The 57,671-nt window shown below is 59.6% G+C and carries 49 protein-coding genes (2 of these 49 only partly in view); 21 read left to right on the forward strand and 28 right to left on the reverse strand.

Going from position 1 to position 57,671, the window contains the following annotated elements:
- From EV561_RS16065 to EV561_RS16085, 5 genes are all read right to left on the reverse strand, one after another.
- On the reverse strand, positions 1-335 hold the 5' portion of the coding sequence (locus EV561_RS16065) for a phosphoketolase family protein (protein WP_132523165.1). Its footprint begins 2,128 nt before the window's first position; the window shows 335 of its 2,463 coding nt (coding positions 1-335); it begins with the start codon at positions 333-335; its stop codon lies beyond the left edge, outside the window.
- 290 nt (positions 336-625) lie between these two features.
- Positions 626-3,136, reverse strand: coding sequence for a glycogen/starch/alpha-glucan phosphorylase (locus EV561_RS16070; protein WP_132523167.1), 2,511 nt, complete (start codon positions 3,134-3,136; stop codon positions 626-628).
- Between the two features lie 271 nt (positions 3,137-3,407).
- Positions 3,408-4,064, reverse strand: a complete 657-nt coding sequence (locus tag EV561_RS16075) for a CBS domain-containing protein (protein ID WP_132523169.1) — start codon at positions 4,062-4,064, stop codon at positions 3,408-3,410.
- Positions 4,065-4,216: 152 nt separating this feature from the next.
- A complete protein-coding gene (locus EV561_RS16080) occupies positions 4,217-5,905 on the reverse strand; it encodes an SbmA/BacA-like family transporter (RefSeq protein ID WP_132523171.1) in 1,689 nt (562 codons plus the stop codon).
- Between the two features lie 179 nt (positions 5,906-6,084).
- Positions 6,085-6,690, reverse strand: a complete 606-nt coding sequence (locus tag EV561_RS16085; RefSeq protein ID WP_132523173.1) for a TetR/AcrR family transcriptional regulator — start codon at positions 6,688-6,690, stop codon at positions 6,085-6,087.
- Positions 6,691-6,914: 224 nt separating this feature from the next.
- Between EV561_RS16085 and EV561_RS16090 the strand changes: the two genes are divergently transcribed.
- Complete coding sequence (locus EV561_RS16090) at positions 6,915-7,640, forward strand: SDR family oxidoreductase (RefSeq protein WP_132523175.1); 726 nt, start codon at positions 6,915-6,917, stop codon at positions 7,638-7,640.
- A 78-nt stretch (positions 7,641-7,718) separates the two neighbouring features.
- Here EV561_RS16090 and EV561_RS16095 read toward each other — a convergent pair whose 3' ends face one another.
- The 6 genes from EV561_RS16095 to EV561_RS16120 are packed head-to-tail and all read right to left on the reverse strand — an operon-like array spanning position 7,719 to position 14,768.
- The gene (locus tag EV561_RS16095) at positions 7,719-9,506 is read right to left on the reverse strand and encodes a gamma-glutamyltransferase (RefSeq protein ID WP_132523177.1); all 1,788 of its coding nucleotides are present in this window, start codon (positions 9,504-9,506) and stop codon (positions 7,719-7,721) included.
- Positions 9,507-9,516: 10 nt separating this feature from the next.
- Positions 9,517-10,299: an ABC transporter permease gene (locus tag EV561_RS16100; RefSeq protein ID WP_132523179.1), complete on the reverse strand. Its 783-nt coding sequence runs from the start codon at positions 10,297-10,299 to the stop codon at positions 9,517-9,519.
- Between the two features lie 3 nt (positions 10,300-10,302).
- Positions 10,303-11,166 (reverse strand): ABC transporter permease, encoded by an 864-nt coding sequence (locus EV561_RS16105; protein ID WP_165927818.1) that lies wholly within the window; start codon positions 11,164-11,166, stop codon positions 10,303-10,305.
- Positions 11,163-12,248, reverse strand: coding sequence for an ABC transporter ATP-binding protein (locus tag EV561_RS16110; RefSeq protein WP_132523183.1), 1,086 nt, complete (start codon positions 12,246-12,248; stop codon positions 11,163-11,165). The genes EV561_RS16105 and EV561_RS16110 overlap by 4 nt, the downstream gene beginning before the upstream one ends.
- The gene (locus tag EV561_RS16115) at positions 12,245-13,645 is read right to left on the reverse strand and encodes a BPL-N domain-containing protein (RefSeq protein WP_132523185.1); all 1,401 of its coding nucleotides are present in this window, start codon (positions 13,643-13,645) and stop codon (positions 12,245-12,247) included. Before EV561_RS16115 ends, EV561_RS16110 begins: the two co-directional genes overlap by 4 nt.
- Positions 13,646-13,703: 58 nt before the next feature.
- The gene (locus EV561_RS16120; protein ID WP_132523187.1) at positions 13,704-14,768 is read right to left on the reverse strand and encodes an extracellular solute-binding protein; all 1,065 of its coding nucleotides are present in this window, start codon (positions 14,766-14,768) and stop codon (positions 13,704-13,706) included.
- A 250-nt stretch (positions 14,769-15,018) separates the two neighbouring features.
- Here EV561_RS16120 and EV561_RS16125 point away from each other — a divergent pair, with 250 nt between their 5' ends.
- Complete coding sequence (locus tag EV561_RS16125) at positions 15,019-15,702, forward strand: FadR/GntR family transcriptional regulator (RefSeq protein ID WP_165927819.1); 684 nt, start codon at positions 15,019-15,021, stop codon at positions 15,700-15,702.
- Positions 15,703-15,738: 36 nt separating this feature from the next.
- On the opposite strand, the gene EV561_RS16130 is transcribed toward EV561_RS16125, so the two are convergent.
- From EV561_RS16130 to EV561_RS16155, 6 genes are read right to left on the reverse strand one after another with little or no spacing between them, the layout of a single operon-like run.
- Entirely contained in the window at positions 15,739-16,620 is an 882-nt protein-coding gene (locus EV561_RS16130; protein ID WP_132523191.1) for an ABC transporter permease, read from the reverse strand.
- A gap of 2 nt (positions 16,621-16,622) precedes the next feature.
- Entirely contained in the window at positions 16,623-17,564 is a 942-nt protein-coding gene (locus EV561_RS16135) for an ABC transporter permease (RefSeq protein ID WP_132523193.1), read from the reverse strand.
- A 3-nt stretch (positions 17,565-17,567) separates the two neighbouring features.
- On the reverse strand, positions 17,568-18,689 hold the full coding sequence (locus EV561_RS16140) for a dipeptide ABC transporter ATP-binding protein (RefSeq protein ID WP_132523195.1): 1,122 nt from the start codon (positions 18,687-18,689) through the stop codon (positions 17,568-17,570).
- On the reverse strand, positions 18,686-19,726 hold the full coding sequence (locus EV561_RS16145; RefSeq protein ID WP_132523197.1) for an ABC transporter ATP-binding protein: 1,041 nt from the start codon (positions 19,724-19,726) through the stop codon (positions 18,686-18,688). Before EV561_RS16145 ends, EV561_RS16140 begins: the two co-directional genes overlap by 4 nt.
- Before the next feature lie 16 nt (positions 19,727-19,742).
- On the reverse strand, positions 19,743-21,266 hold the full coding sequence (locus EV561_RS16150) for an ABC transporter substrate-binding protein (RefSeq protein WP_132523199.1): 1,524 nt from the start codon (positions 21,264-21,266) through the stop codon (positions 19,743-19,745).
- Positions 21,267-21,302: 36 nt separating this feature from the next.
- Positions 21,303-23,135 (reverse strand): gamma-glutamyltransferase family protein, encoded by a 1,833-nt coding sequence (locus EV561_RS16155; RefSeq protein WP_132523201.1) that lies wholly within the window; start codon positions 23,133-23,135, stop codon positions 21,303-21,305.
- A 264-nt stretch (positions 23,136-23,399) separates the two neighbouring features.
- Between EV561_RS16155 and EV561_RS16160 the strand changes: the two genes are divergently transcribed.
- Together EV561_RS16160 and EV561_RS16165 are read left to right on the forward strand one after the other, a co-directional pair.
- Complete coding sequence (locus EV561_RS16160; protein WP_132523203.1) at positions 23,400-24,104, forward strand: GntR family transcriptional regulator; 705 nt, start codon at positions 23,400-23,402, stop codon at positions 24,102-24,104.
- Positions 24,105-24,111: 7 nt separating this feature from the next.
- Positions 24,112-24,498, forward strand: a complete 387-nt coding sequence (locus tag EV561_RS16165; RefSeq protein ID WP_132523205.1) for a nuclear transport factor 2 family protein — start codon at positions 24,112-24,114, stop codon at positions 24,496-24,498.
- Between the two features lie 27 nt (positions 24,499-24,525).
- Here EV561_RS16165 and EV561_RS16170 read toward each other — a convergent pair whose 3' ends face one another.
- On the reverse strand, positions 24,526-25,242 hold the full coding sequence (locus EV561_RS16170) for a GntR family transcriptional regulator (RefSeq protein WP_132523207.1): 717 nt from the start codon (positions 25,240-25,242) through the stop codon (positions 24,526-24,528).
- 246 nt (positions 25,243-25,488) lie between these two features.
- Between EV561_RS16170 and EV561_RS16175 the strand changes: the two genes are divergently transcribed.
- On the forward strand, positions 25,489-26,451 hold the full coding sequence (locus EV561_RS16175; RefSeq protein WP_132523209.1) for a dihydrodipicolinate synthase family protein: 963 nt from the start codon (positions 25,489-25,491) through the stop codon (positions 26,449-26,451).
- A gap of 90 nt (positions 26,452-26,541) precedes the next feature.
- On the opposite strand, the gene EV561_RS16180 is transcribed toward EV561_RS16175, so the two are convergent.
- Positions 26,542-27,579: an Ldh family oxidoreductase gene (locus EV561_RS16180; RefSeq protein WP_132523211.1), complete on the reverse strand. Its 1,038-nt coding sequence runs from the start codon at positions 27,577-27,579 to the stop codon at positions 26,542-26,544.
- Positions 27,580-27,694: 115 nt separating this feature from the next.
- On the opposite strand from EV561_RS16180, the gene EV561_RS16185 reads away from it, so the two are divergent.
- On the forward strand, positions 27,695-28,945 hold the full coding sequence (locus EV561_RS16185) for an FAD-dependent oxidoreductase (protein WP_132523213.1): 1,251 nt from the start codon (positions 27,695-27,697) through the stop codon (positions 28,943-28,945).
- A gap of 63 nt (positions 28,946-29,008) precedes the next feature.
- Entirely contained in the window at positions 29,009-30,163 is a 1,155-nt protein-coding gene (locus EV561_RS16190) for a Xaa-Pro peptidase family protein (RefSeq protein WP_132523215.1), read from the forward strand.
- Positions 30,164-30,252: 89 nt separating this feature from the next.
- On the opposite strand, the gene htpG is transcribed toward EV561_RS16190, so the two are convergent.
- Both htpG and EV561_RS16200 read right to left on the reverse strand, forming a co-directional pair.
- Positions 30,253-32,139: a molecular chaperone HtpG gene (gene htpG, locus EV561_RS16195; protein ID WP_132523217.1), complete on the reverse strand. Its 1,887-nt coding sequence runs from the start codon at positions 32,137-32,139 to the stop codon at positions 30,253-30,255.
- 102 nt (positions 32,140-32,241) lie between these two features.
- Positions 32,242-33,159 carry a hydrogen peroxide-inducible genes activator gene (locus tag EV561_RS16200; protein WP_132523219.1) on the reverse strand — a complete coding sequence of 306 codons (918 nt, stop codon included), beginning with the start codon at positions 33,157-33,159 and terminating at the stop codon, positions 32,242-32,244.
- A gap of 160 nt (positions 33,160-33,319) precedes the next feature.
- Between EV561_RS16200 and katG the strand changes: the two genes are divergently transcribed.
- Positions 33,320-35,503 (forward strand): catalase/peroxidase HPI, encoded by a 2,184-nt coding sequence (gene katG / locus EV561_RS16205; protein WP_132523221.1) that lies wholly within the window; start codon positions 33,320-33,322, stop codon positions 35,501-35,503.
- A gap of 71 nt (positions 35,504-35,574) precedes the next feature.
- On the opposite strand, the gene EV561_RS16210 is transcribed toward katG, so the two are convergent.
- The 3 genes from EV561_RS16210 to pdxA form a co-directional block, all read right to left on the reverse strand.
- The gene (locus tag EV561_RS16210; protein ID WP_132523223.1) at positions 35,575-35,790 is read right to left on the reverse strand and encodes a hypothetical protein; all 216 of its coding nucleotides are present in this window, start codon (positions 35,788-35,790) and stop codon (positions 35,575-35,577) included.
- A gap of 352 nt (positions 35,791-36,142) precedes the next feature.
- Positions 36,143-36,904 carry a DeoR/GlpR family DNA-binding transcription regulator gene (locus EV561_RS16215; RefSeq protein WP_132523225.1) on the reverse strand — a complete coding sequence of 254 codons (762 nt, stop codon included), beginning with the start codon at positions 36,902-36,904 and terminating at the stop codon, positions 36,143-36,145.
- An 89-nt stretch (positions 36,905-36,993) separates the two neighbouring features.
- Positions 36,994-37,983 (reverse strand): 4-hydroxythreonine-4-phosphate dehydrogenase PdxA, encoded by a 990-nt coding sequence (pdxA, locus tag EV561_RS16220; protein ID WP_132523227.1) that lies wholly within the window; start codon positions 37,981-37,983, stop codon positions 36,994-36,996.
- A 178-nt stretch (positions 37,984-38,161) separates the two neighbouring features.
- Here pdxA and EV561_RS16225 point away from each other — a divergent pair, with 178 nt between their 5' ends.
- On the forward strand, positions 38,162-39,232 hold the full coding sequence (locus EV561_RS16225; RefSeq protein ID WP_132523229.1) for a four-carbon acid sugar kinase family protein: 1,071 nt from the start codon (positions 38,162-38,164) through the stop codon (positions 39,230-39,232).
- Positions 39,233-39,910: 678 nt separating this feature from the next.
- Here EV561_RS16225 and EV561_RS16235 read toward each other — a convergent pair.
- Positions 39,911-40,987 carry an AraC family transcriptional regulator gene (locus tag EV561_RS16235; protein ID WP_132523233.1) on the reverse strand — a complete coding sequence of 359 codons (1,077 nt, stop codon included), beginning with the start codon at positions 40,985-40,987 and terminating at the stop codon, positions 39,911-39,913.
- Between the two features lie 120 nt (positions 40,988-41,107).
- Here EV561_RS16235 and EV561_RS16240 point away from each other — a divergent pair, with 120 nt between their 5' ends.
- The 3 genes from EV561_RS16240 (at position 41,108) to EV561_RS16250 (ending at position 43,825) form a co-directional block, all read left to right on the forward strand.
- Positions 41,108-42,502, forward strand: a complete 1,395-nt coding sequence (locus tag EV561_RS16240) for an FAD-dependent oxidoreductase (protein ID WP_132523235.1) — start codon at positions 41,108-41,110, stop codon at positions 42,500-42,502.
- A 200-nt stretch (positions 42,503-42,702) separates the two neighbouring features.
- Positions 42,703-43,476: an SDR family oxidoreductase gene (locus EV561_RS16245; protein WP_132523237.1), complete on the forward strand. Its 774-nt coding sequence runs from the start codon at positions 42,703-42,705 to the stop codon at positions 43,474-43,476.
- A 46-nt stretch (positions 43,477-43,522) separates the two neighbouring features.
- Positions 43,523-43,825, forward strand: a complete 303-nt coding sequence (locus tag EV561_RS16250; protein WP_132523239.1) for a putative quinol monooxygenase — start codon at positions 43,523-43,525, stop codon at positions 43,823-43,825.
- Positions 43,826-43,837: 12 nt separating this feature from the next.
- Here the strand turns inward: EV561_RS16250 and EV561_RS16255 are convergent, their stop codons facing one another.
- Entirely contained in the window at positions 43,838-44,947 is a 1,110-nt protein-coding gene (locus EV561_RS16255) for a LacI family DNA-binding transcriptional regulator (protein ID WP_132523241.1), read from the reverse strand.
- A gap of 460 nt (positions 44,948-45,407) precedes the next feature.
- Between EV561_RS16255 and EV561_RS16260 the strand changes: the two genes are divergently transcribed.
- From EV561_RS16260 to EV561_RS16285, 6 genes are all read left to right on the forward strand, one after another.
- Positions 45,408-46,442: a 2-dehydropantoate 2-reductase N-terminal domain-containing protein gene (locus EV561_RS16260; protein WP_132523243.1), complete on the forward strand. Its 1,035-nt coding sequence runs from the start codon at positions 45,408-45,410 to the stop codon at positions 46,440-46,442.
- Positions 46,443-46,542: 100 nt separating this feature from the next.
- The gene (locus EV561_RS16265; protein ID WP_132523245.1) at positions 46,543-47,604 is read left to right on the forward strand and encodes a 2-dehydropantoate 2-reductase N-terminal domain-containing protein; all 1,062 of its coding nucleotides are present in this window, start codon (positions 46,543-46,545) and stop codon (positions 47,602-47,604) included.
- A gap of 56 nt (positions 47,605-47,660) precedes the next feature.
- Positions 47,661-48,767, forward strand: coding sequence for a sugar ABC transporter substrate-binding protein (locus tag EV561_RS16270; protein ID WP_132523247.1), 1,107 nt, complete (start codon positions 47,661-47,663; stop codon positions 48,765-48,767).
- A gap of 15 nt (positions 48,768-48,782) precedes the next feature.
- Positions 48,783-49,808, forward strand: a complete 1,026-nt coding sequence (locus tag EV561_RS16275; RefSeq protein WP_132523249.1) for an ABC transporter permease — start codon at positions 48,783-48,785, stop codon at positions 49,806-49,808.
- Positions 49,805-51,322, forward strand: coding sequence for a sugar ABC transporter ATP-binding protein (locus EV561_RS16280; protein WP_132523251.1), 1,518 nt, complete (start codon positions 49,805-49,807; stop codon positions 51,320-51,322). The genes EV561_RS16275 and EV561_RS16280 overlap by 4 nt, the downstream gene beginning before the upstream one ends.
- Positions 51,323-51,374: 52 nt before the next feature.
- The gene (locus EV561_RS16285; protein ID WP_132523253.1) at positions 51,375-52,352 is read left to right on the forward strand and encodes an ABC transporter permease; all 978 of its coding nucleotides are present in this window, start codon (positions 51,375-51,377) and stop codon (positions 52,350-52,352) included.
- Positions 52,353-52,435: 83 nt separating this feature from the next.
- Here the strand turns inward: EV561_RS16285 and EV561_RS16290 are convergent, their stop codons facing one another.
- A complete protein-coding gene (locus EV561_RS16290) occupies positions 52,436-54,157 on the reverse strand; it encodes an extracellular solute-binding protein (protein WP_132523255.1) in 1,722 nt (573 codons plus the stop codon).
- 68 nt (positions 54,158-54,225) lie between these two features.
- Complete coding sequence (locus tag EV561_RS16295; RefSeq protein WP_132523257.1) at positions 54,226-55,152, reverse strand: NAD(P)-dependent oxidoreductase; 927 nt, start codon at positions 55,150-55,152, stop codon at positions 54,226-54,228.
- Positions 55,153-55,711: 559 nt separating this feature from the next.
- Between EV561_RS16295 and EV561_RS16300 the strand changes: the two genes are divergently transcribed.
- From EV561_RS16300 to EV561_RS16310, 3 genes are all read left to right on the forward strand, one after another.
- The gene (locus tag EV561_RS16300; RefSeq protein WP_132523259.1) at positions 55,712-56,500 is read left to right on the forward strand and encodes an acetoin reductase; all 789 of its coding nucleotides are present in this window, start codon (positions 55,712-55,714) and stop codon (positions 56,498-56,500) included.
- Positions 56,501-56,561: 61 nt separating this feature from the next.
- Positions 56,562-57,635, forward strand: a complete 1,074-nt coding sequence (locus EV561_RS16305) for a zinc-binding dehydrogenase (protein ID WP_132523261.1) — start codon at positions 56,562-56,564, stop codon at positions 57,633-57,635.
- A gap of 2 nt (positions 57,636-57,637) precedes the next feature.
- Positions 57,638-57,671 carry the start of an SDR family NAD(P)-dependent oxidoreductase gene (locus tag EV561_RS16310; protein ID WP_132523263.1) on the forward strand. Its footprint extends 734 nt past the window's final position, so only the first 34 of its 768 coding nucleotides appear in the window; its start codon is at positions 57,638-57,640; its stop codon lies beyond the right edge, outside the window.

The raw sequence follows: 57,671 nt of genomic DNA on the forward strand, positions 1-57,671 counted from the left end.
GCGTGAGCCACCAGCGACGGTCCGCCGTGGCCGGGGCCGATCACGTAGACCATGTTGAGGTCGTCACGCTTGATGACCCGGTTTAGATGCGTGTAGAGCATGTTCAGGCCCGGGGATGTTCCCCAGTGCCCGAGCAGGCGCGGCTTTACGTGTCCGCGTTTCAAAGGTTTCTTTAGGAGTGGATTGTCGAGCAGGTATATCTGGCCGACCGAAAGATAGTTGGAAGCTCTCCAATAGGCATCGACCAAGTGAAGTTCGTCGGTCGATAGGGGTTTTTCTGTTCGGGTACCGTCTGCTGCAGATTGCCTGCTAACTGCCGTCTCAAGCGAAGCCATCGAAGTCTCCCTGATGATGTCGGACTGTTATTGAGAACGATTTTCAAAGATTGCAGATGCGATGCTCAACGAAATGGAAGCTACGTTGTAGCGCCTGGTGCATGCAGGCTAAGGATAATGGGTGGTAGCTATGCCCCTGGAGAGATTTCCAGCAGGCAACGCCTCGCCCTACATGCAAATCTTGTATTTTAGTATTGCATAAAATTCAGGCCGAGTCACAAAAAATAACCCGAAGGGGTCGGACGAACGCCACTTCTCCGTGTGGTTTTCTCATTGCTTGTGCCGTCCCCTCACGGAACGGGACATGGCGTAGCATTCCAGATTTCACTCGCATATTCCGATATTGTGCGATCACTGGAAAATCTCCCTGAACTCGCGATGTTTAAGACTGCCTTCCTGGTCCATGCTTCCGGCTTGGCGTAGAGTGATTGAAGCTTGCGGTCTGCTTCCATGTAGGACGTGAGATCCGCCAAATGCCTGTATGTGTCACCGCCGACGAGCAATATGTTGCGGATTGCATCGGTGAGCTGAGGCTCATGGCGAGAGAAATGACCTGACAAAATCAGGTCAAGAACGGAGCGAATCTCCGGCTCGTTCTCGTAGTGCCACCAGGGACTGTACCAGCCCTGGCTCTCGGCGACTTGCTGGGCGGTCAGCCCGAAGAGAAAGAAATTCTCCTCGCCCGCTGCCTCGGCCATTTCGATCGTTGCGCCGTCTCGGGTGCCGAGGGTCAAGGCGCCGTTCATCATGAATTTCATGTTGCTGGTACCACTGGCTTCAAATCCGGCGGTCGAGATCTGGTTCGAGACGTCGCTTGCTGGAACCAGGCGTTCGGCCACAGAGACGCAATATTCCGGCAGGAACACGACCCGGAGACGGCCACGCACCGCAGGGTCGCCATCTATCGTATCGGCAAGATTGTTCAGAAACTTGATGATGAGCTTGGCCACGTGATAGGCGGGCGCTGCCTTTCCGGCAAAGAAGAAAGTGCGTGCTGGCATGTTGATATCCGGGTTCTCGCGAAGCCGGTTGTAGAGCGCGACAATCCTCAGCCCGTTCAACAGTTGCCGTTTGTATTCGTGTATGCGCTTGATCTGGCAGTCGAAGATCGTATCCGGATCGACCTGGATGCCTGCTTGCGATTTCAGCCATTCGGCGAAACGCGACTTCGCCTGGCGCTTCGCCGCACGCACCGCAGCAATGAATTCGCCGTCATCGGCAAGCGGCTTCAGCCTTTCGAGATCCTCTGCCTTCGTGATCCAGCGATCACCAATGGCATCGGTTATGCAGCTGGCGAGATCGGGATTCGACAATAACAACCAGCGCCGCGGCGTAATGCCATTCGTCTTGTTGTTGAAACGATCGGGATAGAGTTCGGCTAAATCTTTTACCGTCACCTCTCGCAATAGTTTTGAGTGTATCGCAGCGACGCCATTGATGCTGTGGGAGCCCGTGATCGCAAGGTTCGCCATCCGGACCAGAGGATTGTTGCCGGATTCGACGATGCCCACCCGTGCGACACGATCGTTGTCGTCAGGCCAGCGTGCTGTCGCCTCCTGCCTCAGCCGGCGGTCGATCTCCAGTATGATCTCCATATGACGCGGCACCATGAGTTCGAACCAGCGGAGCGGCCATTTTTCCAATGCCTCGGGAAGAAGAGTGTGGTTCGTGTAGGCGAGCGTGCGCTTGGTGATATCCCAGGCCTCGTCCCAGCCCAGAGCAGCATCGTCCAGCAGGATGCGCATCAGTTCAGCAATGGCCAGACTCGGATGCGTGTCGTTAAGCTGGATCGCGGCCTTGTCGGGCAAGCAATTCCAGTCGCTATTATTCGCGCGGAAGCGACGAATGAGATCCGCCAGGGAGCATGCGACCAGGAAATATTCCTGAACAAAGCGCAGGCCTTGACCCATGCTTGTGGAATCGTCCGGGTAGAGCACGCGGGTGACGGTCTCTGCGGTCAAACGCTCGGCCAATGCGCCGACGAACTCCCCGGAGCTGAATTCCTGAAAATCGAAACTGTCGGGGGCCGCGGAAGCCCAGAGCCGCAGCGTGTTGATGGTCTTGCCGCCATACCCGACCACCGGCCTGTCATAGGGAATGCCGAGCAGCTTCGATGGCCTGCCGGTGATCGCCTTCAGGTTTCCGCTTCGCACCTCGAAGGAACAGCCGAGATCGATCGTCACTGCAAATTGCGGGCGCGCCACCTCCCAGGGGTCAGGTCGGCGCAGCCAGTTGTCGGGCTGCTCCTGCTGCCAGCCGTCCACGATCGTCTGCTTGAAGATGCCGTATTCATAGCGCAATCCATATCCCATGCCCGGCAATTGCATGGTTGCCATCGAATCCAGGAAGCATGCCGCCAGCCGCCCGAGCCCACCATTGCCGAGGCCTGCATCGGGTTCCTCCGCGAGGATCGCCAGTTCATCCAACTGGTTATCCTTGAAGAACTGACGGACCAGTGGGTCGAGGCGCAGGTTGAGGATGTTGTTGCTCAGCGACCGGCCGATCAGGAATTCCATCGAGAGATAATAGATGCGTTTGGGATTTTCCCGACCATAGACCTGTTCGGTCTGCTGCCAGCGTTGAGAAAGGATATCCCGAACGGAGCGGGCGGCCGCCTCGTATCGCTCCCGGTTTCCAACTTCGGACGGGATGAGCGCGTTGTCGAAAAGCAGATGTCGTTCATAGAGGGCGTTGTTGCCGCCGTTGAATTTGATCGGCCCGCAGCCGTATTGCAGCAGCAGGTCTTCCAGGGGACCGGGCTGCGGAAGGTCGCCCGGAAGGGCTGTGTGCTTGCTGGTCATGCCCCTTGCCCCCGTTGCTCGTTTTACCCTAGCGCTTTGAGACACCGCATCTTTGTGAAAGGACCTATGCTGGCTTGTTGCAATCCGCCCATCGGACTTGCGACGATCCCATGCTGAGCCGCCACTATCGAACCGCCTGAGATGATAGGTCTCGATAGTGTCTCGAGAACAGCGATCCTCGCCAGCGACGTAATCCAGAGACTTCAGAATGTTCTGTGAAGGAATAGGTGGTTATGTCGGTAGTCGGACGACTGCGTATTCAGGAAGAAGACTATGAGAAGTGCTCGACAACGCCTCTGACGCCATTGACACTTTCGGAAACAACACGTGCGGCTTTCTTGCACTCTTCCGTGTCGACATTTCCCCAGAGATGCACAATTCCGTCTGTAACGGTAACCTTCAACTCAAATCCCTCCAGTCCCGTATTTTCTCCCAGGCGGGTCGAGATGATGCGTTGAATGGCGTCGTCGCCGATCATTGTTCTATCCTGCCGAGCCACAAGAAATGCCTGGAGCAGGTCGGCGCGACTGACGATACCGATCAATTGTCCGTCCTTTACGACGGGAATGCGTTTGATGCCGTGCTCCGCCATCATCTGCGCGGCTTTGGCAAGAGAGGCATCCGCATGGATGGTTACGGGATTGCCGGTCATCGCATCGCCCACGCGCCAGGAATGACGCTTGATGTAGTCGTGGGCTCTGTCTTCGTGGGAAACTTTGGTGCCGGCAAGCGGGGCGAGTTCGCCTGCTCCCACTTCCGTTCTACGGATCAAGTCGCCTTCGCTGATAATGCCGACGAGCTGGCCCATATCATCAGCGACCGGAAGGCCACTTACGCTATTTTCCAGCATAGTTCGAGCCGCGTGCTCGACACTATTGTCAGGTGATATTTTGACGAGCGTAGCCGTCATTACATCTTTGACCAGCATCTCGGTTTCACTCCGAAGTGGCTCTGGTGGAAATGATAAACCTCTTACAACTCTTCCGCAACGGCCCCGTAAGCATTATGACACGGGATAATTGTGTCGATGAGCATCCCCGAAGTCGAGAATATCTATCGCACCATGCTATCAACTGGCTTTCAGGGCTTGCCTCGTTGATCGATCCACGCCCAGCTTCCGTCCTTGTGATATTCCAGAACGATGTCATACCGGCCGCGCGGCGTGCCGGGCTCTCCGAAATTGAGGCAGGCGATTGATCTCTCGGCGAAAAGTCCGAGGATCCGGTCCATCAGTTCATGACCAAAAGTCACTTCGCCCTTCTCCACGACGACATATCGGGGTGAGGCAACAATCGCATTGGCGACTATCAGGAGTTGCTGTTCCCGCGGCGACAGGACAGTTCCCCAGTCTTGTTCCCTGTCCGGATTCTCCGGGTCGATCAGATGGCCAAGCCCGAGTTCATCCAACAACCCGAGAATTTGCTCATCGGATATGCCGGGCGGCTTATCGACCGGTACGAGTGCTTGGCGCAGTGTTCCGGGAATGAGGTAGGGGCGCTGGGGGATGAAGCGGATCTGATCCTGCTGCGGACGAGTGATGCGTCCGCTGCCGGAAATGCTGATACCGGCCGCGGCCCGGAATAGCTCGACGCCGGCGACTTCGTCGTCTCCGACCACAAGCATTCTGACGTCGGTTGGGACGGATGCCGATAGATCCGCCAACAAGCGGCCTTTTGCGGGTGACGTCAACGTCACTTGATCGAAGGCAAGTTGCCCATCTGTTTCAAGGAGTTCGACATTGGATGTTCCTGATGGTTGCCTCTCCTCCATAACTTCCACCAGCGAGCTTAGGCGGGCAACGACGGCTGCGAAGTTGGAGAGCGACTTAAACTGACTGACGATAAAGGAAAATGCGGCCACAAGTATCGCAAACGCTGCAGCGGACTGGGTGACCACCCCGAACTCCATGTCGCCGTGAATGAAGGCCGGAGCGATGATGATGACAGGGATGATCTGTATCATCCAGTTATAGCCCGTGGTGAAGAAGCCGACATTGCGGTTGAGTGATATGATCCGTCTGAAATTGCCGGCAGCTTCATCGAACCGCTTCAGCAAAAGGTTCGCGTGGCGTTGCTCCCCTCCCTCGAACAGGATCGATTCAGCATTCTCTCGCACCCGGATCAGACTGGAGCGAAAGGCCGCCTCGGCGTCGAGTTGATTATATTGTAGGCTGATCAACGGTCGGCCCAACGCAATGGTCATGTAGGATCCGAATGCCGCGTAAAGGACGGCGGCGATGAAAAGCAGCGGACTGATCAGCCACAGCACTCCCGAGAAGGTCAAAATTGCCAGCACGCTATTGAGCAGCATCAGGACGAACGAAAGCGTTGTGACTGTAAACGCGTTGATATCGTCGGCAATTCTCTGGTCGGGATACGAGAGCTTACCTCCGACGCTCACTCTATAGAAGGTGCCGCCACTCATATAGGAGCCGACGACCCGATGGGTCAGGAACTCCCGCCAGAGCAAGGCGAGACGTTCCTCCGCAAAGCGGGCAATCACGGAAACGATGGTCGAGGCAGCGAATACGCCGGTGTAGAGAAATGCCTGGCGCGTGAACTCGGCGGTTCGCCTTTCGGCAATGGCCGTCATGAAGTTTCGACCGACGAAACTATTGACGACGTTGAGCGCGCTGATGCCGCAAAAGAGTGCGACCAGGGCAAAGAGAAGCAGCCTTGCCCTTCCGCCTACATGGGAAGTCAGGAAGACCTTGACCGCGCGGACAAACCTGGCGGCAGTCGTTTTGAGCGGAATGGGTTGCTGGCTCATACTTTCCCCCCGGGAGCTTTGCTTTAGCGAGGAGGAATATAGCCGCAGGCCGACAGTAAAGGGAGGAGGGGTTCGATGCCTGGCACGAAAATGCTTGGCAGGGTGACGGTGAGACGGGTAGGGTGAGATCTCTCAGTTCGCAAGGATGGCTGGACGAGGCATTCCGCGGCGCCAGCCTGTTAGTGTTTCGACATCGCATCCTTGCGACCTGCTGCGGTCGCCTTTTCCAGAACGGCCGAGGCTGCCTCCTTCGCCACGAGGAATGGTGATGTCTCGCCCGACGTGTGCGAAAGCACCAGGGCGCCCTGAAAGATCAGGCTGAGCTGCTTTGCGACCGAAGCAGGCTCGGCAAGACCCGCCTGCCGACATAGTTCGAGAAACTTGGCTTCGCCGCGAGTGTTCGCCTCTATTCCGAGCTCGACAATGCCGCGATGCTTGCCCGTAAATTCCTGCGCCGCCTTCATCCCCAGGCAGCCGCGGGTGAGCATGCGGCCGGGTATCCTGCTGACATCGAAGAATGCGACGATCTGCTCGCGGGGGTCGCTGATGATATCCGCCACCGGACCGAAGAGGTCATCCACGATAACCTGGCTATAACGCTGCAGCACCGCCTCGATCAGGTCTTCCTTGGACGGAAAATACTTATAGATCGTCCGCTTGGATATGCCGCTGCCAGCCAATGCGGCTTCCATTCCCGTCGCATGAAATCCGCCTTCGTAGAACCGATCGAAAGCGTATTTCACGATCTCAAGCTTCTTGCCTTCGATCTCGATGTTCTGGACCATCGCATCATCCTCATGAATGTCCGCCTCTGATCTATAGCGGTCCCCGTTGACGAAGTAAACGACTTCGTTTACATCCGCTTCAGGTAAACGGAAGCGTTTACTTTATCGGATGAGCGCGGCGATCCAATGCTCGCTCGAACCCGTGGTCCATTTGTAAACCGTCGGCTCCGAGCCGAGCGGTCTTCCGCATCCCAACAGCAAGTGATCAGACTCAGGAGAAGACTATGACCCTTTCTAACAAAGTTGCCCTGGTGACCGGCGCCAATCGCGGCATCGGCGCAGCCATAGTGCGGGAAATGCTTAAGGCCGGAGTGGCGAAAATATACGCCACCGCTCGCGATCCGGAGACCCTGCCGGCGTTTGGAGATCAGCGGGTTGTCCCGTTGCGGCTCGACATCACGAACGATGCGTCGGTGAATGCGGCAGCCGAAGCCGCCGGGGATGTCGATGTTCTCGTCAACAATGCAGGAACCTTGGCCTTCGGCGATTATCTCGACAGCAATTGGGAGACCTTCGAAGACGATATGCGGACTAATTTCTTCGGCACCCTTCGGGCTCTCAGAGCCTTCACGCCGCAGTTTGTCGCCCGTAAATCCGGCACGATCGCGAATGTGAGCAGCGTCGTCGGCCTCTCGGCCGTTCCCATGATGGCCGGGTATTCAGCATCCAAGGCCGCCGTACATTCCATCACGCAGTCCCTCCGCGGGACGCTGGAAAAGCACAACATCACCGTCATCGGCATTTATCCGGGACCGATCGAAACGGATCTGGCAAAGGAAGTGCCTTATCCGGAAAAGGCAACCCCCGAATATGCCGCCGCCAATATAGTAGATGGCATCGCCCAAGGGCAGACTTACATCTTCCCTGATCCCATGGCGCAGCAGGTCGAGCATCTCTGGTCGACCGACAACCGGCAGCTTGAATACGTCGCGCTGCATCTCGGCGGCTGAAGAATACCAGCAGCCTCATCGTGTGCATTTCCTGACGCCGGCCCGGTCCAACACGGGCCGGCGTCAACGCGATCGTGATTACCGTACTATGGCGTAGCTTTGCATATGGCGCGGTGTCGACGCGCCGTAGAGCAATCCATTGCTGCGCTCAACCGCGCAGACGCGCCCAAGCGACCAGCTGTCCTGAACGGATAGCCTATGGCTTCTTTCCCGGAGCGAAGCGAGTGTGGAAGCCGAGTAACGATCTTCGATTAGCAGACGGCCAAGCTCGTATTCGCGCGGATAGAATGATCCTGGCCAGTGCTTGCTGTGGAACATTGGTGCATCGATCGCGCTTTGAAGTCCCTGTCGATGCAGGATATGGCGCAGGAAGACCGTCAGCGGCCATTGATCCTGCTGGTCGCCTCCTGGCGTTCCGATGGCAAGATAACCTTCGCCGTCGCGAGTGACGAGCGTCGGCGTCAATGTCGTGCGTGGCCTTGTTCCTGGACGTAGAGTGGATGGCAAACCTTCGTCCAGCCAGAACATCTGGGCGCGCGTCGAGATCGGAAAACCGAGCCCGGGAACGACGGGCGAGCTCTGCAGCCAGCCGCCGCTCGGGGTCGCCGAAATCATGTTGCCGAACCGGTCGACGATATCGAGATGCACGGTATCGCCTTCGATCTCGGGGACAGCCGCGAAGGTAACCTCGCCTCCGCCTGGCCCCTGAGGAACTTCGCTGCCGGCGCGGGCTGCGATCCGCGCAAGACGCTCCGCCGCTCCGGGCAGATGGCTGGCAATCAGTTGTTGCGACGCCTCGGGGCCGACGAGTTTTGCGCGCTCGCGGACGTAATCATCGGACAGAAGGATATCGATCGGAATGTCCGACGTGTTCGGATCACCGTAAAATGCTTCGCGATCCGCAAAGCAAAGCTTGGCGCTTTCGACGACGGTGTGGACAAAATCTGGGCCATAGGGATCGAAGCTGCCGATATCGAGCTGCGACAACAGGGCAAGCTGCTGCAAGAAAACCGGTCCCTGTCCCCACGGACCCGTCTTGTGGACCGTCAACCCGTGAAAGTCGCGCGACAGCGTCTTTTCCTTGGTCGCTGACCAATTGGAAAGGTCCTCGCCTCGAAGAAGCCCGGGGTTGCGGCGGCCCGTCGTGTCGAACAGTTCTGCCGTTCGGTAAAAGCGGTCGATCGCATCGGCAACGAACCCTTGGTAGAAGGCGCGCCGCGCCGCCTCGATCTGAACGACGCGATCCGATCCGGCTGCCTTGGCTTCGGCCAATATCCGCCGATAGGTCGCTGCGATGGCAGGCATGTGCATGACAGCACCCGGTTTCGGCACGCGATTATGCGGCAGCCAGACCTCTGCCGAACTCGGCCATTCGTTTCGAAACAGGTCCTCTACCGGGATGATCGAGGCGACCGCGCGTGGCAGAAGCGGAAAGCCGCTTTCGGCATAGGCGATTGCATAGGAGAGAATATCTTCCAGCGGCAGGGTGCCGTAATCGCGCAGGAGCAGCATCCAGGCGTCAAAGGAACCCGGTACCACGGCGGGCAGAAGGCCCGTACCCGGCACCATCTCAAGCCCCAGCGATCGGAAGGCTTCCAGGCTTGCCAGCGCCGGAGACACACCCTGACCGCATATGACCACCGGCTCATCCTCCTTGACGCTCTTGAGGATGATGGGCACTTCGCCACCCGGACCATTCAGATGGGGCTCTACGATCTGAAGCGTGAAGCCGCAGGCGGCGGCCGCATCAAACGCATTCCCTCCGCGTTCGAGCACCGACATGCCGACCGAGGTGCCAAGCCAATGAGTGGAGCTGACCGCACCGAAAGTGCCGCTCAGTTCGGGACGCGTGGTAAAACTCACCATATCTGTCTGCCTATCTCTGGACGATCTGTTTCGCTCCGACCAACCTCTCGGCCAAGGCCAAAACGACAAGGATGATCAGGATCTGCAATGAGGACGCCGCGGCGACGACGAGCTGATTGCCCTGGAACTGGAGGTAGCTGAAGATCTCGATCGGCAGCGTCACCACCCCCGGGCCGGTCAGGAAGAGCGCAGTATTCAGCTCGCCAAAGGATACGACGAATGCGAAGAGCCAGCCGGACAGGACGCCTGGCCAGATGATCGGCAGCGTGATGAGCATGAACGAACGCACCGGACCGGCGCCGAGGCTCTGGCCGGCCTCTTCGAGCGTCGTGTCGAAACTTTGAAGCGATGTCAGCACCGCACGGAATGCGTAGGGAAGACAAACGACGACATGCGCAATGAAGAGGCCCGGCAAGACGCTCATGTTGACCGTCTTGTAGATCAGCAGCAAGGCAAGCCCGAGGATCAGTGCCGGGAACACCAGCGGCGCGATGATGAGCATTTGCAGGAAAGTCGAAAGCCCGTTGCGATTGCGCGAGACATAGATCGCGCCCAAGAGCCCCAACAGGACCGAGGCGCAGGCCGAGGTCAGCGCGAGCAAGATGCTGAGCACAAAGGCGTCTCGCATTTCGACAATGCCGAAGAACTCGACGAACCAGCGCAGCGAGAAGCCCGGCGGTGGGAAGACCAGCGCGTCCCCCGAGCTGAACGAAACGATCAGCACCACGAGGATCGGCCCCATGATCAGGGCAAGCGCAATGCCGACGACGAGGCGAAGAAGGAAGCCACCCATGCTTCAACCCTTTCCCTGTACGCGTTGCGGCCGAATGAGAAGCTGGATGAGCACCGCAATAATCAGCGCGATAATCAGCAATGCAAAGGAGAGGGCAGCGGCCCGCGGCCACCGGAAGGTGGTGACGCTGTCGAAGACCAGGCTGACCAGAAGCTTGTAGCGTGGCCCACCCAGGAGGGCGATCGTCACATAGGCGCTCAGCGTCAGGAATGTCACCAGCATGAGGCCCGATGCAATGCCGGGGCTTGAGAGCGGCAGCGTAACCCGCAGGAACGAGCGCCACGGACCGGCGCCAAGCGAATGGGCGGCTTCCGTGTATCGCTGATCGATGGTGCTCAGCGAGTTGGTTAGCGATACGATCATGAAGGGCAGGAGGATCGTCAGCAGGCCGAGCGTCACAGCCTGGAACGAATAGAGATATTGCACCGGTCGCTCGATGAGGCCGACGCCCGTGAGGGCGCTGCTGACCACGCCGCGCCGCCCGAGGATGGCGACCCAGCCATAGGCCCTGACGACATTGCTCACCATCAGCGGCACCATCATCACCATCAGCATGAGCATGCGGCCGCGCGGAGAAAGCCGGGCCGCATAGAATGCGACGGGATACCCGATCAGCAGGCATAGAATGAGGACGATGGCCGTCGACAGCAGCGTCCGCTCGATGATCAGCAGGTAGAAGGAGTCCGTGAATATTTCGGTGTAGTTGAGGAGCGTCGGCTTCAGGTCGAAGAGCGACGTTCCCGAATTCGTCATGAAGCTGACGAAGAGCAGATAGCAAAGCGGAACGACAAAAAACAGGCCAAGGATTATGAGCGGCGGCAAGGCAACGGCGTAGAACAGGGCGGAACTCGGCAAGAGTTTGCTCATGCCGCTTCCTCCAGCGCAACCGCACTTGCCGTTTCCCATGAGAGCCCAACCGAAGCCCCTGCTTCTATTTCCGCAGGCACGGCTGCGGTATTCTGCAGGACCGCGTTCAGAGCTATTCCGCCCATATCGAGGTAGAGGAATGTCTGAGCCCCTCGATAGATGACGTCCTTCACCACCGCGCGAATGCCGCTTTGCGGATCGAGCACGATTTTCTCGGGGCGGAGAGCAAAACGCAGCTTTCCTCCGCTTGCCGCCGTGCCCGCAATGTGTACGAGATTGCCGGCAAGATCGACCACGGCCGCATTTCCCTCGCGCCCGCGTACTTGCCCTTCGAGAATATTGCTGGCGCCGAGAAAGGTTGCGACGAATTCGGTGCGTGGCCGGTCGTAGATGTCTTTGGGCGCGCCTGCCTGCTGGATGCGGCCATGGTTCATGACAGCAACCCGGTCCGACATGGTCAGCGCCTCTTCCTGATCATGGGTAACGAAGACAGTGGTCATGCCAAGGCGCCGCTGTAGCTGACGGATCTCCACCTGCATCTGCTCGCGCAGCATCTTGTCGAGCGCGCTGAGCGGTTCGTCGAGCAACAGGACGTCAGGCTCGAACACCACGGCGCGCGCTAGCGCGACGCGCTGCTGCTGACCGCCGGATAGCTGACGCGGATAACGGTCGGCAAATTTGCCGAGCGCGACGAGATCAAGCGCAGCGCCGACCTTCCGGCGGATCTCGTCCTTAGCGACGTGCCGCATCTGTAAGCCGAACGCTACGTTCTCAGCCACGCTTAGATGGGGAAAGAGGGCAAAGTTCTGGAAAACCATGCCGAAGCTTCGCTTGTAGGCCGGGATTCCCGTCACATCCTTGCCGCGGATGAATACGTGTCCCCCAGTCGGCTGTTCGAAGCCTGCAATAAGGCGGAGCGTGGTCGTCTTGCCGCATCCGCTTGGTCCCAGCAGTGCAAACAGCGTTCCGCGTTCGATTTCGAGATCCAGTGAGTGCAGCGCGGTTATTGTCGCGAAAGACTTCTCGACTGAAACGAACCGGACGTCGAATGCGTTTGCCTGCGCCAGATTATCGGGTTTCATGGCATGTTCTCCAAGGCATTGTCACACCGCATGACACGCAGTCCCGCAGCGCACAGCCTGACCGGCAATTCAGTCAATACAAGGGTTTCGGTAAGTTTCGACCGGATATCCAGCGAGGCGATCGACGCCTGCAGGACGCCGATAAGGGCATGGGCCAACTGCGCATCGATGGCGCCGCCGGCACATTCGTCGCGGACAGCTGCCAGCACGTCCTGCCATTCCTGCTTCAGCCTGTCGAATTCGGCCGAGAGCAGAATAGTCATCTCATCCGTTTCCGCGAGCGAGAGAGCCTCCAGCGCACCAAAGGACGTTTTCAGTACTGCATCCAGCCCGTCGAGCAGCTGCAGAAGTTCGTCCGGCGACGTCGTCTCGACCGTTGCAGGGGCGGTGCCATCATGCCTTGCGAACAGGCCGAGATAGACAAGCGCATTATAGATCAGCCGAAAACCCGCACAGTCTTCCTTCATGAAGAAGCGCAGCGTCTCGTCCATCACCTTGAAGCCGCGTATGGGCAGGAACCGCCGGACATAGGCTTCCAGCACGATGCCCTTGCGCAGGAATTCGCCCATTTCGGGATGTGGCGAAAACACGAGGACTTTGCCTTTGCCGAGATCGCCGGACAGGATTGCGGGCGAGTTCTTCATCTCGCGGTCGAATAGCGATGCCGCCAGCGGATTGTCGATGAAGAGCCGGCTTTCGGAAATGAAGTTTCTAAAATGCCCGAGTGAGACGGCCGACCGCTTCGAGTTCGAATAGACGGGTCCGTGATAATAGGGCAGTTCGACTGCCTCCGGCAGGCCGCGCCCCAGCACTGGATCGGTAATGGAGATGCCGAGGATCGCAGCGCCGGTGGAAAGATATTCCTGCGTATAGTTCGGCGTTGCGTCGATCGCGCCCAGCCAGCCAGGCCGACCGTCGGAGGCATAGAAACCGCCACCACAGGAGCCGATAAAGGCTCCGCCCTCGGAAATGAAGGCACGAATTGCCGCATCGATACCGGGGAGACTTTCTGCCCGGTCGAGTCCCCAGGTTGCAAAACCGCCCGGCATGATGAGCAGATCAAACTCGGATAACGCTTCCTCGACAATCTGCCTGCCGTCAAGGGCAGAGAAGGTCAGCCCGAGACTGAGCAACGCGTGGGCATAATAGGCCCAATAGGGATAACCGATGGCCTCGCCGCTATAGATCGCGATGCGTGGCGGCGCATGGGTTGCGAGCGCGCCATCACCGGCTACGCCAGTCAAGCCGAGCTTCCCGGCGGCCTCTGCCGCTCTTCCACCGACAGCGAAGCCGCCGGCGTCATCATCTGCCGGAAGCTGATGCGCTCGACACCGATTGAGAAATACCAAGGGGATACCGGTGAACGCGCCGCGGTCAGCCAGCCTGAAAATCGTCATGAGATTAGTATTCCTGCTGTTCGGCGCGGCGGCCGCCAAGCCGCCGCGTATGGGGTTCTCAGCCGCCGGAAACGATGCGATTCCAGCGATCGGTCCACTGACCGCGGTTGGCGGACATGAATTCCTGATCAAGGTCGATGATGCGTGCCGTCTCCTCCGGAGAGAACTGCACCTTCTGCTGTAGCTCGACCGGGAGCTTGGACAGCGTATCCGGATGTGTGCCGCCGTAGTTGAACACCTGGGCGACCCAGCCCTGTGTGGACGGATCGATCGTCATGTTCACATACTGCTCGGCAAGCGCCTTGTTCTTGGCGTTCTTGGCAATGCTCGTGCCGGACATGTATGAGATCGCGCCTTCCTTCGGGAAGACCCATTCCACTTTGCCACCCTGTTGAAGCACGGTGTAGGTCTGGAACTTGTAGAGCAGGCCGACGGCGGCTTCCCCGTTTACCAACGCGCTCATGATCGTGTCCGTATCCTTGGCCCAGATCGGGTCAAGAGCAGCCATCTTGCTCAGCATGTCGAAGCCGGCATCTGCATCCTTCGCATCCTTTCCGGCGGCCAGCGCGCCGATCGGAATGATGTAGGGACCGATGGAATGCGTGATTTCCGGAAGGACGATCGAACCGCGGTAGTCTTCGCTCCACAAATCGGCAAAGCTTGTCGGCGGCTTTTTCACGAGGTCCGGATTATAGGCGATGCCGAGCGCAGAGTAGATCATCGCCACCCAGCCCTTGCGCTTGAAGCGATCCGGCACCCCGGCAAGGAACGAAAGATTCGGTGAATTCGGATCCAGATCTTCCAGGACGCCCTGCGCCTCTGCCAGCGGAACTACGCCGTCATGCAGTTGCACGAGATCGTAGACCTGGTTGTCGAGACTGATCTTCAGCTTGGTGATGCGCTCGACCGGGCTTGACCCACGATCCTGTGTGATCTTGACGCCCGTTTTCGCGGCAAAAGGCGCGTCGACATATTTGGCCATGCCGTCGCCCCACAGTCCGCCCCAAGTCATCATGGCGAGCGATTCAGGCTTCGTTTGCGCAAAAGCGAGGCTGGCTGAGCCCAAAACCGGCGCGGCAAATGCGGCCGAAGCCGTAAGCTTCATGAAAGTACGTCTGTCCATTTCGTTCCCTTTTTAGCGAACCAATTTAAATTGGTTCATGAAATTTTTGGCGATCTCGTTAAGTCTTGAGACTGCGATTGAAGTATTTGTTGGTCATGGATGTGGGTTAGTCAAGCGGTTTTGGGCGAAGTTTGCCGAATAAAGAAGGCATGGATACTGAATTGCCCCAAAAATTGGCACCGTGCTTATCTTGCGGATTGGTTTGTAATGGTTCAGGATGCGGGCCCCAATATGAGGAATGATTGTGCCCGTGAAAGCCAAGCAAAATCTGCTCGATGAACTGCGCGCGGCGATCGCGACGACGGACGAGCGTTTCATTACGGATGAGAGGCTGCTGCCGGAGCGGGAGCTCAGTGAGCACTTCGGAATCGGGCGGCGCGCTGTCCGAGAAGCCCTGAACGAGCTCGAGGGAGAGGGGCTGCTGTTTCGAAAGCAGGGACTGGGCACCTTCGTCCGCGAAGTCGGCCCGAAGTCCACCAGCCTGAAGTCATTGACCAACCGCACCAGTCCGCATGACCTCATTGAGGTCAGACTGGAAATCGAGCCTGTGCTTGCCCGTTTTGCGGCAACACGCGCCACGCCAAATGACATCGATCAGATGAGGCTCTTCATTCGAAAGGCCGCGCAGGCCACAAGCCCGCGAGAATACGAGCAATGGGACAGCGCGTTCCATACGAAGATTGCCGAGAGCGTTCGAAACACCATGTTCTGGGGCGTATTCCGGCTGATCAATTCGGTGCGAAAGGAGCATCATTGGGTCAGCTCAAGAACGCGGGTTTTCACCAAAGGCGTCAGCGAAGAAATGGTCCGCCAGCACGAAGCGATCGTCGCTGCGATTGCGGCCCGAGATCCCCACGCTGCGGAGCAGGCCATGCATGTTCACATTGCGACGGCGGGTGTGCGCATCAGCCAGTCTATCGGCGACGCTCCCTAGGCACGTCTCGTCTGTTTATGGGGAGCGTCGCATTGGTTATTTGGAACGAGGATCAAGCGCGTCGCGCAGGCCGTCGCCGAGCAGATTGAACGATAGCACCGTCATGAAAATCGCCAGACCCGGCCACATCGCCATCCATGGTGCGTTGCTGAGGAAGCGCTGTGCGGAGTTCAGCATTGATCCCCAGGAGGGAGCCGGCGGCTGCAGGCCGAGACCAAGGAAGGACATGCTGGCCTCGGCGATGATTGCGGAAGCAATGGTCAGCGTTGCCTGAACGATCAACTGCGGCAGGATGTTCGGCAGGATATGCCGGACTGCGATGCGCCATTGCGGGTTGCCCACGGCACTTGCCGCCTCCACATATTCCTCGGCCTTGATGGACAGAACCTGGCCACGCGTCAGGCGGATGAAGAGCGGCGTGGCGGTAATGCCGATCGCCAGCATTGCGTTGGTCAGGCTCGGACCAAGGAAGGCGGCGAAGGCGATCGCTAGGATCAGGAACGGGCAGGCGAGCATCGCATCGGTAAATCGGCTGATGAAACCATCGACGATGCCGCCAAGGAAGCCGGCGGCAAGCCCGAGCGGCACGCCGATCGCCATGGCAATGCCGACGGATGTCAGGCCCGCCAACAGTGAAGCGCGCGTGCCCCAGACGATGCGGGAAAGAATGTCGCGACCTGCCTCGTCCGTTCCCATCCAGTGAAGGGCGGACGGCGCCTTGCGCACGGCGGTCCAGCTCTGTGCCGCCGGGTCATAGGGGGAAAGAAGCGGTGCCAAGACCGCGACGGATACCATGAACAGCACGACGACGAGGCCGAGAAGCGCGCTGCGCCGCCTGGCAAGCCGCCGCCACAGGCGGCTCTGGAAGAAACGTGTCACCGAATTGGTCGAGGCCTTGGATTGCGTAACCGTCAGCATGATCAGCCTCTCAATCGCGGGTTGACGAAAATATATCCTATATCCGCCAGCAGATTGAGGATGATGTAGAAGAGCGAGGTGACGAGGACGACGCCCTGCACGACCGGATAATCGCGCGTGAAGACCGCATCGACGATCAGCTTGCCGAAGCCTGGGATCGTGAAGATCTGCTCCGTCAGGACCGCGCCGGATAGAAGTGCGCCGAATTCAAGCGCTCCGAGCGTGATGATCGGCGTCAGCGCGTTGCGCATCGCGTGCTTGAAGACCACGACCCACTCGCTCAGGCCCTTTGCACGCGCGGTGCGCACGTAATCGCTCTCGAGCGCCTGCAACATTGCTCCTCTCGTATGGCGCATGATGACGCCGGCGATCGCCATGCCAAGCACGAAGGCGGGCATGATCGTCGTCGCGAGGCTCATCCGCCAGTCTTCCCACGGGCTGACAAAGCCCGATGCCGGAAGCCATCCGAGATGAACGGAAAAGAGCAGGATGAGCATGATGCCGAGCCAGAAGTTCGGCACCGAGATACCAGCGAGCGACACGACATTCGTCACATAGTCGATCGCCGTATTCTGCTTCAGCGCGGAAATGACACCGCCGGTAATGCCGAGCACGAGTGCGACGATAATGCCCATGACCGCGAGTTGCAGCGTCACTGGCAACTTTAGGAGGATAAGGCTGAGGACGGGTAAGTTATGGCGCATGGATTCGCCAAGGTCTCCCGACAACACGCCTTTCATCCAGAAGAGATACTGGACGACGAGCGGCTGGTCGAGATGATACTGGGCGCGAATGGCCGCGAGCGTCGCCTCATCGGGATTGTCGCCTGCCAGGATCAATGCGGGATCGCCCGGCAAGAGGTGCTGAAGCGAAAAGATGATCATCGACAGCAGGATGATCGTGGGGATGAGTTGCAGCAGACGGCGCAAAAGAAGCGATGACATGGTTCAACCTCCTGCCGTGGGCTGCACTGGCTTGATGGCCATGGCTTCGAAGGCTGCAAACAGCTTTTCGAGCTTTGGATTTCGGGGTTCGCGAACGGGTCCTGTCGCGTCCTCATCAGGCAATTCGTTCCAGAAGGCACAGGCGTTGGCGTGGCCGTTCTCTTCGGTATGCAGCGCCATGCTGACGGTCTGACATTCCGGCCGGGCATAGGGGCAGCGCGTATGCAGGCAGCAGCCCGACGGCGGGGACAGCGGACTTGGCAGGTCGCCATGGAGCCGTGCTGCGCGAGAGCGCTGACGGCTGGGCGGCGCGGCAACGGGAATCGCCGAAAGAAGCGCGCGCGTATAAGGGTGGCGTGGCGCTTCGAATATCAGGTCAGATGCGCCGATCTCGACCACCTTGCCGAGATACATGACCGCGACGCGATCGGAAATGTGCTTCACCACACCGAGGTCGTGCGAGATGAAGACGAATGCGAGCCCGAGCCGCTTCTGCAGATCCTTCAGCAGATTGAGGATCTGCGCCTGGATCGAGACGTCGAGAGCGGAAACGGCTTCGTCGCAGATGATCACTTTCGGTTCCGAAGCGAGCGCGCGCGCGATCACGACGCGCTGACGCTGACCGCCCGAAAACTCGTGGGGATAACGGTTTGCCTGTTCGGGGCGAAGGCCGACCATTTCCAGAAGTTCTGCGACCCGCTTGGCGCGCTGGCCTGCCGGCACGATATTATGCAGCATCAGCGGCTCGGCAACCGTCTGCGCGATCGTCATGCGCGGGTTGAGCGAGGCATAGGGATCCTGGAAGATCAGCTGAATATGCCGCCGCTGCTGGCGCATCGCCGCATTGCTGATGTTTGTAACGTCCTGCCCGTCGATCAGGACCTCGCCGGCGGTCGGCCGGATGAGACGCATCAGGAGCCGTCCAAGGGTCGACTTGCCGCAGCCGGATTCCCCGACGATCGCCAGCGTCTCGCCCGGCATCAGGGAAAAGGTGACATCATCGACGGCACCCACTTGCGCCAGCGGACGGCCGAGCAGGCTGCGCTTGATGATGAAGTTTTTCCCGAGCCCGCGGACTTCGATGATCGGCTTTGCGGCCGATGAGGAGGAAGAAGGTTGGGTCATGGAACGAGATCCTCCATGGGCGCACGCCAGCAGCGGCTGAAGTGACCTGCCGAAATTTCCATGAGATCGGGCATGTCGGCACATTTTTCGACGCGGAACGGACAGCGCGCCTGGAAGCGGCAGCCCGATGGCGGATTGGCCATGTCGGGGACGGTGCCGGTAATCGCGACAAGCCGCTCGCGCCGTTCGTCAAGGCGCGGCAGTGAGCCGAGCAGGCCGACCGTATAGGGATGCTGCGGGAAGGTGAAAAGCTGCTCGACGGAACATTGCTCCACAACCTGCCCGGCATACATGACGACCACATCGTCGCAGGATTCGGCAACGACGCCGAGATCGTGGGTAATGAGGATGATGGCGGTTCCGGTCTTCTGCTGCAGTTCGCGCATCAGCTCAAGCACCTGCGCCTGGATGGTCACATCCAGCGCCGTGGTCGGCTCGTCGGCAATCAGAAGCTCCGGATCGCAAGCGAGCGCCATCGCGATCATCACGCGTTGACGCATGCCGCCGGAGAGATTGTGCGGATATTGATGATATCGGGTCTCGGGCGAGGGGATGCGCACCAGCTTCAGCATGGCGATCGCCCGTTCCGTCGCCTCTTTCTTGGACATGCTGCTATGGCGCAGGATGACTTCGTTGATCTGCTCGCCGACCGTGTAGGAAGGGTTGAGCGAGGTCATCGGTTCCTGGAAGATCATTGCCAGCCGGTTGCCCCGGAGGCGGCGCATGGCGCCTTTCGTCTGGTCCAGAAGCTGCTGGCCGTCGAAATCGACACTGCCGGTAATGCGCGCCGTGTGCTCGGGCAGAAGTCGCATGACGGCAAGCGATGTGACGCTCTTGCCGCTGCCGGATTCACCGACGATGGCAAGGTTGCGTCCTTTCTTGACGGAAAAGCTGACGCCATCGACAGCAGTCACGGTCCGGTCGTCTCCCTGGAAGACGACGCCCAGGTCCGAGATATCGAGGATGGACGAAGCAGCGTCATCAGCCCGAGGAGATCGGGCTGATGGGTTTTGATCCAAAGGTTGGGATGTGCTCATCAAACCAGGCGCAGACTTAGTTCTTGCGGCTGACATCAGTCAGGCGAATGATGCCGTCCGGGTTGGCCTTGAAGCCGGTGATGTTGGCGTTATGCGCGAAGATCCACTGCGAGTGATACATGTAGACGATCGGCAGGTCCTTGAGCAGGATCGCGACTGCCTTGTTGTATTCCTTCTTGCGGGCCTCGACATCGCTGATGGCGCGGGCCTTGGTCAGTGTCTCGTCGAGCTCCTTGTTGCAGTAATGCGCGTCGTTGCCGGCTGCGCCGCAGGCCAGCATCGGCGTGATGTTGAGGTCGGGATCGACGCGACCGCTCCAGCCGACAAGGTGGGACTGGAATTTGCCCTGCCGGGCGACATCAAGCAGCGTCATCAGCTCGGTCGGCTTGATCGTGACGGTGATGCCGATTTCCTGGACCATCGCCTGGACGAGCTGGGCCACCTGCTGGCGCTCGGCGTCAGTCGGAACGAGCAGTTCCAGATTGACGGACTTCACGCCGGCCTCTTCCATCTTCTTCTTGGCAGCATCCAGGTCACGCGTCGGAACCGGGTAGTCTTTGTCGTAGTAAGGGCTCGTCGGCGGGAAAGGCTGGTTGCCGGGGCTTGCCTGACCGGCAAAGACGACGTTGTTGATGGCGTCGCGGTCGATCGCAAGGCTGACGGCCTCACGGATAGCCGCCTTCTTGCCGGCATCGAGGTTGGCGCCCTCGCCGGTGATGTCGAAGGTGATGCCATAGTAACCGAGGCCTACGACGGGATCGACGGCAAGCGAGGGGTCGGCCTTGACGGCATCGACGTCGGTCGCTGCCAGACGCTCGATCAGATCAAGCTGTCCCGAACGCAGGTTCAGCAGGCGGACGTTGGAGTCCGGCATGCCCTTGAAGATGATCTGGTCGAAATGGTATTTCGCCGCGTCGTAATATTGCGGGAATTTCTCCAGCGTGATGTGATCCTGCGGGAGGCGTTCCACGAATTTGTAAGGGCCGGAGCAGACCGGGGCGTTGGTGAACTTCTCGCCAAGTGCTTCGCCGGCTTTCGGGCTGATGATCATGCCGGCGCGGTCGCTGAGCGCGGCAAGCAAGGGAACGGAGGGTTCCTTGAGGTTGATCTTGACCGTGTAGTCGTCCACCACGTCGACGCTGCTGATTGCGCTGATCTCGGGCTTGCGGCGGGAGATCTTCAGGTTCAGGTCGCGATCTAGATTGTACTTGATCGCAGCCGCGTCGACCTTGGTGCCGTCGTGGAAGAGTGCGTCCTTGCGGAGCTTGAGCGTCAGCGCGGTGCTGTCTGCATTCCATTCCCAGCTCGTCGCAAGCATCGGGATGATCTGGCCATTGTCATCGACGTCGACGATCTTGTCGCAAAGCGACTGCAGGACGTGGCGCCCGACAAAGCTCCAGTTGGAAGCCGGATCAAGCGTATCCGGATCGTCCTGAAGGCCGATCCGCAGCACCGATTGAGCCGCAGCAGCTGGGGCGACAGATACCGCAAGGCCGCTCAGGGTCAGGCCGGCTGCGAGTGCAACATATAATGGCTTCATCTTTGTTCCTCTCTTGTTTTCATTGCTGTCTCGGCATCACCGAGCGACGGCGTAACCCTGCACTCCACGCGGGTTGGAGCCGGCCTTTACCAATTGCATTTCGCCGTCCATCTCTCTTGCGACGGCGGCAAGTCGTCCTTCCGACCAGGCGTCGCCGATCGTGATCTTGTGTCCGCGTGCCGCCAGTTCCTTCTGCATCGCTTCCGGAAAGCGGGATTCCAGCGTGACGGCGCCGAAACTGATTTCGCGCGGCCAGAAGGAGCTCGGCAGATGGTCGGTATGGAAGGAGGGGGCGTCAATCGCCTCCTGCAGGTTCATTCCCTTGTGGATGTGGCGCAGAAGCATGGTCAGCTGCCACTGGTCCTGTTGGTCGCCGCCCGGCGTGCCGAAGGCCATATAGGGCTGCCCATTTCGGAAAGCGGTCGATGGCGTCAGCGTGGTGCGCGGCCGCTTGGACGGCATCAGCGTGGAATTCAGGCCTTCCTCGAGCCAGAACATCTGGCCGCGGGTGGTGAGGCTGAAACCGAGACCCGGAATGACCGGGCTCGACTGGAACCAACCGCCGGAAGGCGTTGCCGAAACCATGTTGCCCCAGCGGTCGACCGCGCTCACCTGCACGGTGTCGCCGCGCTGTGCGCCTTCGCGGGTGAGGCTCGGTTCGCCTTCCCGGTCGTTCGGAAGCTTCGGTTCGCGCGCCACGGTGGGTTCGCCGCCGCCGAGGCCCGGCTGCGGAATGGTACCCACCGCACGCAGCGGCGGCAGAGTGGGCTTGCGCCCGTCCGGCGAACCGGGGCGCACTTCCATAGATGCGGTGCTGCCGATCAATGCGCGACGGCTATCGGCATAGCCGGAAGACAGCAGCGTTGTGAGCGGTACGTCGGAACTGTCGCCATACCAGGCATCACGATCGGCCATGGCAAGCTTGGCGGTCTCGACGACGAGATGCACGAAATCGGCGCTCATCGGATCGAGATCGGCGATATCTGTGCCCTTCAGGATCTGCAGCATCTGCAGAAGCACCGGACCTTGCGACCATGGACCGCATTTGAAGATCTCGTAGTCGCCATAGGTGACCGAAACCGGCTGCTCGATCAGCGGCTTGTAGTCGGCCATGTCCTGGGCGGTAATGAGGCCTTTGTGGTGGCGGCCCGAAACGTCCCACACCTCTTCGGTCGCGCAGAATTCTTCGATACGCTCGGCGATCGGGCCGCGATACCAGAAGTCGAGGGCGGCATCGATGCGCGCCTCGCGCGTCTTTGCCGATTTGGTCTGGTCGATAATCTGCTGATAGAGCGCGGCAACATATGGATTGCGGAAGAGCTTGCCGGATTGCGGTGCGTTGCCGCCCGGCAGGTAAAGTTCGGCGGAGCTCGGCCAATGTGTTTCGAAAAGCTCACGCATCGACGCAATCGTATTGGCGATGCGCGGCACCAGCGGATGGCCGTTCTGCGCATAGTAGATGGCGGGAGCGAGCACGTCTTCGAGCTCGGCGGTGCCATAGTCACGCAGGAGCGTCAGCCAGGCGCCGAATGCGCCGGGAATGCAGGCTGCAAGCAGGCCGGTGCCCGGAATGATGTCGAGACCGAGATCCCTGAAATACTTGACCGTCGCCTTGGAGGGAGAAGGTCCCTGCCCGGAGATCACGATTGGCTTATCCGCGCCGGCCGGCGTGACGATGATCGGTACTTCACCGCCCGGACCATTCAAATGCGGTTCCACGACCTGCAGCACGAAACCGGCTGCGACCGCTGCGTCAAAGGCTGTGTGCCCCTTTTCGAGCATCGACATGCCGACGGCGGATGACAACCAATGCGTGGAGGAAACAGCACCGAACGTGCCCCTCAGTTCCGGCCGTGTGGTAAAAGTCATTTTAGTTCCAACTCCCTATCGGCCGCCGCCGGCCCGATGTCGCCTCCTTCCAGAGTTTGTCGACAATGTAAGCCGTTAGCCGCCAAATTATATACAAGCCCTCATATCGGGAGGGCCAAAAAAATATCATTGCCATGCGATCTCTGTGGACATATTGTATATTTGTTGTGCCGGTTGCAAGCAGATTGTGTAAAATTCTGTGCGCTCGCATAATCATAAAAAACGGGCGCACGAGGGGTAAGCGCCACGACAAAGGATAAGAAAATGCTGGATACAGGGGCTCCCGGCAGGAAAAGTCGCAGCGATTTCATCGCCGAACAGCTCGAAGATGCCGTGATCAACGGTGCAATTCCGGCAGGCTCGCGCCTTGATGAAGCATCCATCGCTGCGCAATTCAATGTATCGCGGACACCGGTGCGCGAGGCATTGCATATTCTCTGTGGGCGCGGATTGGCAGAGCGAGAGCCATACAAGGGCGTCGTTGTCACGCAGATTTCGGCCCAGCGGATCGATGAGATGTTCGAAGCCATGGCTGAGCTCGAGGCGACCTGCGGCCGGCTCGCTTCCCATCGAATGACGATGAGCGAGCGCGCGGAGCTCGAAAACATCCATCGCGAAATGAATGTGCTCGCCGAAGAAGGCGAGCACGCCGCCTATAATGAGTTGAACACCCGTTTCCACAGCCTTCTTTTCCAGGGCAGCCATAATAGTGATCTGATCGCTGCGGCTCAGACCTTGAGGCTGAAGCTTGCGCCTTTTCGCAAGTATCAGCTCAAGGACAAGGGTCGCCTCAAGCGCTCCTGCAACGAGCATCAGCAGATCGTCGACGCGATTCTCGACCAGGATCCGAAGGCAGCCGAAAATGCGTTGCGCCGGCATCTCGTTTCGGCAGCGCAGGAAGTTCTGATCAAGCGCCAGCGACAGGAAGAAGACCTCGTCACTGAAACCAATCTTATTGAAGAGGCATGAGTTCGAAATGTCCGTGAATGCTGAACAAGATGCTATCCGCACCGTTATCTCGGACATGCAGGCAGCCTGGAACCGTGGCGATTTCCACGGCTACATGGCCGGCTTTGCCAATCCTGATGTGGTGTTCGTATCCCGCGGCCGCATCCAGAAGGACTGGCAGTCGACGCTGGATCACTATATCGCGGATTACGGCGGCTCCCCGGGCTCGCAGGGGGAACTAGCCTTCTCGAATATCCGCATCGAGATGCTGGCTCCGGATGCCGCGCAGCTCATCAGCAATTACAATCTCGTGCGTGCCGCGGGCGGCCAGACGGGGGTCAACACCCGGCTGATGCGCAAACGCGACGACAAATGGGTAATCGCGCTCAATCACGTTTCGCAGATCGAGAGATGAGACGCCCCGATTAGGGCGTTCACTCGCTCAGCTGGCGGAAAGATCGATCGGATCTGCAAGGTCGCGCGCCAGATAATCCTGGATCTGCTTGACGATCTGCTCGGCATGTTTGGCGGCAAGCTTGTCGGCAAGCTCGACGTTCCGAGCTTCGATCGCCGCGATCATCTCCTCGTGTTCGTCGACATACTGCCGAGGCAGGCGATCGTCGAAGGTGCGGTAATAGAGCCTGAGGATGCGCCGTCCCTCATCGAGGAGCCGGCTAAAGAAAACCGTGTAATAGGGGTTGCCGGCGAGTTCGGCGATCGCAACGTGGAATTCACGATTCGCCTCGATCATCGCCAAGGCGTCATGGGCGACAACGGCGGCGGCAAATTCCTGCTGCCATCTCCTGATGTCGGCCATGGCCTCATGTCTTGCACGTTGCGCTGCACCACGGGTGGTCACGCGGTACATCAGCGTCAGGGCATCGAAATAGGTTGGTAGCGTCGCGAAGTCTATCTGTGAGACGATCGTATTGCGGTTCGGCAACGTCGTGACCAAGCCCTCGCCGGAAAGCCTCAGCAGTGCCTCGCGGACCGGGGTGCGGGACATACCGAAACGTTCCGAAAGCCTGACTTCTTCCAGTGCGTCTCCAGGCGGCAGGGTCATGTCGAGAATCTCTTTGCGCAGCACCGTATAGACACTTTGAGTGCCGGTGCCGCGCGCGCGGCGAACATCGCTTTCCTCGGGTTCGATATGCGCCATGCCTGATATTTTTCTCCGATAGCCAACCACGGGCTTGAATGCAATTTGTCGACGAAGGTCGCAGGCTAGTCAAGCCGCCATCCAAACCAAGACCAATAACCGTCGTCGTCGCCGGAATCCTCGATCTTCGAGCTGGCGCACCTTTTCTGTCGACAAATAGAATACAAGACGCTATTAGTAACGCAAGGCTCAGCCTTCCAGGCGGACAATCGTGTCATGAGGCCTGCCAGTCCAAGAGGAATTAGAATGAAAGCCAAGATCTTTTCCGGCGTCGTTCCGGCGCTCATGACCCCCTGCAAGGAAGACCGCAGCCCGGATTTTGAATCGATGGTTCGCAAGGGCAAGGAGCTCATTGCTGCAGGCATGTCGGCTGTCGTTTATTGCGGCTCCATGGGTGATTGGCCGCTTCTGAGCGACGAGCAGCGCATGGAAGGCGTCGAACGTCTCGTCAAAGCCGGCATACCCGTCATCGTCGGCACGGGCGCGGTCAACACGGCCTCGGCAGTTGCCCACGCTGCACACGCGCAAAAAGTCGGCGCACAGGGCTTGATGGTCATCCCGCGCGTTCTGTCTCGCGGTCCGTCGCTGGTTGCGCAAAAGGCCCATTTCAAGGCGATCCTGTCTGTAGCACCAGACCTCCCGGCGGTCATCTACAACAGCCCCTATTACGGCTTTGCCACGCGCGCTGACCTGTTTTTCGCACTGCGCGCGGAGCATTCGAACCTCGTCGGCTTCAAGGAATTCGGCGGCCCTGCCGATCTGCGCTATGCGGCCGAAAACATTACCAGCCGCGACGATGACGTTTCGCTGATGATCGGCGTCGATACCGCAGTGTTCCACGGTTTCGTGAATTGCGGTGCGACCGGCGCCATCACCGGCATCGGAAACGTGCTTCCGAAGGAAGTCATCCACCTCTGCAACCTTTCGCAGGCTGCTGCAGCAGGCGACGTCGACGCTCGCCAGCGTGCGCAGGAACTGGAACAGGCACTTGCCGTCCTCTCGTCCTTCGATGAAGGACCGGACCTCGTTCTCTACTTCAAGCACATGATGGTGCTGAAGGGTGCCAAGGAATATACGCTCCACTTCAACGAGACGGATGCACTGTCCGAAAGCCAACGCGGCTATGTCGAAGCTCAGTTCAAACTGTTCAACAGCTGGTACGCCGAGTGGAGCAAGCTTCCGGGTGCAGTCGAGAAGTCGAAGCCCTGAGCTTCAACTGATGGCGAAATGAATCAAGGCCCGCCTCATCGGCGGGCCTTTTTGTTTGATGTGCAGTCGAAAGCAGGCCGAGATATCCGACTAATCGACGGCATCGAGCCCGAGGGTGCGGAGACGCTCAAGTTGCTGCATCTCCTGCTCGTTCAGGACGATGCCATCAGTCTCGGACATCGCGCGGGCGGCGAATCGACGTTGAGAGGGCAGGCGGGCGCCCTGGCCTGCAATCGCTTCGAACAGAAGCTCCGCACGGGCAAACGGATCACCCGGCCGGCCGGCGGCGAAGGCTTGCGGAGAAAAGGCGACAATGAGTTCGCCGTGCGCTGGCGCGAGCGCGGTGGTGCCGAGATAATCCAGCGCCTCCCGGCTCGTCAGGTCGCCGATCATTATCCCGGCAAGCAATTCAATCATCGTGCCGATCGCCGAGCCCTTGTGCCCGCCAAATGGGAGCATGGCGCCGGCAAGTGCGGCTTCCGGTTCGATGGTCGGTTCACCATCCGGCCCGATCGCCCAGCCTTCCGGGAGTGCCTTGCCTGCGCGCCGGTGCAATTCGATCTCGCCGCGAGCGGCCATGGAGGTGGCGAAGTCGAAGACATAGGGCTCTTTGCCCTCGCGCGGCCAGCCGAACGCAAACGGATTGGTGCCGAGAAGCGGCAGCTTGCCTCCTGATGGAGCGACCGTCGAATAGCTGGGACACATGGCGAGCGCCGCAAGCCCTTGTTCCGTCAAAGCCTCGACATCCGGCCACAGGGCCGCAAAATGAGTGCAATCGTTGATGACGAGGGCGGCCAGACCATGTTTACGCGCCTGCACGGCAACCGCGGGCACGCCGAGCTCGACTGCCGGGTTGGAGAACCCGCCCTTGGCGTCCACCCTGACGATCGCGGAATCCGGCTGTGTGGCTAGTTCCGGCACGGCATCCGGTTTCACTTTCCCTGCCTTCACCGTGCGCAGGATGCCCTCGACCCGATAGATTCCATGCGATTTGCAGGCATCGCGTTCTGCACGGGCGATGACGCTGGCAAGCGAGGCGGATTGAATGGCGTTGAGGCCCGCATTGCGGAAGATTGCCTCGACGCGGTCACGTAGCTCATCAAAGGTCAAATTCATTTTCTCCCTCATGGGTCTTCCACCGATTAGAGCCTTGCCGCGATGGCAAAGGCAGTTGATGTCTGCATACATAAAGTATACGAAAATCAGACGCGAGCAATTTTCGCTGGCTCTCCAGAGAGGCATGATGACCAGTCAGACCGAATCTCAGCTTACTGTAATTGGTGCAGGTGTTGTCGGACTATCCGTTGCGATTGTCGCACAACAGCGCGGATTTGCGGTCACAGTTCTGGATCGACAGGGCCCGGCCGCCGGCGCGTCGGCGGGCAATGCCGGCGCATTTGCGTTCACCGACATCCTGCCGCTCGCCTCTCCGGGTATTTTGAAGAAAGCGCCGAAATGGCTGCTTGATCCGCTCGGCCCGCTGACGATACCGCCCGCCTATGCGCTCAGGATCGCTCCCTGGATGTTTCAGTTCTGGCGTGCCTGCTCGCCTGGTCGAGTTGCGCATTCAACGGCGGCGCAAACCGCTTTGATGGACCTGTCGAAGGCCGCGCTTGAGCCGTTCCTGCAGGAAACCGGAACGCTGTCGATGCTGCGGAAGGAAGGCAATCTGCAGCTTTATGAAAGCGAAGCGGAATTGAATGCCTCACTGCCAGGCTGGAAGGTCCGCGAGCAGCACGGCATCGAGTTCCAACATCTCGATGCCGCCCGTATGGCAGAGATACAGCCGGGTCTCGCCTCCCGTTTCACCCATGGCACGTTCACGCCCGGCTGGTATTCGATCGCCGATCCAAAGCTTTATACGCTCGCGTTGGCGGATCATTTCCGCAAACGAGGCGGTCGGATAGAAACGGCGGAAGTGGTCGCTTTGCGGTCCGTCGAGGGCGGCGTCGATATCGTGACCAAGGAGGGGACAACACGGCACACGAAGCAGGTCGTGGTTTCGGCGGGCGCATTCTCGCACCGGATCGCGCGAACGATCGGAGACCGAATCCCGCTTGAAACCGAGCGCGGCTATAACACCACGCTGCCCTCGGGCGCTTTCGATCTGCGGACACAGCTCACCTTCGGCGGCCATGGTTTCGTCGTGACGCGACTATCCACCGGCATCCGCGTCGGTGGCGCGGTGGAACTGGGTGGCCTTGATCTGCCACCAAATTTCAAGCGGTCGGAAGCAATGCTGAAGAAGGCGCAGGCTTTTCTGCCGGGATTGAAGCCCGAGAACGGCGTGCAGTGGATGGGATTTAGGCCGTCACTACCCGACAGCCTGCCCGCGATCGGCCGCGCGCGCAGCACTCCGGCGGTGATCTATGCCTTCGGTCATGGCCATCTGGGTCTCACACAGTCTGCCGGAACGGCTCGTCTCGTTGCGAACCTGCTTGCGGGAGAGAAGCCTGCCATCGATCTTTCACCGTTTTCTCCCTACAGATTTTAGCGGAGACCGCGATGTCTACCCGCCGCACGCACGTCAGGATTTCAGCAAAGTAAAGGACAGCCAATGACCGACGTTTCGAACTGGTCGCATCCTGTAGCCCGCATCACCGACGAAGAGCGGCAGGAGCGTCTTGCGCATCTTCGCCAGAGCATGGAGGCTGCGGGCCTAGCCGCCTTCCTTCTTGGCTCTACCGAGAGCCTGCGATACTTTACCGGCCTCGTCTGGCACCCGAGCGAACGCTTGGTCGGCGCTCTCGTTACGCCGACCAAGCTCATCTATATCGCACCCGGTTTCGAGTGCTCCCGCATCGAGACGCTTCCCCGTCTGGCCGGCGAGATTGCCGCCTGGGAAGAGCACGAAAGCAGCTCTCAGTTGATTACCGATCTCATCCCTGCGAACGGCAAGCTCGGGCTCGACGAGGAAATCGCACTTTTCGTCTATCATTCGCTGGCGGGCGTATTCGGTGCTGACCGTCTTGTCGATGGCGGCGCGATCGTTCGCGATATCCGCGTCAGAAAATCGAAGGCCGAGATCGATATCATCCGCTATGCCATGGGGCTGACGCTCGAAGTGCATCGCCGGGCGCATGCCCTGATGAAGCCCGGCATTCGGGCCTCCGAAGTCGTCCGCTATATCGATGAGCAGCATCGCCTCCTCGGCGCTCCCGAAGGTTCAAGCTTCTGCATCGTCTCCTTCGGTCTTGCGACCTCGCTGCCACATGGTGCAGACGGCGACCAGACGCTCGCAGCAGGCGACGTCATCCTCGTCGACACCGGCTGCCGTCTCGACGGCTATCATTCGGACCTGACGCGGACCTATACGCTGGAAGAGCCGACATCAGAGGTCGCCCGCATCTGGAACCTGGAGCGCGAAGCACAGCGGGCGGTCTTTGACGCCGCAAAAATCGGGGCTCCATGTGAAGGTCTCGACAATGCCGCGCGCGCCGTACTCGAGCGCCAAGGCCTCGGACCCGACTATCGCCTTCCCGGCCTGCCGCACCGGGCCGGCCACGGCTTGGGTCTCTCCATTCACGAACATCCCTATATCGTGCGCGGAAACCGCTTGCCGCTGGCGGAAGGCATGTGTTTTTCCGTGGAACCGATGATCGTGTGCCCTGGAGCCTTCGGCATTCGCCTGGAAGACCATATCCACATGACGGAAAATGGCCCGGAGTGGTTTACGCTCCCGTCAAAGAGCCCGACCGAGCCCTTTGCGTGAAATATCTCGCTTGATGGAAGCAATCCCATCGGCAGGCCACTTAAGTCCAAATGAGGCAAGGTGCGATATCGCCCCTGCCTCATCAGCTATTACCGCACAGCCCTTTCGAATACGCGTGCCAGGCGCTCGGCGAAAGCGCGGGGATCGGCCGGCTTATCGCCGTCGAGGATACGCGCTTCATCGAGCAGCAGCAGTGCTGCGTCTTCGCGAAACGGCAGGTCGCCTTCCCCAGCCGCGATCGCTTTGATCGTGGGATGATCCGGATTGATCTCCAGGATCGGCTTGGTGACGGATTGGAGTCGCCCGGCGCCCTGCAGGATCTTTTCCATCTGGCGGTCGTAGCCCTCTTCCGGGGCAACGAGGCAGACGGCACTTTCGGTCAGACGATCGGATGCCCGCACATCGGCCACCTGATCGGCAAGCTTATCCTTGGCGAAAGCAATGAAAGCCTGCGTGCTTGCGGCCATTTCCGGCTCGGCGGCTTGCTGGCTGTCCGTCTTGGGGAATTGAGACAGATCCGCCGAGCCCTGTGTGATCGATTTGAACGTTTTGCCTTCAAACTCCGGCGCGTTCATGACCCAGAAGCTATCGATCGAATCCGTCAGCAGCAGAACCTCGACGCTGCGGGCGCGAAAACCTTCCAACTGCGGCGATGATTTCAGCTGCTCCAGACTGCCGCCGGCGAGATAATAGATAGCGCTCTGACCGTCCTTTGCGTCCTTCACGTAGTCGCCGAGGGAGCGATAGCCTTCGCCCGAGGATGTCGTGCGGAATCGTGAGAGTGCCAGGAGCTGGGAGCGTCGCTCGAAATCCTCGTAGATGCCTTCCTTGAGAACCGGCCCGAAATTCTCCCAGAGCTTGAGGAAGCTGTCGGCCTCGGTTTCCGCGAGCTTTTCGATGCCGCTGATGATTCTGCTTGTGACACCCTTGCGGATCGAGGACAGGATTGGACTTTCCTGAATCATCTCTCGCGAAACATTGAGCGGGAGGTCGGCGGTATCGACGAGACCGCGTACGAAGCGGAGATAGCGGGGCAGGAGTTCGGCATCGTCCGTGATGAAGACACGTTTGACGTAAAGCTTCATTCTCCCCTTGCGATCGGGATCGAACATGTCGAAAGGCTGCGAGCTTGGAACGAATGCCAGTGCAGTATATTCGTGCCGTCCTTCCGCTCGGAAGTGCACGGTGAGTGCCGGTTCGTCATACTGGCCTGAAGTGCCGCGGTAGAAATCCGTATATTCGTCCTTCGTCACTTCATTCTTCGACTTGGTCCAAAGGGCGGTGCCATCCGTCACTTGCACCGGCTCGCTGCCGGGTTTGTCGAAGAGGCGGATTGCAACAGGCACGTGGCCGGATTGTTCCTTGACGATGCGCTCGACGGTCCAGCGAGACGTATATTCCTTCGCATCCTCCATCAGATGGAGGGTGATGCGGGTGCCGCGTGCAGGCGCTTCCGCGGTGTCTACAGGGCTGACGGTGTAGCTGCCTTTGCCGTCGGAGAACCAGTGCGAGGCTTCCTGCGAGCCGGCGCGGCGCGAGATCACGTCGACACGCTCGGCCACCATGAAGCAGGAATAGAAGCCGACGCCGAATTGACCGATCAGCTGGGCGCCCTCATTGGCCTTGCTTGCTTCGATCCGCTCTATAAAAGCTCGCGTTCCCGATCGGGCGATGGTGCCAAGCGCCTCGACCATCTCCTCGCGGCTCATGCCAATGCCGTTATCCTCCACGATGAGTTGCTGCTTCTCCTCGTCGAGCGTAATCGTGATACGGCTCTCGACATCGGTTCCAAGGAGAGACGGCGTTTCGATCGCCTCGTAGCGCAGCTTCTCGCAGGCGTCGGCGGCATTCGAAATCAGCTCCCGTAGGAAGACGTTTCTGTCCGAATAAACCGAATGAACCATCATATGCAGAAGACGGGCGACGTCGGCTTCAAAGACGTGGCTCTCGGCGGGCTTTTCTGCTGCAGTGGTCATGTGTCTTTATTCTCCTTCGAAAATCAAATGATCGCGCCGAGAGTTGGCAAGATCAGCGCCAAAATTCAAGACGGAAGATGTGAATGAAGCTGGCGTGATGGCTCAGGGACTATATCCGGGCTGTCCGCGCATGGTATCAGCCGCATGGCGAATTACTTCCGATATCTCCAGCAGCTGTTTGACCAGCGGCGTCGAGTTGCGCCAGATCGTTCCGATCGTGCGCGAGGGCTGGGGAGATCGAAACCGGGATATCGAGATCTGGGCCGAGCGTGTTTCCATCGGGATCGCCATTTCAGGGATCAAAGTGATGCCGATGCCGGCACTCACCATCTGAACCAGGGTGGAAAGAGAACTGCCCTCCATGATTTCGCGCGGCCGCGCAGAGCCGATTCGACAGAAGGATAGCGCCTGATCGCGGAAGCAGTGGCCCTCCTCCAGCAGAAGCAATCGCATCTCGCGCAGCATATCCCGGTCGGGGACCGGCTTGCCCTCGTCTTCGAGGTGCCGGACCAGGACGAACTCTTCTTCGAAGAGCTTGAGTTCGGTCAATGACGGTTCCGAGACCGGGAGGGCGACGATCGCAAGATCGAGGTCGCCTTGTGCCAATTCCTGGATCAGCTTCGCCGTCTGGGTTTCGCGCACCTCGATTTGAATGCCATCGAATGTCCTGTTCAACTCGTTTATAATGGCAGGCAGAAGATAGGGAGCGACGGTTGGAATAATCCCGATGCGAAGGCGCGCAAGAAAGGGATTGTGGGCGGCGCGGGCGAGATCCTCCAACTCGTCGACGGCGCGAAGGATTTCACGGGCTCGCGACGCAAACGTCTGGCCGAAGGCGGTGAGTTTCACTTCCCGTGCGCTGCGTTCAAAAAGCTCGTTTCCGAGGTCTTCCTCGAGTTCCTTGATCTGCATCGACAGGGCCGGCTGAGAGATCGCGCAGGCATGGGCTGCGAGACGAAAACGGCCGTGACGGACCAAGGCTTCAAAATATCGGAGCTGTTTCAATGTTAGGTTCTTCATAACCGGAACTTATCGCAACAATCAGTAAATCCAACTTAAATTTATCACACGCTTCGGCTAAGAAGAATGCAAGGGAGGATGCGTGGGATTGCCCCGGCCCGCTTGGCGGATGATGCTCCCTTCGACGGCAGAAAATCGAAGCAATCCAAGGAGAACGCTAATGGACGACCAAAAACCCGACAGCGCCGGCAAGTGTCCCGTCCCGCATGGCAATAGCGCACGCGGCAGAGGCAATCGCGAGTGGTGGCCGAACCAGCTCAATGTGCAGATGCTTCATGGCCATTCGGTTCGTTCCGATCCGATGGGCGAGACGTTCGACTATGCCGAGGAATTCAAGAAGCTCGATCTCGATGCGCTCAAGAAGGATCTTCATGCGCTGATGACCGATTCGCAGGAGTGGTGGCCAGCCGACTTCGGCCACTATGGCGGCCTCTTTATCCGCATGGCTTGGCATAGCGCCGGCACCTATCGCATTACCGACGGCCGCGGCGGCGCGGGTCAGGGTCAGCAGCGTTTCGCGCCACTGAACAGCTGGCCGGACAACGTCAACCTCGACAAGGCCCGCCGTCTCCTCTGGCCGATAAAGCAGAAATACGGCAACAGGATTTCCTGGGCAGACCTTCTGATCCTGACTGGCAACGTCGCGCTTGAATCCATGGGCTTCAAGACCTTCGGCTTCGCCGGTGGCCGCGCCGACGTATGGGAGCCGGAAGAGCTCTACTGGGGTCCGGAAGGCACCTGGCTCGGCGACGAGCGCTACAGCGGTGAACGCGAGCTTGCGGAGCCGCTCGGCGCCGTGCAGATGGGCTTGATCTATGTCAACCCGGAAGGCCCGAACGGCACCCCGGATCCGCTCGCTTCGGCACGCGATATCCGCGAAACCTTTGCCCGTATGGCGATGAATGACGAAGAAACCGTGGCGCTGATCGCCGGTGGCCACACCTTCGGCAAGACCCACGGAGCTGGCGATCCGTCATTCGTCGGCGTCGAGCCGGAAGGCAGCGCTATCGAAGACCAGGGTCTGGGCTGGAAAAGCAAGTTCGGCACGGGCGTCGGCAAGGACTCCATTGGCTCCGGCCTGGAAGTCACCTGGACGCAGACGCCGACGAAATGGAGCAACTACTTCTTCGAAAACCTGTTCGCTTTTGAATGGGAGCTGACCGAGAGCCCGGCCGGCGCCAAGCAGTGGAAAGCCAAGAATGCCGACGCGTCCATCCCCGATGCGTTCGATTCCTCGAAGAAGCATCTGCCGACCATGTTGACCAGCGACCTGGCGCTGCGCGTCGACCCGGCCTATGAAAAGATCTCGCGTCGCTTCCTTGAAAATCCGGAAGAGTTCGCAGATGCCTTCGCCCGTGCCTGGTTCAAGTTGACCCATCGCGATATGGGACCGAAGGTCCGCTACCTCGGTCCGGAAGTGCCGGCTGAAGATCTGATCTGGCAGGACGTGATCCCGGCCGTGGATCACAAGCTTATCGACGACGCGGATATTGCTGCGTTGAAGGAAAAGATCCTCGCAACCGGCCTTTCCGTACAGGAACTCGTCTCGACCGCCTGGGCTTCCGCCTCCAGCTTCCGCGGTTCCGACAAGCGGGGCGGCGCTAACGGCGCGCGCATCCGCCTTGCGCCGCAGAAGGATTGGGATGCAAACCAGCCCGCGCAGCTTGCCAAGGTGCTCGGTGTTCTCGAAGGCGTCCAGAAGGACTTCAACGCCGCACAAAGCAGCGGCAAGAAGATCTCGCTGGCTGATCTGATCGTCCTTGCCGGTGCAGCCGGTGTCGAGAAGGCTGCAAAGGCCGGCGGTCACGCCGTGTCAGTGCCGTTCACGCCGGGCCGCATGGACGCTTCCGAGGCGCAGACCGATACCCATTCGTTCGAAGCCTTGAAGCCGCGTGCCGATGGTTTCCGCAACTATGTCGGCGGCCCGCAGTTCATGAAGCCTGAGGAGGCTCTCGTCGACCGCGCACAGCTGCTGAGCCTGACCGCGCCGCAAATGACGGTTCTCCTCGGCGGGCTTCGCGTGCTGAGGGCGGGTGCACCGGAGCATGGTGTGTTCACATCGCGTCCCGAGGCGCTGACGAACGACTTTTTCGTCAACCTGCTCGACATGGGCACGCAGTGGTCTCCGCTTGCCGGCAAGGACGGCGTCTATGAAGGCCGTGACCGCAAGTCTGGCGAACTCAAGTGGACGGGTACCCGCGTCGACCTGATCTTCGGTTCGCACTCGCAGCTTCGCGCTCTGGCGGAAGTCTACGGCCAGTCCGATGCCAAGGAGAAGTTCGTCAAGGACTTCGTTGCGGCCTGGAACAAGGTCATGAACGCCGACCGTTTCGACCTCGTTTGATCGCAACATTTTGCTTGGGCGCAGCTTCGGTTGCGCCCAAGTCTACATGCGTAGCCGTTCACGTTGCGTGGTCAGTCGTGCCCATGCCCGCGATATTTTGTCGGGATGCCGGCTGCCTCATGGCATTGGGCAAGCGTCTCAAGCCAGGCGGCAAGATCTGCTGGTACCGTGGCATTTCCGGCCTCGAGAGCTTCAATCCACGACAAGTCGCACTGGAGCGCGCTCGCCAGATTGATCGGCGTCCAGCGGATATGTAGAAGGCATTCGGTAAATCGAGCAGGGGTCATTTCAGGCCTCCACGGCATTGCTGTTTCGAACACTAGCAAAACGCGGAGGAGAACATAACCCAGCGCTTATCCTATTTGAGCAGTACGAGTTCTGCGATAACGCCTACCGCGGAACAGCCGACGGCAAGTGTCAGCATCCTCGTCATATGACGATCGATAAATGCCCTCATGATTTTCCCCTCCCAGAGTTGCAGCCAGATAAGCAGCTATTCAGTTTCGTTGCAAGCGATGACTTACCGATTGGCTCAACTGGCCGATCGTGCTTCCAAAGCAATGGCTCGTCATCGCGATGAAATTTTTCACGGGAGCGAACTCTGGTTCGCTTCGGTAAGCCTTCAGTTCAAACGAGGTTTCAGGCCTTGATCTCAATGGCGGCTCTTCGGAATTCATCTCGCAACTGTTGAGCCATGTCGTTGGCGATGACCTTTGCGCCCACAGGGAGCGTCACCCAAAATGGCAAATCCTGATCATGAAACTTTGTATCGTCTGCCAGGACGCAAACGTTTGTCGATCGCTGCATGGCGATCTCCTTCAGGCGGATCTGTTCCAGCGTCGTTTCCCCCAGCCCGAACCGTGCCGAAACCGCATCAGCACCGAGGAAGACTTTGTCAAAGCGGAAAGCCTCGATCGTCTTTTCGGCCAATGGACCGAATACGCCTTCCGAATGGGCCTGATAGCGGCCGCCGAGAAGGAACAGCTCAATAGACGAGACCTTTGCGAGGCTGGCTGCGACGCGTTGCGATTGGGTGACAACGACAAGGCCGTTCAGCCGATCCTGCATTAGGGCGAGCGTTTCAGCAAAGGTGCCGATTGTCGTTCCGGCATCGAGAAAGACGGTCGAGGCGCCCTTTACCTCTTCGAATGCTGCCTCAGCGATCTTACGCTTTGCTGCTGCCGCCAACTGCCTTCTGAAATCGAAAGTTGACTCGGCTCGCTGTAGCAGCGTTGCTCCGCCATAGGTGCGGGCAATCACGCCTTCGTCGGCGAGCGCCGCCAGATCGCGCCTCACTGTCGCGACCGAGACGTCGAGCGCTGCGCTGAGAGCATTGACACTCGGCGCTCCCGTTTGGAGCAGCCGAAGCAAGGCTTCCTTTCGCCGGTTGAAACCGGTCATGTAGCCTCCCTCACGTTTCGGGTCGGTTCCTCGATCAGCGCGGCGACGAGATCGTGCGCTGATCGATATTCATTCGCCGGATATCACAATCAGGCTGCTTTACCAGACAGAATCGCAGCCTGCTGCAGCGCGTAGATCAGGCTGCGCTCGTCGGCCTTGCCCATTCCGGCAATATCAAAGGCGGTGCCATGATCCACGGACGTCCGCACGATCGGCAGGCCGACGGTGACGTTAACGCCTTCCTCGATGCCGAGAACCTTGACCGGGCCATGGCCCTGGTCGTGGTACATGGCAACGACCAGGTCGAAATCGCCGCGCACTGCCCTGAAGAAAAGCGTGTCGGCGGCAAGCGGGCCGGTGACGTCGTAACCGAGGCGCACTGCCTCGGTAACCGCGGGCGTGATCTTGATCGCCTCTTCGTCGTGACCGAAGAGTCCGTTTTCGCCGGCATGCGGGTTGATCGCGCAAACGCCGATGCGGGGCTCGCGTCCCATCATGCCGAGCAGGGCGGCCCGACCGCGCTCGATGGTGCGAAGCACAAGCCCCGGCTCGATCTTGGCGATCGCGTCGATGAGACCGATGTGGGTTGTCACGTGCACCACGCGCAGTTTGGGGGAGGCAAGCATCATCGATACTTCAGCCGTGCTTGTCAGGTGGGCGATGAGTTCGGTGTGGCCGGGGTAACGGTAACCTGCCAGATGCAATGCTTCCTTGCTCAGAGGTGCGGTGCAGATCGCGTCGACCGTCCCGGCCTGGGCATGTTCCACCGCGGACACGATGCATCGATAGGCCGCTTCGCCACCTTCGCGGCTGACTGCGCCAAAGGGAAGATCGGAAGGCATTTCGACGGCTTGCAGCACATTGATGCTGCCTTCCTTCCTGTCTCCGATCGCGTCCAGCAGGCGGATTTCGGTGGTCGTCCCGACGATGGCGGCCGCCTTCCGCAGCCTATCCACATCGCCGACAACGAACGGTCGGCAGAAATTCTCGACCGCGGGGGTCGAGAGTGCCTTGGCGATGACCTCGGGGCCAATGCCCGCGGGATCCCCCATAGTAATCGCGATGATCGGTTTCGTCATTCTGTAGCCTTTCATGATCGCAGCGATCTCACGACGCCGGTTCCGTGACGCAATTAATCCCAATTCTGTGACGTTTTCAATCAAATTGCCAAAAAATGATCGATTGGATCATTTTATTTGACGCGCTTGCGCGCTTTGCCTAGGAATACTCCCAGCCCGCTTGCCCGGAAGGACAGCCATGCCATTGAAAATTGCCATTGTGGCCGACGACCTGACCGGCGCGATCGATACCGCGACGCCGTTTGCGAAGCTGGGTCTGAAGGTCACGGTCGCGCTGAGCGGCGACCATTTGAAGCGCGCGCTTGCGGAAGATCCTGACGTGCTGACCGTTGCCACGGGAACGCGGCATATGAACGCCGCGGCCGCCGGGGCGCGGCTGTTCGACATCACGTTGGAATTGCGCCGCTTCTCGCCGGAGCTTTACTTCAAGAAGATCGACAGCCGACTCAAAGGCAATGTCGTCTCCGAGACAGTTGCGATGCTCGAGGGATTAGCGCGCGGTCGCGTCGTCCTGGCTCCAGCCATCCCCGAGCAGGGACGATTGCTGCAGAATGGACATGTCACGGGGCGGGGGGTCGATCAGCCAATTCCGCTTCCGGCCTTTCCTGATGATGTCGACGTCTATGCGCCTGATGTGATCGAGGACTCTGATCTCGGGCTTGTCGCCGACCATATCCTGGAGAACCCTGCGGTGCTTGCCGTTGGTGCAAGGGGTCTCGGACAGGCGCTCGCGGATCGATTGTCGATCGGCTCAGGGTCACAGGCGGCGCTGGATTTCACATTTCCCCTGCTGATCGTCATAGGGTCGCGTGACCCGATCACCATCCGGCAGGTCGAGCATCTCATCGCTTCGGAAGAGCGCGTCGCGGTCATTATCGCCCCGAACGGTAACGTGCCCGCCGACCTGGATCAGGTGCCGGACATCACTCTGGTTCGATGTGTCGAGACCGAAACAGCCGAGAGCAGTGAAATCGTCGCGGAGCGGCTCGGAACGGGCATCGCCGCGATGATGTTGCGCAACATGCCAGGGACGCTGATTGCATCCGGCGGAGACACTGCTGCTGCGATCCTGGGGGCTGCGGGCGTCGAGACGATCCATCCGATCGGTGAAATCGAAACAGGCCTTCCACTTTCCGCCTTCACGCTGAATGACGCAACCGCTCATCTGATCACGAAATCCGGCGGCTTCGGACATGATCAGTCCTTGAGCGATGTTATTGAAGAAGCAAGCCTTCCGCCCTCGGCCTGAGCGGGAGGGTTTACTGCAGCGACTCAATAGCCCTCCCTTCCGTCAAAAAAAAGCGAAATAGCGTTCCCGGCGAGTGGCTGAAATTGCCGCGCGCACGGCCCGTTCTGGATTTCGATCATGAGACCGGCGAGCGCCTCGTCCGGGCTGCTCTCTTCCACGGCTTGGGCCGCGTTGCGGTTCCGAACACGACCCTCGGGCGCAGAGGACTTATCAGTGAAGCGGACGAGGAGCACATTCGCTCATTCTGCATTGGACCGAGCGCACTCTCAAGCGTGCTCCAATATTTGAAAATGAAGCCGTTCTCGCCAGCCGCGCCTTTGAGCGACTAGACGGCAGCGACTATCCCAGCAGAAGGCGGCCAGAGCCCTGCAAGCCTGCGTCTTGGTGGCAACGGTTACGAAGCCCGCGGAAGAGCCTCGGAGCCACGCGCCGGCTGCCTCGGATCCGATCGCAGAGGAGGTCGCTGCGGGCAGGCTTGATGTCGAGTCCGTCAAGGCGGTCATGACCGCCCGCGGGATGTCCCGCAGTTTGCTCCCGTCCCAAACCACTATTTCAGCCGTGCCCGTCACACCGCTGGAACAGGAGGTCCTGTCGCATCTGGCAAGGGGCCGCTCGAACAGAGAGATAGCGCGGAAACTTGGCATTTCTCCAAGCACCGCCGGAACGCATGTCGAGAACCTATACCGAAAACTTGGTGTCAGCACACGCGCTGCTGCTGCCCTGATCGCCGCCAAGCGAGGTTTCGTCACTTGATGCGGATTCACTGAGCCGTCCGCGGGAATGCGATCTCTGACGTAGCGCCACCGATAGATTTTCCCTTGGCTTCATCGCACGCCGCCATTGTGACGCTGTCATCCCGGCGTGCTGCTTGAAAGCGCGCTGGAAGGCAGCTTCCGATTGATAACCGACCATGGCGGCGATCGCGCCGGTGGATTGCCCCGGTTTCCGCAATTCATTGGCGGCCAGAGTCATGCGGATATCGAGCAGGAGGTCGCTGGCGGAGCGCCCAAGGCTTCCCTGAAAATGCCGGGCAAGCGTGGCCCGCGACATGTGGCAAAGGCGCCCCAGATTTGGCAGCGTCCAAGGGTGCGCAGGGTTCTCGAACATCGCCGTCAGGGCTGATGCAAGGCGGGGGTTCCCCGCCAGCGCCAGCAAGCCGACCGGCGTGTCCGCGGCCTCGCTCGCCAGTCGCAGCGCCAAAGTGAACAGGGCAGCCGAAAACGCATTCAACATGGCCCGGCTTCCCAAACTCTCCTCGCCGGATTCGGTTCGCATCAAGGCGATAAGGCTGCGCACCTGGGCTGCGGCCGTACTGCGAGCACCCGACACGAATTCCTGGGGCTCCCTTATGATCAGAAGAGATGGCAGGTAGGCTCGCAGCATGCGATTGTGCGGGGGTGAGGTAACAAAATGGCCGCAGAGCATATCCAGGCGCTCACCCGTCCCGGCATTCTCGCTGAAAACGAGATTGAGAGCCGGTCGGCTGACGGCTGGGACCGGGCGCTCGCCGCTGCCGTCATGGAGGCTGTGCGCGATGCCGCTGGGGATCATGAGAATATCGCCCGCGTTGAGCCGCTGCGGGATTCCACTAAACGGATCTTCCACGATCGCCGATCCGGACAAAACAGCGTGATAGGCCATCGCTCCTTGTTCTGCGGCCGCCTGGTCGATGCGCCAGGGCGCACCATAAAGACATCGCAAGTCGAGGCGCCCGCTCACAGGCATTGCCGAGAGAAGATGGCTGAGCCAATCCATTACATAGCGCTCCTGATTTGAGATGATTGAGCATAATATCGAGCTAATTTGGCATTAACAAGCTCGAGCGGAGCGCGTAGCCTCTCTCCATCGACAACATCAGATCGATGGAGGAATCTCATGCAGGAACCGGAACATTTTGACGTCGTCATTCTGGGCAGCGGCCAGGGCGGCAAGCTTCTCGCATGGCATTTGGCGCGCTCGGGGCAAAAGGTTGCAACGATAGAGCGCCGGTGGGTCGGCGGTTCCTGCCCCGCTGTCGCTTGCCTGCCGAGCAAGAATGAGTTGTGGAGCGCCCACGTTGCTCATACCGCGCGGAAGGCAGGGGAATATGGTACGATAACCGGGCCGATCAGCGTCGATATGGCGAAGGTGCGCCAGCGCAAGCAGGCGATGATTGAAGGCGAGATAGCCTTCCACCTCAACGCCTACCAGACTAGCGGCGCCGAGCTGATCATGGGTAGCGGACGTTTCGTAGCGCCCCGCACGATCGAAGTACAGTTGAACGATGGCGGCACCCGGTTGCTGACGGGTACCCAGGTGGTCGTTAATGTCGGTACGCACGCTGCGATCCCCAACATACCCGGCCTCGAAGCCGCCCGTGCACTAACCCATATCGAAGCGCTCGAATTGGACTATCTGCCTGCGCATCTGATCGTATTGGGTGGGGGCTATGTCGGTATCGAGATGGCCCAGGCATATCGCCGTTTTGGCAGTCGCGTGACGATAATCGAGCCCGGTGGCCAGCTAATGGGACGTGAAGATGCCGATGTGGCCGAGGAAATGCTGCGTATCTTGAGGGACGAAGGCATCGAAGTGCTGCTTTGGGCTCAGCCGCTGCAGGTGCACGGTCTTTCCGGCGACGAGGTCGCGGTAAGCCTGCGCACCGCAAATGGCGAGACCAGGGTAGAGGGCAGCGATCTCCTGGTTGCCGTGGGCCGCGTGCCGAATACCGATGGCATCGGCCTTGAGCTTGCCGGCATCGAAGTCGATGCGCGTGGCTTTATCCGTGCCAATGAAAGGCTGGAAACCACGGCCGCCGGTGTCTGGGCAATCGGCGAGGGCGCCGGCAGCCCGCAATTTACCCATGTTTCCGTCGATGATTTCCGCATTGTCCGCGACAACATGGCCGGTGGCAACCGCCGTACGGATGAAAGGCTTGTTCCTTATGTCATGTTTACCGATCCGCCGCTTGCGCGCGTGGGTTTGAGCGAAGGCGAGGCGAAGCGGCGTGGCACTGCTGTTCGTGTCGCCACGCTGCCGATGAGCAACGTGTTGCGTACGGAAGCGACGGGCGAGACTGAGGGCTTCATGAAGGCTGTCGTCAGCGCGGAGGATGACCGTATTCTCGGCTTCACGATGATCGGTTCGGAAGCGGGCGAAGTTGCCGCTGCAGTTCAGGTCGCAATGCTCGCGGAGTTGCCGTATCCAAAGCTGCGCGAGGCGGTCATCGTTCACCTGACTATCGCCGAGGGCCTGGGGCCTCTATTCGGCAATGTGCCGCCTCGGCATTGAATTTTACCGACCCAGAAGATGGCGGCGCCGGCTCGAATGAAGTCGAGGAGCGCCGCCGTCCCACGCTGCCAATTTCCCAATCCTGATTTGGCTACCCAAGGCGAGCTTCCACACGCTAAGTCCAAAATGGATAATTGCGCCGTTTTCATCCCGACATTTATTTGTACCCTTTCCGGCGAGCATGGGAGGGCTACAGAATAATGACAGATACGAAGCTTTGCATTCTCACGGGCGCTGCGGGTGAGGTTGGGCGAGCAACTGCTAGGCGCTTCGCGCAAAGCGGCTGGTCGATGATCCTTTGTGACCGGACCACAGATATCGCAAGCCTGGCGAAAGACCTTTCGAACGAGTTCGGACGGACCTGCCTGGGTGTCCAGATGGATATCACCAACGACCAGGAGGTCGATCGTGTCGCGGCGACAGCCGGCGAAACTGGTATTCCCCTGCGTTTCCTGGGGCTGGTGGCAGCGATCAATCATCCGGCCGTCGCCATTGAAAATATGGATATGGCCCTCTGGGACCGGGTTCAGAACATCAATCTGCGGGCAAACGTCAAGTTCATCAGCTCCTGCGTGCCGCTGCTGCGAAAGGGCGGCAATGCGTCTATCGTGAACGTCGGCAGCTATTGGGGCCGGGAGGGACATGCCTTTTTCACCCCCTATTGCGCATCGAAGGCTGCATTGATTTCTCTGACGCAGAGCGTCGCCGCGGAACTAGCGCCTGATATTCGCGTGAATTGCGTGGCGCCGGGCAACATCAACACGCCGATGCATTTCAATGCGCTGGCAGTCGAGGCCGAAAAGCGTGGAATTTCCGCAGACGAGATGCGCAAGATCGAGTGGGCGAAGATCCCGATGGGGCGCCCCGCGGAGACGGCGGAGATCGCATCCGCAATTCATTTCCTCTCCACCGACGATGCCAGCTACTTCGTCGGCGCCACCCTAGACGTCAATGGCGGCTGCCGCTTCACCTGATGAAGCGGCGACCGGAACGGCTTGGACGATCGAAGGGAGAGAGTGAATGTCGGAGCAGCTTACTGTCATTGCGCATCTGGTGGCGCGTCCCGATAAGATCGAGGACACGAAGGCATTTCTGATGTCGCTGATCGAGCGGACGCGCGCGGAAGCAGGTTGCCTCGATTATCATCTGCATCAAAGCGAAGAAGATCCCGCGAATTTCGCCTTCTATGAAAACTGGACCAGCCGTGAAGCGCTGGACGAGCATATGGAGACGCCGTATCTGCGGGAGTTGGTCGCGCGAAAGGCGGAATTCTTCAAAGTCGATCCGGACATTCGGCTGCTGACGATGATTTCGCCGCGATGATGTCCATACGGCTCAAACGGTGATCGCGCCAGATCGGGCTGCAATCGATGAAGGATCGGAAGTTGGTTCGGACTTGCGTGCCGGGCCGGTACTGCCCCGCAGCACGACATGAGGTGTGAGCAAGACACGCTTCACCGGCTGCACGTGATTTTTGATCAGGCTCATAAGAAGGTCCGCGCTTTCGAATCCGAGATCGCGGCCGGCCGTGTGCAAAGTCGTCAGCGGCGGTGACAGCATGTTCATGAAGGGCAGATCGTTGACGCCGGTGAGCGAGATCTGCCCGGGACAGGCGACGCCCGCCGATTTCAGCGCAACAAGGCAGCCGACGGCCAGAAGATCGTTGAAGGCTAGGACGGCGGTGCTGGTCAGCCCGGATGCGAGCATATCCGTCATGATCCGCTCACCCTCGACGACATCATAGGCTCGCGCCTCGACAACATTGAAACGGCAGCCGGCCGCCTTCGCAAGGCGTGTTGCCGCGTTGAAGCCGACCAACCTGTTTTGAGCGGTGGAAGCGGCGAGCGGCGGAGTGACGTAAGTGATATCCCTGTGGCCAAGATCGAGAATGTGCTCGACCATCGCCTGAACGCCGGACGCATCGTCCATCGCGACGGATGATATCCGGGCATCGCGCGGGTCGCGAAGAACGGCAACGGTCGGAATGCCGAGTTCCAGGCAGAGATCGACCGAAGGGTCATTCAGCTCGAAGCTGGCAACGACCAATCCGGCGACGAACTGGCCGCTCATGCGCTCGACTATCGAGCGCAGTTTCGCTGGACTATAGTCGGAGTTCGCGACGAAGGTGACGTAGCCGTCCTGGGCTACACGTTCTTCCACTGATGCAATGATGGGAGAAAACAGGGGGTCGCTGAGATTGGGGACGATAAGGCCGATCGTTCCGGTCTTCTGTGTCCGAAGGCTCGAGGCGAGACTGTTGCGCTTGTAGCCAAGCTGCTCGGCAACCTTCTCGATCTTGCGGACGACCTTGCTCGATATCCGGTGGCTCGTTCCCGGGTTCAGCGCGCGCGACGCCGTCGAGACATGCACGCCAGCGCTGTTCGCGACGTCGACAATCGTCACGCGCGGGCGCTTACTTTGCTGGCGTTGCGGGGTATCGCTCATTCGGGGCCGGCTACATCACATCAGGATTCGACTGACTGGGAAAGTATGCGATCAAACCTTTGCACACAAGATGGCTCATCGGACCTCCCTGGTTTGATGGTTATCTCGCCTCGAGGGTAGCCGTTTCCCGGGGTGTGCGACTATAAATACATAAAAACTACAAACCTTTCCCCTCATGGTTGATTTTGCGCACGATTTGTTGAACTGAAACTGCCTTGCAGCACGCTGGTTCGTTTCAGATTTCGGTGCATACAAGATTTTTTGACAAACGGTTGCGCGTCATTTCAATCATATCAAGCCATTATTAAATTTACATAATTTTGATGAAGTCACCCTTCAATCTCAGAAATAGTTGCACAGATGAGCAAACGTTTGCACTTGACTCAATCGGCAACGGCTTCTAACCATGCTTCCCATGGAGCGGCACGGTGCGGTGCCGGGGAATGGAGAGAAACGCACGATGTCCTGGGATTTAGAGCGCAATCTGAAGATCGCATTTGCCGGAACCGGCGCGCAAGGTGCGTCGATCGGTGCTGATTTTGCGCTGGCAGGCCTCGACGTAACCTTTATCGAGCAGTGGCCGCAAAATGTTGACGCCATGAACGAGAGCGGCGTCACGGTCAATCTGCCGACGCGATCTCTTCATGCAAACGTTCGCGCAAAGCATCTGTGCCAAGTGGCCGAATTGCGTGAGCGTTTCGACATCATTTTTCTGGTTGTCAAGGCCTATGACACCCGCTGGACATGCCAGCTGGTCGAGCCGGTGCTGGCTTCTGACGGCCTTGTCGTCGGCGTGCAGAACGGCATGACGCAGCATGCGATCGCATCGGTCGTCGGCGCCAAGCGCACGGTAGGTGCCGTCTTCGACATGGCGTCGAATATGTTCGTGCCCGGCGTGACGAACCGACAGAACGATCACGATACGTCCTGGTTTGCACTCGGCGCGGCGGAGCCTGCAAACAGGCCGCGCGTCGAGAAAATTGCAGAGCTGCTGCGGGTGAGCGGCCGCGTCGAAGTGACGGACGACATCGGCTCTGCCAAGTGGATGAAGCTCATCGTCAACGCGGCACAGCTGGTTCCGTCGGCGATCCTGAACCTGCCCTTTGCTGAGGCCGTCAGGATGCCCGGCATGGAAAAGGTGATGCGAACTGCTGGATATGAAGCGATGCGCGCCGCGCAGGCGGATGGCGCAAGCATCGTTCCGATCCTCGGCATGCCCGCGACAACGACCAACGATCCGGAGCGCCATGTCGATGCGATCTTCGACGAGGTGCTCAAGACATTCATGATGCCGGATACGTTGACGACGGTCCTTCAGGACTGGCGCAAGGGACGGCGCGCCGAGGTTCTCGATATCAACGGTCACGTTGTCGAGACGCTGAAGAGAGCGGGGCAGGCTGCGCCGGTCAACGAACGGATCGTCGAACTCGCCCGCTCAATCGAGCGGGGATATTTGACGGCGCAGGCGTCGAACAGCGCGCTTTTCGAAACATGACATCGGTTTGAAAGCGCCGGCCACAAGGGCGGGGGCGATCGGCAAGATTTGCAAAAACATCGCGTGCATGAGCCGCACGCAACTGGAGAAGGAGAGACACATGAGTTGGGATAAGGCGCGCGGCCCGCGGATCGCATTTCTGGGAACCGGGGCACAGGGCGCGTCCATCGGAGCCGACTTCGCATTGGCCGGCCTCGACGTTACCTTCATCGAACAGTGGCCGGATCACGTCAACGCCATCCGTGAAAACGGGATCACCGTGAACCTGCCGAGCCGGACGATCAATGCCAAGGTTCCGGCGCTGCATCTCTGCCAGGTCGCGGAAATCAAGGAACCTTTCGACCTCGTCTTTCTCGTGGTCAAGGCTTACGACACCAAGTGGGCTTGCCAGCTGATCGAGCCCTGCCTCGCGCCCGACGGCCTGATCATCGGTCTGCAAAATGGCATGACGCATGAGGATATCGCTGATGTCGTCGGCCGCGAGCGGACGATCGGTGCGGTCATCGAAATCGCCTCCAACATGTTCGTGCCCGGTGTCACCAACCGCCAGAACGACCCTGAAACGTCCTGGTTCGCGCTTGGTGCGCTCGATCCGAAGACGCAGCCGCGGGTCGAAGCCGTCGCCGAGCTCCTACGCAATTCCGGCACGGTCGAAGTCATGGAAGACATTCGCTCCGCCAAGTGGATGAAGCTTGTCGTCAACGCGGCGGAACTCATTCCGTCGGCGATCATCAACCTGCCGCTGGCGGATGCCGCGCGTGCGCCCGGCATGCTCGAAGTCATGCGGGCTGCCGGATATGAAGCCATGCACGCCGCTCTGGCGGACGGCGCCAAGATCATTCCGATCATCGGCATGCCGCCGGTCACCACCAATCATCCCGAGCGTTATGTCGACCAGATATTCGAAGAAGTTCTGAAGACTTTCTCGCAGGCCGACACGTTGACGACATCGCTGCAGGACTGGCGCAAGGGGCGCCGCGCGGAGGTGCAGGAAGTCAACGGCTGGGTCGTCGATATCCTTGCGGCCCATGGCCAGCAGGCGCCGGTTAACAAGCGCGTGATGGAGGTTGCCTACGACATCGAGGCCGGCCGGATCGAAGCGCGGCCGGAAAACTCAGCCCTGCTGATCGAGACATACCAGACTGTGGCTGACCGCCGATAGATGTCGGCGGTGGGCTGCGGATGAGCATGAACTTTTAACCTGAGGAGGAGAATGGCATGAAATCGCATCTGAAATTCGGAGCCGTCGCGCGATGGCTCGTAACATCGGCGGCCATCTGTGCGGGCATCGCGCTGCCGGCTGTGCACGCCAACGCCGACGAGGCAAAGGGTGGCAAGCTGATCGTCGGTATCGACGAGACCGCGTCCGAATACTGGTCTGAATATCTACAGGGCGTGAAGGATATCGGTGAATCGCTCGGCAAGGATCCGACCGTACTCACCAGCAATTATCAGGGCGACCAGTTGCTGGCGCAGCTCGGCGCCACCTATTCCGCCGGCTGCAACCAGTGCGCTCTTGCCACGGACCCGTCGTCGAATGCTTTCGTGAAGGCGGTGGTCAACCGGTCGGCCAAGTCGAAGGTACATGTCGTCACGATCTGGAACCGCCCGGAAGATATCCATCCCTGGGACACGGATTCCAAATATTGGGTCGCCCACACCTCTTTCGACGGCGTGATGTCCGGCTACTATCAGGTCATGGCGCTTTGCAAGGCGCTGAACGGCAAGGGCAAGATCGCCGCGATCGAAGGCGTGCCGTCCACGCCGCCGGCCTATCAGCGCATCGCCGGCTTGAAGAAAGGTCTGAAGGAATGCCCGGGCCTTGAACTCGTCGACACGCAGGTGGGTGACTGGCAGGAAACAAAGGCGCAGAATATCACGCGCACCTGGCTCGCCCGCTATGGCGATCAGCTGCAGGGCATCTTCGCATCGAACGATGCCATGGGCCGCGGCGCCGTTGCTGCGCTCAAGGAAAAGGGCCTGAACGGTAAGGTTCTGGTTACCGGCTCCGACGGTTCGAACATCGGTCTGGAAATGGTCAAGAACGGCGACATGCTGGCGACCGTCTGGAACGATCCGGTACTCCAGGGCGCGGTTTCCATGTCGATCGCCTATGCAGCAGCCATCGGCGATATCGACCCCGAAAAGCTGACGCATGCCCAGCGGGACTTCTATCTGAAGCAGGACGTCGTCACCAAGGATAACGTCGACAAGTATCTCGACCTGAAGAAGAACGCGCCGAAATACACCTACGACGAAATCAAGAAGGACTTCTGGAAGGACTCGGCAGGTCAGATTCCGGAAGGCGCAAACGAGAACAAGTAATCGGAGGAGGGGTCGATGGACGCCGCTACCAGTATGAACTCCAAAACCGGCGCTCGCTCGCTGACGCTTTTCGGCGAAATCAGAAGCAAGTCGTCATGGACGCAGTTTGCAGGCACAATTGTGGCGCTCATCGTGTTGTCCGTGGGCTTCCAGCTGGTCAGCGGTAGCTTCTTTACGATCGACAACCTCAAATCCGTGATCGAGGCAGCGGCGGTTCCAGCCATTCTCGCCGCTGCTATCAGCTTCGTCGTAATCATGGGTTCCATCGATCTCTCGGTCGAAGGCACCATGGCGACGACGAGCATGATCGTTGCCCTCTTGGTCGCCAATGGCGTCAACGGCAATGACTACGGCATGGTCGGCCTGCTGGCGGCGCTGGCGGTCGGTCTCGGCTTCGGCTTCTTCAACGCTGTGCTCAATGCGGTGCTGCAGATGCCGTCGCTGATCGTGACGCTCGGAACCTGGTTCGTCGGGCTCGGCATCGCCGCCGTTCTCTTTCCGTCGCGCGTCCCGCAGATCAACGATCCACTCATTCTCAACCTGGCGCGTGTCCGCGTCTTCGATCTGAGCCTCGTCGTCTATATCGCGATCGCCATCATCATAATCAGTCAGCTGGTCCTGAATTTCACGCGGCTCGGCCGTATGATCTATGCGATCGGCGGAGATGAAGGCCTGCTCGTCGCGTCCGGCCTGCGCATTCGGTGGGTAAAGATCGCAGCCTTTTCCATTTGCGGTCTGCTCGCGGGCATGTGCGGCGTGCTGCTGTCTGCGCAGCTCAGCACCGGCAACGCGAATATCGGTAACGGACTTCTGTTTCCCGCGATCAGTGCTGCGGTTCTCGGCGGCACCGTTCTGACGGGCGGACGGGGCGGCGCGGTTCAATCCGCATTGGGTGCCCTCCTGCTTGAGGTGCTGAATAACGGCCTGATCCAGATCGGTGCCGGTCCCTATACGCGTCATATCATCAGCGGCGCGGTCATCGTCGTCGCCGTCGCTGCAGGCGGCTGGCATCGCCGTCGCAAACTGAGGGTCGTAAAATGACAGGCTCGCTCGTTCTCAAAGGTGTCCGCAAGACCTATGGCAGCGTCGTTGCGCTTGAAGGCATCGATCTGGAAATCCGGGCCGGCCAGGTGCTCGGCCTGATCGGCCAGAATGGTTCCGGCAAGTCCACGTTGCTGAAGATCCTGGCGGGGCTGACTTCGCCCGATGAAGGCCAGATCATTCTCGACGGGCAGCCCATCGTGCTCGATTCCGCCGCGACAGCCGGCCGCTACGGCATCGGCATGGTCCATCAGGAGCAGTCGCTGATCCCCAATCTGACGGTTGCGGAAAACATCTTCCTCGACAAACCGCACCCCGCCAAGAAGAACGGGCTCTACCGATGGGGCGCGCTCAACAAGGCCGCCCAGGAACAGCTGCATAAGATTTCCGTCGAACTGCCGACACGCGCGCTGGTCGAGGATCTGCGCTTTGCCGAGCGCCAGCAGGTCGAACTTGCGAAGGTGCTGGCGATCGAGGAGCTCGTCGATCGCCCGCCGATCATCCTCTTCGACGAACCGACCTCGGTACTGACGCCTGAAGAGATCAAGCTGCTCTTCAAGCAGATCAACCGCCTGCGCGGAAACGCGACGATCGTCTTCGTGTCGCATCGGCTGGAGGAAGTTCTTGAGATCAGCGATCGCATCGTCGTCATGACTGATGGCCGCAAGGTGGCCGAGCGGGACAGTGGTTCCGTGGATCGCAACGAGCTCTATGAATTGATGGTTGGGCGGCAACGTGCGACCGATGTCCGATCTGACCGGAAACTCGTGTCACCCGGCTCGACGCCGGTTCTCAAGATTGAGCGGCTGGGCAGCGGACAGCATTTCCGCAATGTCAATTTCGAGCTGCGCCGCGGCGAGATTCTCGGCGTCGCGGGTGTGTTGGGCTCCGGCGCCGAGGAAGTCTGCAGGGCAGTGTTCGGCGCCGAACGCGTCGACACGGGAAAGATCGCGATCGAGGGCAGGGCGGTGGCGCCGAGCAGCCCGCGGACGGCGGTTCGCGAAGGCATCGGCTATCTGCCCGCAGACCGTCGCGCCGAGGGCATGCTCCCGAGCCGGTCGCTGTTCGAAAATGCCGTCCTCACCTTCGGCCTCGACTACGGCTGGCGCTCCCTCCTCCTGCAGCGCGGTAAGGAGCGCCCGGCGGCGTTGGAGTGGATGAAGCGGCTCAAGGTGAAGATGCACACACCCTATGCGCCGATTTCGAGCCTCAGCGGCGGCAACCAGCAAAAGACCGTGCTTGCCAAATGGCTGATGGCCAAGAAGCTGAAGGTTCTCTTTCTCGACCATCCGAGCCGAGGGCTGGATCCCGGCGCGCGCGACGATCTCTTCGCGGTTATCCGGGAGCAGGCAGAGAAGGGCCTCTCGATCGTCTTCGTCGGCGACACGATTTCGGAGCTGCTGGAGCTTTCCGACCGCATCGTCGTCATGCGGGATGGCGAAATCACCGCGCACTTCGATCTGGCAAGCGGCGAGATGCCCAAGGAAGAGGAAGTCGTCGCAGCCATGGTCTGACATGAGCCGCCTTCCGTCTTGCGAAATGAATCTGGAATAAGGGATAACGACCATGAGTAATGCAATGGACAGCACATTGATCGCCACCCTCCGGGGCCGATCGGCCGTGTTGCGAGGATTTGGTCCCCTGCTCGTGCTTATCGCGCTCGTGGCGATCAGCGCCATGATCGCTCCCGGGGTGATCGAGGTGGATTCACTCGTCAGCTTCCTATCCGATGCGGCGCCGATCATCGCGCTGGTCATCGGGGGAACGCTGCCGATCCTTGCGGGAAGCATCGATCTTTCCGTCGCCGGCGTCGCGTCGCTAACGGGGGTTCTGGTCGTCGTCCTCAATCCGATCTTCGGACCGTGGACGTCGGTCGTCGTCATTCTGATCGCCATGGCGTTCGGTGCGACGCAGGGCTTCCTGCATTCATGGCTGCAGCTGCCGTCCTTCATCGTCACGCTCGGCACGCTCAGCATGTTATCTGGCCTGGCACTCTTGTTGTCGAACGCGACGGCGGAGCCCATTCCCGACAACGATATTTTCGTCAGCTATCTGTCGAACAGCACCGGCGACATTCCGAATACCATCATAGCGCTGATCGTCATTATCGCTGTATTGGGTTTCCTGCTTCGCTATCTCCGTCTCGGGCGTGATATCTATGCGCTGGGAACCGGCGAAAGAGCGGCGATCATGTCTGCCGTCAACGTCGTCGCAACGCGAACCATCATCTTCGCGATCTCGGCCGGTTGTGCTGCGGTTGCAGGTCTTTTCCTGATCTCGATCACGACCTTCAGCTCGCCGACACTTGCCGGTAATCTGTTGTTGCTGTCGATCGTCGGCGTCGTGCTCGGCGGCACCGCGATTTCAGGCGGCGTGGGTGGCCTCTTTCCCGCTGTCGTCGGCGGCCTGATCACCGCATGGCTGCGCATCGTGACCGTCATCATCGGCGTCCAGCCGACGGCGCAGAACATCGTCTTCGGCCTGACGGCATTGGTGGCAGTCGCATTGACCACGGACCGTAGCAAGCTCGGCATCATCAAGTAAGATTGCTCGGCTGCACTACAGCGCAGCCGATGCAGATGCGCACAGGCGGTTGCTCGAAGGGGCTGCCGCTTAAGCCACGTCCGTCAGACGACGCTCTGTCTCGGCCAGGTCTTGTGAGCGGATTTGAGGCTGGCTTCGATCTGCGCGGCGGCATGTTCCAGCGCAAGTCTCGGCGATTTATTGCCGAGCAGCGCATCGTGGATCTCTTCGCCGAGAACCTTCTCGATCGTCGTATATTGCGGGATCTTGGGCCGCTGCCAGGTATGCAGCAGGTTCTTCTTTGCCAGCTGATCCACGAAGCGGACGATAGGCGAGCTGGCGGCTGCTTCCGGATCGGCGCTGACCGAAAAGCGCGGCGCGACCGGGAATCCGTTCTTCACATGCGCTTTCATCGCTTCGCGCGACGCCATCCAGGCAATCGCATCCGCGGCAAGCTCCACCCGTTCTTCCGGCAGATTGGTCGGAATGCAGAAGAGAAAGCCGCCGATGGGTGAGGCGCGCGTGCCGCCGGGGCCATAGGGCTGCGGCAGATATTCGACGCGACGCTTAACAACGGACTGGACGTCATATTCGAAGCGGGCGGCCCGCATGGTCCAGAAATAGCCGAGGCTCGCCTTGCCCTTGAGGAATACTTCGAGGGTCTTGTCCCAGGCCAGTTCGAGGATCTTCGGCGGCGAGATTTCCATCAGCCGGCGCATATAGTCGAGCGCGGCAAAGCCGGCGTCGGACAGTATGGTGCAGCTCAGCTCTTCCAGATTGGCGCCGTCAAGCGTGAAGCCGGAGCGGGTCTTGCGCAGCGAGATTGCCGGCTGACCGCAGGCGCCCATGAAGAACAGGAAGCTTGAGGCGATCGGCATGCCGCGCGCACCGTCCCACACCGCGCCGAACATCCCTTCGTCAGGCGCATGGAACTTGCGTCCGGCACTGATGACGTCGTCGAACGTCTTGGGAAAGGAGAGGCCCGCATCGGCGAACAGATCCTTGCGCGCCGCGAGAAGCTCGACGGTGCAATAGCCCGGAACGCCGTAGTCGCGGCCCTCCCAGGTCGCCGAGGACCAGATCGACGGATGAAAATCGAGCGGATTGATGCCGGTCTTCTGAATGTACTGATCGATCGGCCGGATCACGCCGCTTTCGGCGAACTCGCCGAGCCAGGGCATGTTGATGGCGATGACATCGTAGTCGGAAAGCGGCTTGGCGCCGTTTTCGCGCGCCCGTAAGTAGAGATCCGGGAGCGGCAGAAGATCGAAATTCTTGCGGGATGCGAGATTGTTGCGGAAGTCCGCCCACATGTTCCGCATTGCCGAGAAGTAATTGTCGTCGTTCAACAGGAAACGGAGTTCGATCTGCGACTCGGCGCGCTTCTGGACAAGCCGCATTGGCGGGATGATCTGCGAACCGAGCGGCGTGCCGCCGAAGTAATACTCGTCCTCCTCCTCGCCAGCGCGCAGTCCCAAGGTCTGGGCGAGGAGCGATTTGGTCTTGCGGGCATAGACCTCGAAGGATCGAAGCAGTTGCTCGCTCGGCTGCAGCGCAAAGCTCTTGCCTGTCGAGCCCTTGGCGACCTTGAGAATATAGCCGCCGTCGATGAGACGGTTGATCAACCGCATTGACGTTGCATAGGGCAGGCCGGATTCCTGCCCGAGCGTCGAGATCGAGACAGTCTGGCTCAAGATATGCGATTTGATCAGGAAGGTGACGATCAGCCAGATCGCATCCTCGTCGGCCGCCTCGACAACCTCCCTGAATGGGCGGCGCGTTTTCTCGATGAAATCGATGACGCGCAGCATTTCATATTCGTTCACGTCGGCCTCCCAACCGTCGCGCTATCGACGATCAGATTAGCTGGCAATATTTCCTTTCGCCAGTCCGCTCAGATGGCTTTCAGGGTCTGAGACCCTGATGTCTTTTCCCGCGTCATGCCCGCAAGCCGTTCGTACTGCTCGAAAAGAACGAAGAAGTCCTTCTCGGCAAGTCCCTCGGCAAATGCCGCCTCATATTGTTGCCGGATCATGGAGGCGAGGTACATGGGCACATGGTCTGATTTCGCCGCTCCGAGGATCAGATCGAAGTCCTTCATCATCTGAGAGACAGAGAATGCCGGGTCGAAATTGCGATTGACCAGCAGATCCCGCTTGTAGGCGATCAACGGCGAGGCGACCGCGCTTTCGCAGATGACGTTCAGCATTGTCTCGACCGAGAGATTGCCCTTCAGCCCGAGCGTCAGCGCTTCGCCGAGCAGAGCGGCTGTCGCTCCCACCAGGGCGTTGAGGACCAGCTTCAGATAACGTGCCTCCTCGCCGCCGCCGAGATAAAATTGCTTGGACGAGAAACTTGCAAGAATTGGCTCGATCCTGCGATAGGCCTCATCCGGCCCCGAGACCATGACGGACAGCATGCCGGACGATGCGGTCACGGTGCTTCCGGAAACGGGCGCGCGCAGATAGGCGACACCCTTGCGGCCGAGCGCTTCGGCGACTTCGGCCGAGAGCTCGGGAGAAACGGTGCTCATCTCCACGAGAATCTGACCGGGATTCAGCAGCTCGACGAGGCCGGAAGGAGCCAATGTCAGCTGACGGAGAACCGCGTCGTTCGGGATGGTGAGCATCACCACGTCGGCCGCCTCGACCAGATCTTCCAGTGCATGCGCCACGTTTGCGCCCTGCGCGACAACGGAGGCGCGGTTCTCGGGAAGTGGCTCGTAGACGGTCAGAGGAAATCCGTTTTCAAGGACACGTCTGCTCATCGGGGCGCCCATCTTTCCGATGCCGGCCCATCCCACTCTCAACGTCTCACTCATGCACAACCTTCCTTCCCTCGCGGCGTTTGCCGGCCAGAAATATCCAATGCCGTTATTTCATGGAGGAGCGTATGAGCTGAGTTGAATACTTTGTATCGTTCGGCGCAAGCGCCGCTTCCTCCCATTTGAAATCTTATCGTCTGAACCAGATCGATTGCTGCATTGAAAATATCCATTTTGGATAATTAAAGGTTTGTCGAAGCACAGGTTCATCCTCTAGCTTTCTTTTCGGATCGCACGGCGGTTCCTATGGGAGGAATATAAGCCGTCAACAAACTATAGATGCTGCGGACGCGATGTGTTTCCGCAAGCGGTACTTTGTTGCCAGCGCTCTAATCAGTCTTTCGGAGGAGGATTCGAGATGAGATGTAAGGCGGAGAGCGTCATCGCATCTTCTACGCACCCATCATCCCGTATCGTACATTGCTCGACCGCTGCGCCTAAAGCGCCGGCGGGAGCGAACAGCTCCTCACAATCTGTCGAATGAATTGCCGTGAATTGCTGCGCGGCCTGAAGCTGCGCGGCGGCATAGAAGTCTGGCTCAATACGAGAGAATGCTATGAATGGGTTGGTCAATAATAAGGTCGTTATCGTCACTGGAGCAGCCCGGGGTATCGGCGCAGGCATTGCCTCTGATCTCGCCGAAAAGGGCGCCCATGTCGTCATCGCGGACCTGAATGCCGACGCGGCACAGCAGACGGCTTCGAAGATTTCGTCGGCTGGCGGGAGCGCGATTGCTGTTGCCGTAGACGTCTCCAATCGCAAAAGCGTCAAGGCCTTGATCGAGGAGACCGTCTGGCGCTTCGGCCGTCTGGACGTCATGTTCAACAACGCCGGCATCAGCCAGACCTGCCCGTTCCTCGATGTGACGGAAGAAGATTTCAACCGGATCATGAAGATCAACGGGCTTGGCGTTCTCATCGGAACCCAGGAAGCTGCAAGGCAGATGATCGCACAGGATCACGGCGGCAAGATCGTCAATACCGCTTCTATCGCCGGCAAACAGGGCTATCCGCTGTTTGCGCACTACTGCGCCTCGAAATTCGCGGTGGTCGCAATTACGCAGGCCGCGGCCCGGGCGCTCGCGGAGCACAAGATCACCGTGAACTGCTTCGCGCCCGGCGTCGTCAAGACGGAGCTGTGGGAACAGCTCGACCGCGAATTCATGCAACACGGACTGACTGAAAAGCCGGAGCAGGCGCTCAACGAGTTCTCGCAAGCGATCCTGCTCGGCCGTGTCTCGTCTCCGAAGGACATTGCGGGTGTCACCACATTCCTCGCATCAGATGCATCCGACTACATCACCGGGCAGACAGTCATGGTGGACGGCGGCATGGTGCTGAACTGAGAAGAACACGTTTGGCCCGCGACGGCGGACAGACAGCACAATAATCACGAAAGGCATGGCAATGAAGGCTGTACGATACTACTCCAAGAAAGACATCCGCGTCGAAGACGTGCCCGCGCCTAGCGGCCCGCTCGGCGACGACATGGTACTGATAGAGCCCTTGGTCTGCGGCATCTGCGGCACCGACTTGCACGAGTATATCGCAGGTCCGATCGTGACCCCGGCGACCCCAAATTCCTATTCCGGCGCCACTCTGCCGCAGATCCTCGGCCACGAGTTTTCGGCGCGTGTCCTGGAAGTGGGCAAGAACGTCACGCACGTCTCCCCGGGTTCGCGCGTTTCCATCCAGCCGCTGATCTCGCCGCGCGATGATTATTATGGCCGCCGCGGCCTCTTCCATCTCAGCGAAAACATGGCTGTTGTCGGGCTCTCCTGGGATTGGGGCGGCATGGGCGAGCGCGCCGTCGTCAATGGCTACAACGCCATTCCGGTGCCGGACACGGTCTCGGATGTTCAGGCTGCCATGATCGAGCCGGCTGCCGTTGCACTCTACGGTGTCGATCGCGGTGGCGTGACCAGTGGCAGCAGCGTGCTTGTTTCCGGCGTCGGTCCGATCGGCGCGCTGGTCCTGCTGGCAGCCAAGGCTGCCGGTGCAACCAAGATCTTCGTCTCCGAGCTTAATCCGAACCGTCGCGCGCTTGCACAGAAGCTCGTGCCCGAAGCGGTCGTCTTCGATCCGCGCGAAACGGATACCGACAAGCTGTTCCGCGATCAGACGGAGGAAGGCGTTGGCGTGGATGTCGCGCTCGAATGCGTCGGCGCTGAAGCGTCGCTGAACCTTTGCGCCAAGGCCGTGCGCCGCCGGGGCACAGTGGTGCAGGTCGGTCTGCATGTGAAACCGGCCGCGGTCGATGCGATGCTCTGGGCGCTGAAGGATATCACCGTTGAGGCGACCTGGTGCTACCCGGTCACGATCTGGCCGCGCATCGCCTCGATGATCGGCGCCGGCATCTTCCCGGTCGAAAAAGTCGTCACGGCGGAGATCGCGCCTGAGGACGTGGTTGAGAAGGGCTTCGAAGCGCTGCTCGATCCCAAGGCCACCCACATGAAGATTCTCGTCAACATGAAGGCCTGATCATGAACAATCCGATGGATCTCAGCGGTCGGAAAT

The sequence above is a fragment of the Rhizobium sp. BK376 genome, assembly GCF_004341625.1.
In the GTDB taxonomy this organism is placed as follows: domain Bacteria; phylum Pseudomonadota; class Alphaproteobacteria; order Rhizobiales; family Rhizobiaceae; genus Rhizobium.

What these genes read in the sequence shown, in the direction of transcription:
- EV561_RS16070 (WP_132523167.1), bottom strand. Translation starts at nt 3,136, where the DNA reads ATGACCAGCAAGCACACAGCCCTTCCGGGCGACCTTCCGCAGCCCGGT.
- EV561_RS16075 (WP_132523169.1), bottom strand. Translation starts at nt 4,064, where the DNA reads ATGCTGGTCAAAGATGTAATGACGGCTACGCTCGTCAAAATATCACCT.
- EV561_RS16080 (WP_132523171.1), bottom strand. Translation starts at nt 5,905, where the DNA reads ATGAGCCAGCAACCCATTCCGCTCAAAACGACTGCCGCCAGGTTTGTC.
- EV561_RS16085 (WP_132523173.1), bottom strand. Translation starts at nt 6,690, where the DNA reads ATGGTCCAGAACATCGAGATCGAAGGCAAGAAGCTTGAGATCGTGAAA.
- EV561_RS16090 (WP_132523175.1), top strand. Translation starts at nt 6,915, where the DNA reads ATGACCCTTTCTAACAAAGTTGCCCTGGTGACCGGCGCCAATCGCGGC.
- EV561_RS16095 (WP_132523177.1), bottom strand. Translation starts at nt 9,506, where the DNA reads ATGGTGAGTTTTACCACGCGTCCCGAACTGAGCGGCACTTTCGGTGCG.
- EV561_RS16100 (WP_132523179.1), bottom strand. Translation starts at nt 10,299, where the DNA reads ATGGGTGGCTTCCTTCTTCGCCTCGTCGTCGGCATTGCGCTTGCCCTG.
- EV561_RS16105 (WP_165927818.1), bottom strand. Translation starts at nt 11,166, where the DNA reads ATGAGCAAACTCTTGCCGAGTTCCGCCCTGTTCTACGCCGTTGCCTTG.
- EV561_RS16110 (WP_132523183.1), bottom strand. Translation starts at nt 12,248, where the DNA reads ATGAAACCCGATAATCTGGCGCAGGCAAACGCATTCGACGTCCGGTTC.
- EV561_RS16115 (WP_132523185.1), bottom strand. Translation starts at nt 13,645, where the DNA reads ATGACGATTTTCAGGCTGGCTGACCGCGGCGCGTTCACCGGTATCCCC.
- EV561_RS16120 (WP_132523187.1), bottom strand. Translation starts at nt 14,768, where the DNA reads ATGGACAGACGTACTTTCATGAAGCTTACGGCTTCGGCCGCATTTGCC.
- EV561_RS16130 (WP_132523191.1), bottom strand. Translation starts at nt 16,620, where the DNA reads ATGCTGACGGTTACGCAATCCAAGGCCTCGACCAATTCGGTGACACGT.
- EV561_RS16135 (WP_132523193.1), bottom strand. Translation starts at nt 17,564, where the DNA reads ATGTCATCGCTTCTTTTGCGCCGTCTGCTGCAACTCATCCCCACGATC.
- EV561_RS16140 (WP_132523195.1), bottom strand. Translation starts at nt 18,689, where the DNA reads ATGACCCAACCTTCTTCCTCCTCATCGGCCGCAAAGCCGATCATCGAA.
- EV561_RS16145 (WP_132523197.1), bottom strand. Translation starts at nt 19,726, where the DNA reads ATGAGCACATCCCAACCTTTGGATCAAAACCCATCAGCCCGATCTCCT.
- EV561_RS16150 (WP_132523199.1), bottom strand. Translation starts at nt 21,266, where the DNA reads ATGAAGCCATTATATGTTGCACTCGCAGCCGGCCTGACCCTGAGCGGC.
- EV561_RS16155 (WP_132523201.1), bottom strand. Translation starts at nt 23,135, where the DNA reads ATGACTTTTACCACACGGCCGGAACTGAGGGGCACGTTCGGTGCTGTT.
- EV561_RS16160 (WP_132523203.1), top strand. Translation starts at nt 23,400, where the DNA reads ATGCTGGATACAGGGGCTCCCGGCAGGAAAAGTCGCAGCGATTTCATC.
- EV561_RS16165 (WP_132523205.1), top strand. Translation starts at nt 24,112, where the DNA reads ATGTCCGTGAATGCTGAACAAGATGCTATCCGCACCGTTATCTCGGAC.
- EV561_RS16170 (WP_132523207.1), bottom strand. Translation starts at nt 25,242, where the DNA reads ATGGCGCATATCGAACCCGAGGAAAGCGATGTTCGCCGCGCGCGCGGC.
- EV561_RS16175 (WP_132523209.1), top strand. Translation starts at nt 25,489, where the DNA reads ATGAAAGCCAAGATCTTTTCCGGCGTCGTTCCGGCGCTCATGACCCCC.
- EV561_RS16180 (WP_132523211.1), bottom strand. Translation starts at nt 27,579, where the DNA reads ATGAGGGAGAAAATGAATTTGACCTTTGATGAGCTACGTGACCGCGTC.
- EV561_RS16185 (WP_132523213.1), top strand. Translation starts at nt 27,695, where the DNA reads ATGACCAGTCAGACCGAATCTCAGCTTACTGTAATTGGTGCAGGTGTT.
- EV561_RS16190 (WP_132523215.1), top strand. Translation starts at nt 29,009, where the DNA reads ATGACCGACGTTTCGAACTGGTCGCATCCTGTAGCCCGCATCACCGAC.
- htpG (WP_132523217.1), bottom strand. Translation starts at nt 32,139, where the DNA reads ATGACCACTGCAGCAGAAAAGCCCGCCGAGAGCCACGTCTTTGAAGCC.
- EV561_RS16200 (WP_132523219.1), bottom strand. Translation starts at nt 33,159, where the DNA reads ATGAAGAACCTAACATTGAAACAGCTCCGATATTTTGAAGCCTTGGTC.
- katG (WP_132523221.1), top strand. Translation starts at nt 33,320, where the DNA reads ATGGACGACCAAAAACCCGACAGCGCCGGCAAGTGTCCCGTCCCGCAT.
- EV561_RS16210 (WP_132523223.1), bottom strand. Translation starts at nt 35,790, where the DNA reads ATGACCCCTGCTCGATTTACCGAATGCCTTCTACATATCCGCTGGACG.
- EV561_RS16215 (WP_132523225.1), bottom strand. Translation starts at nt 36,904, where the DNA reads ATGACCGGTTTCAACCGGCGAAAGGAAGCCTTGCTTCGGCTGCTCCAA.
- pdxA (WP_132523227.1), bottom strand. Translation starts at nt 37,983, where the DNA reads ATGACGAAACCGATCATCGCGATTACTATGGGGGATCCCGCGGGCATT.
- EV561_RS16225 (WP_132523229.1), top strand. Translation starts at nt 38,162, where the DNA reads ATGCCATTGAAAATTGCCATTGTGGCCGACGACCTGACCGGCGCGATC.
- EV561_RS16235 (WP_132523233.1), bottom strand. Translation starts at nt 40,987, where the DNA reads ATGGATTGGCTCAGCCATCTTCTCTCGGCAATGCCTGTGAGCGGGCGC.
- EV561_RS16240 (WP_132523235.1), top strand. Translation starts at nt 41,108, where the DNA reads ATGCAGGAACCGGAACATTTTGACGTCGTCATTCTGGGCAGCGGCCAG.
- EV561_RS16245 (WP_132523237.1), top strand. Translation starts at nt 42,703, where the DNA reads ATGACAGATACGAAGCTTTGCATTCTCACGGGCGCTGCGGGTGAGGTT.
- EV561_RS16250 (WP_132523239.1), top strand. Translation starts at nt 43,523, where the DNA reads ATGTCGGAGCAGCTTACTGTCATTGCGCATCTGGTGGCGCGTCCCGAT.
- EV561_RS16255 (WP_132523241.1), bottom strand. Translation starts at nt 44,947, where the DNA reads ATGAGCGATACCCCGCAACGCCAGCAAAGTAAGCGCCCGCGCGTGACG.
- EV561_RS16260 (WP_132523243.1), top strand. Translation starts at nt 45,408, where the DNA reads ATGTCCTGGGATTTAGAGCGCAATCTGAAGATCGCATTTGCCGGAACC.
- EV561_RS16265 (WP_132523245.1), top strand. Translation starts at nt 46,543, where the DNA reads ATGAGTTGGGATAAGGCGCGCGGCCCGCGGATCGCATTTCTGGGAACC.
- EV561_RS16270 (WP_132523247.1), top strand. Translation starts at nt 47,661, where the DNA reads ATGAAATCGCATCTGAAATTCGGAGCCGTCGCGCGATGGCTCGTAACA.
- EV561_RS16275 (WP_132523249.1), top strand. Translation starts at nt 48,783, where the DNA reads ATGGACGCCGCTACCAGTATGAACTCCAAAACCGGCGCTCGCTCGCTG.
- EV561_RS16280 (WP_132523251.1), top strand. Translation starts at nt 49,805, where the DNA reads ATGACAGGCTCGCTCGTTCTCAAAGGTGTCCGCAAGACCTATGGCAGC.
- EV561_RS16285 (WP_132523253.1), top strand. Translation starts at nt 51,375, where the DNA reads ATGAGTAATGCAATGGACAGCACATTGATCGCCACCCTCCGGGGCCGA.
- EV561_RS16295 (WP_132523257.1), bottom strand. Translation starts at nt 55,152, where the DNA reads ATGAGTGAGACGTTGAGAGTGGGATGGGCCGGCATCGGAAAGATGGGC.
- EV561_RS16300 (WP_132523259.1), top strand. Translation starts at nt 55,712, where the DNA reads ATGAATGGGTTGGTCAATAATAAGGTCGTTATCGTCACTGGAGCAGCC.
- EV561_RS16305 (WP_132523261.1), top strand. Translation starts at nt 56,562, where the DNA reads ATGAAGGCTGTACGATACTACTCCAAGAAAGACATCCGCGTCGAAGAC.